General features: G+C 42.2%; 34 protein-coding genes, 1 other RNA gene and 2 pseudogenes. 14 read left to right on the top strand and 23 right to left on the bottom strand.

What is annotated here, in order from left to right; genetic code table 11:
• Positions 1-227: 227 nt before the first annotated feature.
• The 6 genes from HHA42_RS08415 to HHA42_RS08390 form a co-directional block, all read right to left on the bottom strand.
• Complete coding sequence (locus HHA42_RS08415) at positions 228-1,472, bottom strand: NADH:flavin oxidoreductase/NADH oxidase family protein (protein WP_168526138.1); 1,245 nt, start codon at positions 1,470-1,472, stop codon at positions 228-230.
• Between the two features lie 268 nt (positions 1,473-1,740).
• The gene (locus HHA42_RS08410) at positions 1,741-3,342 is read right to left on the bottom strand and encodes a dipeptide ABC transporter ATP-binding protein (RefSeq protein WP_168526142.1); all 1,602 of its coding nucleotides are present in this window, start codon (positions 3,340-3,342) and stop codon (positions 1,741-1,743) included.
• Positions 3,320-4,330 (bottom strand): ABC transporter permease, encoded by a 1,011-nt coding sequence (locus HHA42_RS08405; RefSeq protein ID WP_168418630.1) that lies wholly within the window; start codon positions 4,328-4,330, stop codon positions 3,320-3,322. Before HHA42_RS08405 ends, HHA42_RS08410 begins: the two co-directional genes overlap by 23 nt.
• On the bottom strand, positions 4,330-5,397 hold the full coding sequence (yejB, locus tag HHA42_RS08400; protein ID WP_168461737.1) for a microcin C ABC transporter permease YejB: 1,068 nt from the start codon (positions 5,395-5,397) through the stop codon (positions 4,330-4,332). The genes HHA42_RS08405 and yejB overlap by 1 nt, the downstream gene beginning before the upstream one ends.
• Before the next feature lie 65 nt (positions 5,398-5,462).
• Positions 5,463-7,301 carry an extracellular solute-binding protein gene (locus HHA42_RS08395; protein ID WP_168418632.1) on the bottom strand — a complete coding sequence of 613 codons (1,839 nt, stop codon included), beginning with the start codon at positions 7,299-7,301 and terminating at the stop codon, positions 5,463-5,465.
• Positions 7,302-7,366: 65 nt separating this feature from the next.
• Positions 7,367-10,642: a LysM peptidoglycan-binding domain-containing protein gene (locus HHA42_RS08390; protein ID WP_168526136.1), complete on the bottom strand. Its 3,276-nt coding sequence runs from the start codon at positions 10,640-10,642 to the stop codon at positions 7,367-7,369.
• Between the two features lie 212 nt (positions 10,643-10,854).
• On the opposite strand from HHA42_RS08390, the gene dnaQ reads away from it, so the two are divergent.
• The 3 genes from dnaQ to nudC all read left to right on the top strand — a co-directional run bounded on the left by dnaQ (position 10,855) and on the right by nudC (position 14,862).
• Entirely contained in the window at positions 10,855-12,318 is a 1,464-nt protein-coding gene (gene dnaQ, locus HHA42_RS08385; protein WP_168526134.1) for a DNA polymerase III subunit epsilon, read from the top strand.
• A 127-nt stretch (positions 12,319-12,445) separates the two neighbouring features.
• Positions 12,446-14,089 (top strand): chemotaxis protein, encoded by a 1,644-nt coding sequence (locus HHA42_RS08380; protein ID WP_168526132.1) that lies wholly within the window; start codon positions 12,446-12,448, stop codon positions 14,087-14,089.
• Positions 14,089-14,862, top strand: coding sequence for an NAD(+) diphosphatase (gene nudC, locus HHA42_RS08375; protein ID WP_168526130.1), 774 nt, complete (start codon positions 14,089-14,091; stop codon positions 14,860-14,862). Before HHA42_RS08380 ends, nudC begins: the two co-directional genes overlap by 1 nt.
• Positions 14,863-14,956: 94 nt before the next feature.
• On the opposite strand, the gene HHA42_RS08370 is transcribed toward nudC, so the two are convergent.
• From HHA42_RS08370 to HHA42_RS08360, 3 genes are all read right to left on the bottom strand, one after another.
• A complete protein-coding gene (locus HHA42_RS08370) occupies positions 14,957-15,850 on the bottom strand; it encodes an alpha/beta hydrolase (protein ID WP_168526128.1) in 894 nt (297 codons plus the stop codon).
• Positions 15,840-16,517, bottom strand: a complete 678-nt coding sequence (locus HHA42_RS08365; protein WP_168461733.1) for a BON domain-containing protein — start codon at positions 16,515-16,517, stop codon at positions 15,840-15,842. Before HHA42_RS08365 ends, HHA42_RS08370 begins: the two co-directional genes overlap by 11 nt.
• A 109-nt stretch (positions 16,518-16,626) precedes the next feature.
• The gene (locus HHA42_RS08360) at positions 16,627-17,073 is read right to left on the bottom strand and encodes a YraN family protein (protein WP_228278959.1); all 447 of its coding nucleotides are present in this window, start codon (positions 17,071-17,073) and stop codon (positions 16,627-16,629) included.
• A 192-nt stretch (positions 17,074-17,265) separates the two neighbouring features.
• Between HHA42_RS08360 and rsmI the strand changes: the two genes are divergently transcribed.
• On the top strand, positions 17,266-18,108 hold the full coding sequence (gene rsmI / locus HHA42_RS08355; protein ID WP_168526126.1) for a 16S rRNA (cytidine(1402)-2'-O)-methyltransferase: 843 nt from the start codon (positions 17,266-17,268) through the stop codon (positions 18,106-18,108).
• 119 nt (positions 18,109-18,227) lie between these two features.
• Here the strand turns inward: rsmI and HHA42_RS08350 are convergent, their stop codons facing one another.
• The 5 genes from HHA42_RS08350 to HHA42_RS08330 form a co-directional block, all read right to left on the bottom strand.
• Complete coding sequence (locus HHA42_RS08350) at positions 18,228-18,476, bottom strand: hypothetical protein (RefSeq protein ID WP_019836366.1); 249 nt, start codon at positions 18,474-18,476, stop codon at positions 18,228-18,230.
• A gap of 176 nt (positions 18,477-18,652) precedes the next feature.
• Positions 18,653-19,903: an FAD-dependent monooxygenase gene (locus tag HHA42_RS08345; RefSeq protein WP_168526124.1), complete on the bottom strand. Its 1,251-nt coding sequence runs from the start codon at positions 19,901-19,903 to the stop codon at positions 18,653-18,655.
• On the bottom strand, positions 19,900-21,111 hold the full coding sequence (gene ubiH / locus HHA42_RS08340) for a 2-octaprenyl-6-methoxyphenyl hydroxylase (protein ID WP_168526121.1): 1,212 nt from the start codon (positions 21,109-21,111) through the stop codon (positions 19,900-19,902). Before ubiH ends, HHA42_RS08345 begins: the two co-directional genes overlap by 4 nt.
• A 42-nt stretch (positions 21,112-21,153) precedes the next feature.
• Positions 21,154-22,485 (bottom strand): Xaa-Pro aminopeptidase, encoded by a 1,332-nt coding sequence (gene pepP, locus HHA42_RS08335; protein WP_168526119.1) that lies wholly within the window; start codon positions 22,483-22,485, stop codon positions 21,154-21,156.
• A 96-nt stretch (positions 22,486-22,581) separates the two neighbouring features.
• Positions 22,582-23,220 (bottom strand): UPF0149 family protein, encoded by a 639-nt coding sequence (locus tag HHA42_RS08330; protein ID WP_168526117.1) that lies wholly within the window; start codon positions 23,218-23,220, stop codon positions 22,582-22,584.
• Between the two features lie 64 nt (positions 23,221-23,284).
• Between HHA42_RS08330 and HHA42_RS08325 the strand changes: the two genes are divergently transcribed.
• The 3 genes from HHA42_RS08325 to ssrS all read left to right on the top strand — a co-directional run bounded on the left by HHA42_RS08325 (position 23,285) and on the right by ssrS (position 24,415).
• Positions 23,285-23,836, top strand: a complete 552-nt coding sequence (locus tag HHA42_RS08325; RefSeq protein ID WP_168461725.1) for a hypothetical protein — start codon at positions 23,285-23,287, stop codon at positions 23,834-23,836.
• A 1-nt stretch (position 23,837) separates the two neighbouring features.
• Positions 23,838-24,122, top strand: coding sequence for a cell division protein ZapA (locus HHA42_RS08320; protein ID WP_168418645.1), 285 nt, complete (start codon positions 23,838-23,840; stop codon positions 24,120-24,122).
• Between the two features lie 110 nt (positions 24,123-24,232).
• Positions 24,233-24,415, top strand: a non-coding RNA gene (ssrS, locus tag HHA42_RS08315) — 6S RNA.
• Between the two features lie 382 nt (positions 24,416-24,797).
• Here the strand turns inward: ssrS and xseB are convergent.
• Complete coding sequence (xseB, locus tag HHA42_RS08310) at positions 24,798-24,998, bottom strand: exodeoxyribonuclease VII small subunit (protein WP_168418647.1); 201 nt, start codon at positions 24,996-24,998, stop codon at positions 24,798-24,800.
• A complete protein-coding gene (xseA, locus tag HHA42_RS08305) occupies positions 24,988-26,253 on the bottom strand; it encodes an exodeoxyribonuclease VII large subunit (protein WP_168526115.1) in 1,266 nt (421 codons plus the stop codon). The genes xseB and xseA overlap by 11 nt, the downstream gene beginning before the upstream one ends.
• Positions 26,254-26,612: 359 nt before the next feature.
• Here xseA and HHA42_RS08300 point away from each other — a divergent pair, with 359 nt between their 5' ends.
• The 3 genes from HHA42_RS08300 to HHA42_RS08290 all read left to right on the top strand — a co-directional run bounded on the left by HHA42_RS08300 (position 26,613) and on the right by HHA42_RS08290 (position 29,360).
• Complete coding sequence (locus tag HHA42_RS08300; RefSeq protein ID WP_168461869.1) at positions 26,613-27,590, top strand: DUF1852 domain-containing protein; 978 nt, start codon at positions 26,613-26,615, stop codon at positions 27,588-27,590.
• A 23-nt stretch (positions 27,591-27,613) separates the two neighbouring features.
• A complete protein-coding gene (locus HHA42_RS08295) occupies positions 27,614-28,642 on the top strand; it encodes a methionine synthase (protein ID WP_168526113.1) in 1,029 nt (342 codons plus the stop codon).
• Positions 28,643-28,868: 226 nt separating this feature from the next.
• Complete coding sequence (locus HHA42_RS08290; RefSeq protein ID WP_168418651.1) at positions 28,869-29,360, top strand: flavin reductase; 492 nt, start codon at positions 28,869-28,871, stop codon at positions 29,358-29,360.
• 65 nt (positions 29,361-29,425) lie between these two features.
• On the opposite strand, the gene HHA42_RS08285 is transcribed toward HHA42_RS08290, so the two are convergent.
• Together HHA42_RS08285 and HHA42_RS08280 are read right to left on the bottom strand one after the other, a co-directional pair.
• On the bottom strand, positions 29,426-32,884 hold the full coding sequence (locus HHA42_RS08285; RefSeq protein WP_168526111.1) for an MASE3 domain-containing protein: 3,459 nt from the start codon (positions 32,882-32,884) through the stop codon (positions 29,426-29,428).
• Between the two features lie 329 nt (positions 32,885-33,213).
• The gene (locus HHA42_RS08280; protein WP_168526109.1) at positions 33,214-33,669 is read right to left on the bottom strand and encodes a universal stress protein; all 456 of its coding nucleotides are present in this window, start codon (positions 33,667-33,669) and stop codon (positions 33,214-33,216) included.
• Positions 33,670-33,955: 286 nt separating this feature from the next.
• On the opposite strand from HHA42_RS08280, the gene HHA42_RS08275 reads away from it, so the two are divergent.
• From HHA42_RS08275 to HHA42_RS08260, 4 genes are all read left to right on the top strand, one after another.
• Positions 33,956-34,657: a VIT family protein gene (locus HHA42_RS08275; RefSeq protein WP_168418654.1), complete on the top strand. Its 702-nt coding sequence runs from the start codon at positions 33,956-33,958 to the stop codon at positions 34,655-34,657.
• A gap of 222 nt (positions 34,658-34,879) precedes the next feature.
• The gene (locus tag HHA42_RS08270; protein ID WP_168526106.1) at positions 34,880-36,598 is read left to right on the top strand and encodes a phosphoethanolamine--lipid A transferase; all 1,719 of its coding nucleotides are present in this window, start codon (positions 34,880-34,882) and stop codon (positions 36,596-36,598) included.
• Complete coding sequence (locus tag HHA42_RS08265) at positions 36,591-37,259, top strand: response regulator transcription factor (protein WP_168526104.1); 669 nt, start codon at positions 36,591-36,593, stop codon at positions 37,257-37,259. The genes HHA42_RS08270 and HHA42_RS08265 overlap by 8 nt, the downstream gene beginning before the upstream one ends.
• 5 nt (positions 37,260-37,264) lie before the next feature.
• Entirely contained in the window at positions 37,265-38,611 is a 1,347-nt protein-coding gene (locus tag HHA42_RS08260; RefSeq protein WP_168526102.1) for an ATP-binding protein, read from the top strand.
• On the opposite strand, the pseudogene HHA42_RS08255 reads toward HHA42_RS08260, so the two are convergent.
• From HHA42_RS08255 to HHA42_RS08235, 5 genes and pseudogenes are all read right to left on the bottom strand, one after another.
• A pseudogene (locus HHA42_RS08255) lies at positions 38,608-39,302 on the bottom strand (phosphatase PAP2 family protein). The gene HHA42_RS08260 and the pseudogene HHA42_RS08255 sit on opposite strands and share 4 nt — an antisense overlap.
• Positions 39,303-39,344: 42 nt before the next feature.
• Positions 39,345-39,734 carry a diacylglycerol kinase gene (locus HHA42_RS08250; protein WP_168526100.1) on the bottom strand — a complete coding sequence of 130 codons (390 nt, stop codon included), beginning with the start codon at positions 39,732-39,734 and terminating at the stop codon, positions 39,345-39,347.
• A 228-nt stretch (positions 39,735-39,962) separates the two neighbouring features.
• Entirely contained in the window at positions 39,963-41,093 is a 1,131-nt protein-coding gene (locus HHA42_RS08245; RefSeq protein WP_168526098.1) for a DUF389 domain-containing protein, read from the bottom strand.
• A gap of 34 nt (positions 41,094-41,127) precedes the next feature.
• Positions 41,128-41,451 (bottom strand): GGDEF domain-containing protein, encoded by a 324-nt coding sequence (locus HHA42_RS08240; protein WP_354667085.1) that lies wholly within the window; start codon positions 41,449-41,451, stop codon positions 41,128-41,130.
• Positions 41,452-41,508: 57 nt separating this feature from the next.
• Positions 41,509-41,688 (bottom strand): annotated as a pseudogene (locus HHA42_RS08235) (IS30 family transposase); the annotation flags it as partial.

Genomic DNA, 41,688 nt, shown 5'->3' with positions numbered 1-41,688 from the left:
CCTATCGTCTAGAGGCCTAGGACATCGCCCTTTCACGGCGGTAACCGGGGTTCGAATCCCCGTAGGGACGCCATATTTGAAATGATACATTTCAACAAAAAGCCCAAGCACAATGACTTGGGCTTTTTGCTATTTCGGCACTCAGAAACCTTTGAGCAGTAAAGTGAAAGACTCAAAGTCAATAATCCACACTTTGAGCCTATCCACAATACATAACAGCAAGACTATTAAGCCGATTTACGCGAATTCACCTGCCCTTTAATCACCGCTGTCAAATTTCCTTTTAAATATTTAAAAAAGACTTTTAACGGAGAGAGTTTTGGATTTGGACGCTTGCCCTGAGCAATTGCCTTAAACTGGGCGGCATACCAAATAATTTCCATAATTGCCATTTTATCAATCATCGGAATGCCTGTTTTAATTTTATCAACGCCATAACGTACGTCTTGCCCTACCAGCAAGCGGTTGGCTAAATCCGTTTCTACAGCAAATGGGCGAGCAATACCAATAAAATCACATGCACCACTGTCTAACGCAGCATTCATAGCTTCGACCGTTCTAAAACCACCCGTCACCATTAAATGACATTTCACCTGGCTGCGGATCAATTCTGCAAAAGATAAGAAGTAGGCTTCACGTGCAATCGTACTAGGCTTGCGCTTATCTGCTTTAGAACCTGCCATGGCTGGGGCTTCATACGTTCCCCCTGAAATTTCAATCAGGTCAATTCCTGCTTCATCCATGGCTTCAAAAACCGTGATCACTTCTTCTTCCGTGATGCCGCCGCGCTGAAAGTCTGCAGAATTCAATTTGACTGATACAATAAAATTATCCGATGTTGCAGCACGCACCGCCTGATAAATTTCCATCAAAAAGCGCATTCGATTTTCTATACTGCCACCCCATTGGTCTTGGCGTTTATTGGTAAGTGGCGATAAAAATTGGCTAATCAAATAACCATGTGCACCGTGTAATTGAATACCCTCAAAACCCGCTTGCTCACAAATTTGTGCGGCTTTGGCAAAACGCTGAATAATATCTAAAATTTCATCATCACGTAGTTCACGTGGAGTACCAAAACTTAAAGCCAAATTAGGGCTAAATGGCACAGCCGAAGGTGCAACGGTTTCTTTGTTCAAACCCTTCGGGCACTGACGACCAGGATGTGACAACTGTACTAGCTGTACCATGTCATAACGCTTTCCTATGTCTGCCCATTGTTTGAGCTGGTCTAAATCTCGGGCCGATTCAATACCCACCACGCCTGGTTCATTTTTAGCGCGTAAATCGACCATGACATTGCCTGTAATTGCGCAACCCAAGCCACCTTTTGCCCATGCTTCATATAAACCTAAATGCAGTGTATTCGGTTGTCCTGCGGTATTGGCTAGCGCCTCACTCATTGCACCTTTAATAATGCGGTTTTTAAACGTGGTATTACGAATTTGTATTGTTTCGGCAAGATGGCTCATACCCTGTTCCGTTTTGTACTTTTTGAACTTTTACTCTAAAGATTTTTCAGAACAGGTCAATGCCATTTTGACAAATCTTATTGTCAAAATGGTTAAATCATTCAGGGCTGTTAGACTTATTTATACACCCTCTTTCAAACCATAATCCATTATCCACTCACCCAAACCTTCTTCAGCTGAAGAAAAGTTTTCAAATAATTTACACATCACAAATGATGCTTTTGGATTAATCAAAAATTGCTATAGGAATGGATGACTCCAACAAGTTCTAATACTCACTAGCTGCAATCAACTGGCGGGTATATTCTGTTTGAGGATGACTAAACAGCTGTTCGGTGTTCTGAAACTCCATCACTTTGGCTTGATGCAGCACCAAGACTTTTTGGCACAGCGCTTTCACCACTTGCAAATCATGGCTAATAAATAAATAACTCATTTGCTCCTGCTGCTGTAAACGGCGCAACAACTGCACCACCGCACGTTGTGTCGTACGGTCTAAAGCAGATGTTGGCTCATCCATAATCAGCAATTTAGGGCAAAGTACCAAAGCGCGCGCCAATGCAATTCGCTGACGTTGCCCACCCGAGAGTTCATGCGGATAGCGCTGTTTAAAACTCACGGGTAATTCTACTTTGCTTAAAGCTTCATCTATGCGCTGGCTGATCTCCTGTTTAGACAAGTGCTGTAAAGCCAAACCTTCACCAATAGTTTGTTCCACATTTAAACGCGGGTTTAAACTGCTGAATGGGTCTTGAAACACGATTTGAAAATGCTGACGTAAAGGACGCAATTGCCGCTCATTTAACGCATTTAAATCTTGCCCAAGCAGCTCAATTTTGCCTTCACTTTCAATTAAACGGGCAATTGCAAGTGCTAGTGAACTTTTACCCGAACCACTCTCCCCCACAATTCCAACCGATTGTCCCTGTGCTAGTGCTAAAGCCAAAGGTTCAACTGCAACTACATAATCTTTAACCCGATTCAATAAGCCCTGTTTAATTGGAAACTTCACCCCAACCTGATCCAATGCTAATACGGTAGACAATTCTTCAACCTGTAAGGCTTCGCCAAAATCGTGATTCAATAAATTTTGCGTATAAGCTTGCTTAGGCTGACTAAAAATTTCTGTAACACTGCCCTGTTCTTCAACCCGTCCACGATTCATCACAATCACTTGATCAGCATAATGTTTAACCAAATTCAAATCATGGCTAATCAAAATCATTGCCATGTTACGGCGTGCTTGCAAGCTTTTTAATAAATCCAAAATCTGCGCCTGTAAAGTCACATCCAAAGCGGTCGTAGGTTCATCGGCAATTAGAATGTCAGGATCAAGCGCCAAAGCCATAGCAATCATCACTCGCTGCCGCTGCCCACCAGACAATTCATGCGGATAGCGCTTTAACTTCTCCTCTGGCTGCGGAATGCCGACATCCTCAAGTAATTCCAATACTCGCGCACGTGCTTTTTCCTTGCTCCAACCACGCAACCATAAACTTTCACCTATAATCTTTTCTACCCGATGCAACGGATTTAAAGCAGTCATCGGTTCCTGAAAAATCATGGCAATACTTTGACCACGAACTTGTCGCAGTTGTTGTGGCTTGAGACGCAGTAAATCCTGTTCTGCAAATATAGCTTGGCCTTGTACCTGTAAATGTGGCGGCAGCAAGCCCAGTAAGGCCAAACTACTAATGGATTTTCCAGAGCCACTTTCACCCACTAAAGCGATGGTTTCACCAGCATGCAATTCAAAATTTAAATCATGCAGTAACACCTGTTGCTGATGCTGAATATTCAGCTGACTGACTTTGAGCAACACTGAATTTGAAAGTTCAGCCAACTGATTAACGTCTTGGGTCGAATGCATCACGTGTTGCCTCCCCAATATAAATTAATAAGGATAGAACGATGGCTAAAGTAAAAAAGCCTGACAATGCCAACCACGGTGCATTTAAATTATTTTTACCTTGTAATAACAGCTCGCCCAAAGATGCCGCATCGGGCGGTAAGCCATAACCTAAAAAGTCGAGTGCGGTTAAAGCAGTGATATTGGCTGTGAGCATAAACGGCAACTGCGATAAACTCGAACTCATGGCATTGGGTAAAATATGCCGAAACATAATGGTACGATCGGTAACCCCCAAACTCCGCGCTGCACGCACATAATCAAAATTTCGAGCACGTAAAAATTCTGCACGCACCAAGCCAACCAAACTGGTCCAACCAAACAGCAGCATAATCACAAATAACCAATACACACTTGGAGTAAACATACTGACCAAAATCATCACCATGAACAGCATTGGCAGACCGCCCCAAACCTCTAAAACACGCTGCCCAATCAGATCAATCCAGCCACCATAGTAGCCCTGAATCGCCCCAACCATAATGCCCAAAACTGCCGATGCAAAAGTCAGTGCAAACCCAAACAGCAGTGACACCCTTAAACCATACAGAATACGTGCCAAAACATCACGACCTTGATCATCTGTGCCTAGCCAGTTTTGTGCGGTTGGTGGCGAAGGGACAGGTACAGCCAAATCCAAATTCGGGGTTTGGTAAGAAAACTCAATCAACGGCCAAAGCGCCCAACCTTTATTAGTAATTAACTGTTGCACCACGGGGTCTTTATAATCCGCTTCGGTTTCAAACACACCACCAAAAGTCGTTTCAGGATAGGCCTTAAACACAGGCATATATAAAGACTGCTCGTATTTGACCAATAACGGCTTATCGTTGGCGATTAACTCTGCGGCCAAGGACAATACAAAAATGACAATAAAGACGATAAAACAGCCAAAACCCAGTTTATTTTGCTTAAAACGTTGCAAACGTGCGCGCGTAATTGGTGACATTATTTTGTCCCCCGCGATTCAAAGTTAATTCGAGGGTCAATCACCTGATACAGCACATCACTGATTAATCTTAAAATTAAACCCAAAAGGGTAAAAATAAACAAGGTACCAAAAATAACAGGATAATCACGCTGCACAATTGCTTCAAAGCCAAGCAAACCTAATCCATCCAAATTAAAAATAATTTCGATAAACAGATTGCCCACAAAGAAAATCCCCACCAAAGCTTCAGGTAAGCCTGCAATCACAATTAGCATAGCATTACGAAACACATGCCCATACAACACACGTGACTCGGTTAAGCCTTTGGAGCGAGCTGCCAGTACATATTGTTTATTTAACTCTTCCATAAAAGAGTATTTGGTCAGATACGTCAGCCCTGCAAACCCACCGATCACCATTGCCAGTAAGGGCAAGGTCATGTGCCAGAAATAATCGGTAATTTTGCCCCACAAACTCAGCTGAGCAAAATTTTCAGAAACCAAGCCTTGTAATGGGAACCACTGGAAATACGAACCACCTGCAAAAAATACAATCAGCAAAATCGCAAATGCAAACGCAGGAATGGCGTAGCCAATTGCCAACAAAATTGAAGTGGCTTTATCAAATAGCAAACCATGCTGACGGGCTTTTGTAATCCCAAGTGGAATAGAAATCAGATAGATCAGCAAAGTACTCCAAAGCCCTAAAGATAAAGATACAGGTAACTTTTCCAACAGTAATTGAGTCACAGGTTTATCTTTAAAAAAGCTAGTACCGAAATCGAGTTGCACATAACTGGTCAGCATTTGCCAAAAGCGCTCGTGGGCAGGCTTGTCAAACCCATATTGCGCTTCAATTTTTGCCACCATTTCATCACTTAGACCTTTGGCACCCTGATAATTACTGCTATTGCTTACCACAGTTTCGCCACCACTCATGCCCATGCCCTGAAAAGCTTCAGCCTGCTGAATGGCTTGCTCGACTGGCCCACCTGGTGCAATTTGAATCACCACAAAGTTAATCAATAAAATGAAAAACAGGGTGGGAATAATCAGCAGCAATCTTTTTAGTATATATGTGCCCATGTGCTCACCTTTTGGCAATGTGCTGGTTCATCGCAAACACTGTCATGCTTGAATTTTAAAAATCGTTATTGTTGACGCAAATAATGTGCAACTTTCTTGGCTTGAGTTGCATCGCTCCACCAGTAATCAATCCCTGCAGATAATTTAGGTTTAATGGCAGGCTGACGATACATATTCCAGTAGGCATACCAGTTTTCACCTTTGCCGTAGGTTGGAATTTGATAATAACCTGCCCGCAATAAACGATCTAAAACCTTGGTACGTACAATTAACTGTTCACGGTTGGGTGCACGGATCAACTGTTGTACCACTTCATCAATCACTGGGTTTTTAATCCCTGCATAATTATAATTTCCTGGCTGATCTGCGGCAGCGCTACTCCATAGCTGTGCCTGTTCATTGCCAGGACTTAAAGATTGCGGCATGACGCTAGTGGTCATATCAAAGTCGGCACGGCGCATCCGTTCAATATATTGCGGCACATCCACATGCCGAATGGTCACAACCACACCTAGGCGTTTCATATTGCGCACAAAGGGCATTAAAGTCCGTTGTAAGCCATCTTGATGAATCAGAAATTCTATTTGGATAGGTTTGCCTTTGGCATCTACCAATTTGCCATGCTGAAAACGATAACCTGCTTTCAAAAGTAGCTCACGTGCTTTAAGCAATCCACTGCGGTTAAATCCGCTGGCATCGGTCACAGGAAACTGCCAGTTTTGCAATACACCTTGTCGTTGGACTGGATGTAGTTTGGCTAAATAGGGTTTTAAAATGGCCAATTCTTCGGCTGATGGTGTGCCTTTAGCCTCTAGCTCGCTATTAGAAAAATAGCTTTGCAAACGGCGATATTGCCCATAAAACAGAGCTTTGTTTTGCCATTCAAAATCGTAAGCATAGGTCAAGGCTTGCCGAAAACGAATATCCTGAAATGCATGTCTGCGGGTATTGAATACAAAACTTTGAGTTGGAATTGGGTTCTGGTGCTGAAATTTATGCTTAACCACCATGCCCGCATTCACGGCAGGGAAACGATATTCCGTCACCCATTTACGTGCCGTATATTCTTCATGCAGCGTATATTGCCCCGACTTAAAGCCTTCAAAGGCAATATCTAGATTGCGATAATACACATATTTTAGGCGGTCAAAATTATAGCGCCCTTTGTTTATGGGCAGATCCTTGCCCCAGTAATTAGGATTACGTTTATAGGTGATGCTGCGCCCTGCATCAATCCGTTCAATCAGATAAGGCCCAGAACCTAAAATAGGTTCGAGGGTAATACGGGTAAAATCACGCTTTTGCCAATCTTTTTTAGAATAGATGGGCATTTGCGACAAAATTAAGGGCATTTCTGCATTGTTGCTGGATTTAAAACTGACTTTTACCTGATGTTTGGACAAGACTGTGGTTTTATCCAAGTCAGACAAATACATTTGCAAACCCGGATTGGACTTGGTCTGAAATGCATCAAAACTGAATTTAACATCTTCTGCAGTGACTGGACTGCCATCGCTAAACTTTGCTTGAGGATTCAAATGAAAAATCACAAAGGCTGTTTGCTTCGGGTCATAGCTAACTTTTTCAGCCAATAAGGGATACATCACCCCCGGCTCGTCTAAAGAACTGCTCATGAGTGAATCAAACAAAAAATTCACCCCATCGGTGGAGCTGCCTTTGCCATTCATGTCATTTAAATTGTCAAAAGTGCCATTACTGGCGCGAATCAAATCTCCACCTTTGGGTGCATGCGGATTGGCATAAGGCATGGCTGTACGCCCCGCATACTGAGGTTGGCTATGCACCGCAATATATGGTGTAGTTTGAATGGCAGCCCAACCGAACTGTGGCAATGCCAGACATCCCACCAGACAGAACAATGTTTTGTGTAGCGCGAAAGACATGCGCACAGCTCCTTGTGCAGTATCACTCAGGATGTAGTCAAACACCGCATCCTCAGGATTAAACTTTACAGATTCGGGACTTTAATCACATCACCAATGCGCAATTGCGTATTCGGCTGCATGTCATTTAAATCGGCCAAAGCTTTGCTGTCGATACCATAACGGTTGGCCAAACCAATCAATGTATCTCCACGTTTGACCTTATATTCAGTCACAGTTTTTGGAATTTGAATACTTTGACCAATCTGTAAGCCTGAACGTGGGGTTAAGCCATTTAAACTAGCCAATTCAGCAACTGAAATACCAACACGGTTGGCAATTGAATTTAAGGACTCGCCACTTTTTACGCGATAAGCTTCAGTCGCTTTAGTACTGCTACTTTTAGCTACGTTTGATACTTCGGCTTTTGCATCAACAGTTGCAGCGCTGGCATCAACTTTTAAGCGCTGCCCAATACGCACATTGGCGGTACGCGATAATTCATTCAGCTCTGCCAAATAACTCAATTGCAATTTATATTGGCGAGCAATACTGCTTAAAGTTTCCCCTGCTTTCACGACGTGAATATCATTGGCAGTTTCAGTCGCTGCTTCAACTTGGGCTTTTTTATCAGGAACATCACCCGTGAGTTTCAGACTTTGTCCTGCTCTTAAACCACCGTTACGGCTAATGTTATTCAACTCTGCTATGTATTCCTGACTCAAGTTATATTTGGTAGAAATAGCAGATAAGGTATCTCCACGTTGTACCGTATAACGCTCAGGTACATTAACGCCCGCAGGTACTTTTAAGCTTTGACCAATGCGTACCCCACTTTGGGTGGTTAAATTGTTCAGACTGGCCAATTCAGCCAACGAAATTTTGGCTTGGTTGGCAATACTGGATAAAGTATCGCCACGCTGTACCTGATAATTTTCTGTTGGATAGTTTGGTGCTTCAGTTTTTGCTTCTGACTTACTGGCCTCGGCTTTGTTCGCTTCAGCTTTCTGAGTCGTTGCTTCATTTACAGGGACATTAATACGCTGACCCACCAATAAACTGCTGCCCGCCGTCAGACCTGGGGTTAAATCTGCCAATTCCTGATTAGACAAAGCATAGCGATCAGCTATCAGTTTTAAATATTCGCCACGTTTCACCACATAGCTTTTGGTCACGACTTTTGTGGCTTGTTCTGCCGCTTTTTTATCCGCTTCCGCTTTGGCTTTAGATGCCGCAGTTTCTTTTAAACTTAAACGCTGTCCGACCAATAAACCACTGGTAGTGCTCAAATTATTATAATCTGCCAATTGTTTAACGCTTAAACCAAACTGACTGGCAACACCTGTTAAAGTATCATTGGCTTGCACCACATATTGCTCAGGCATGGTTTTCGGTTTGGCTGGCTCTGCCTGTGGCTTGGCATCGTACAAATAAATACTGGTGCCTACATACAAAGTTGCATCGGGTGCAATTTGGTTCCACTTCGCAATATCACGCCAATTCAAACCATTTTTCATGGCAATACTGGCCAAAGTATCGCCCGCCAATACGGTATAAGTAGTCCGTTTGCCTTTTGGCGGAATAACCACAACTTCAGAGTCCGTACGCACAAAGTTTTTACCCTGATTGCGCTTGGCTTCTTCTGAATCTACACGTGTGCTTTCTGCCACACTTTTCGGGTAAGCAAAGCCTTTGGTTAACTCTTTACCTTGCTGCTCTGCCACAGACTGGCTGGTTTGAATTGCTGTAAGCTTAATTTTCCCATCGTATGGATCGACAATCTCAGTGCCTTGAGGTGCAATTTGTTTTAGCTCCGCCACAAGTTGCTCTTGCTCTGCCTTAGAGGCTACAGGCTGCAACACCTCTTCCACCGTTTTATTACTGCCTTCTGCCTGTACCGCAGCAAGAATCTGTTCACGCTCGGTCGTTGAAATTGGTGGTTCAATCCGTACAGGTTGAATATTTGCCGCAGGCGTGACTGCAACAGGAATACGCGGTGCACTTGGTACATCACTCCCTGCTGCAAATGCAGCTAAGGCATCTGAGCCTCGTGGTGTACGCGACAAACGTGCAGGTGTTGTTGATGCAGGTTTAGACGTACTGGCTGTCGTGGCAGTATTTGAAGATGTTGTGCTTGCGGCCTTTGTGGTGGCTGCTGGCGTAGCAGATGCTGTTTTGCTCGTCGTTGTTCTACTGGTGGTTGCCGTGGTCAATGTTGGTGGTACAGATTTAGACGGTGTGATCGTTACCCCAGATGAAGAAAACGACGGTGTGTTACTTGTATTGCTTGCCCATAAACCACCACCACTTTGTAATTTTTTTAATCTCGCATCTACAGTTGGACTTAAATCTGCAGGGATTAAAATTCGCATTGGGCTTTGCGTGTCGATCCGGTCACCACGATGCCCTGGGTTAAGTGAATAGAGTTCCGCACGGCTTAAACCTGTAATACTGGCCACATCATTTAAATTTACCGCACCTACATTTAACTCACGGAAGTGAGGACGGTTGGCAATTGGCGGTAAAGACACGCCATAAGCATGTGGACTTTTAATAATTTGCGCCACCGCCAAGAAACGTGGCACATAATTCATGGTTTCCTGAGGCAGTTTCAAAGACCAATAATCGGTTGGTAAACCTGCCGCCTTATTACGGTTAATCGCTTGCTGAATACGTCCTGGCCCTGCGTTATAGGCTGCCAATGCCAATTCCCAAGAACCAAACTGATTATACAAACTGCCTAAGAACTCATAGGCAGCACGGGTCGACTCCACTACATCTCGACGGCCATCATACATTGAGGTTTGTTTTAAGCCGTAAATACGGCCTGTACTTGGAATAAACTGCCATAAACCTGCAGCTGCAGCACTACTGGTTGCAGCGGGGTCGTACGAGCTTTCAATGACAGGTAACAATGCCAATTCAGTTGGCATACCACGGCGTTCAGCTTCTTTTACTGTGTGATATAAATAACGTGAAGCACGCGCACTTAAACGATCCAAATATGGCTGACGCGAAATAAACCAGCCACGCTGTGCTTCAATACGCGGGTTCCAATGGTTTAAATCCATTTTGAAACCCACGGTCATACGCTTCCAAACATCGCCATGTTTTAAAATTAATAAACGATCGCCTTCAACTGCACGCATATCGGTTGCAGATAGTAAGTCTTCCAAACCATCCAATGTGCTGGCATCTAAATAACCCGACCCGACCTGACTTGAAGTAAGCGGCTTGCTCGCACCCTGGGTCGAGCTACAGCCAGACATCAAGCCTAAGGCAGCCAATGCTGAACCTAAAACTGTAATTTTAAAAAATGAAGGTAAAGTCGGCTGCCACAAGCGCGTGGTTGGTTTATACATAAAAGAATCCAAACAACTCGTATATAAATTATTTTTTAGACATGCCATTGTAGTGGAGCTAGACAACGACACAAGGCTTTAATTTAGCGTGTTTCCGCTATAAATGTTACAAGAAATTAAAAAAATAGCAGGAATTTTGGGTCTAAACTAAATTTGCGATATACAATAGCTTTTTATTTTGATTTATTTTGCTGAGTATTCGGATCTGATTTATGTCTCAAACAATCACATTATATGTTGATGGTGCTTGCCGTGGTAATCCTGGCTTAGGGGGTTGGGGGGCGTATATCATCACCGAACAGGCAGAGCATAAATTACATGGTGGCGAAGCACAAACCACCAATAACCGCATGGAACTCACTGCAGCCATCGAAGGTATTTTATTTTGCCCAACCGATGCCAAATTGATTATTTGGACAGACTCCAACTATGTCAAACAAGGCATTACCGAGTGGATTCACGGCTGGAAAAAGAAGAACTGGAAAGATGTCAAAAACCCAGACCTTTGGCAAAAATTAGATGCCACGTGTCAGGGGCGTGAAATTGAATGGAACTGGATTAAAGGCCATGCAGGACATGCAGGCAATGAAATGGCAGACCAGTTGGCCAATTTGGGTGCAGATCAAGTTCAAAAAACCTTAAATTCTCCATCTAATGCAGCACCCACTTTGGATGCACCGCAACAGGATAAAAAAAAAGCTGAATCTGACTGGTTACTAGATGATCCTTTCGGTTTTGACCTGATTGAAGATGAGCTTGAAATGGAAAATACAACACCAGACAGCAATTTAGAAAGTAACGATCAAAAACACAGCATTATAGAGGATGATGAAAGCACACAGGCCGCTACTGGTGACACTGTAAATAATGATCCTGAAACAGAAACGAATTCAGAAAATGTCACCTCAAATGAAAATATTGTGGATGCTACATCTGCAATGCACCCGCATATTGTGGTGACGCCTGCCACAATGCAGCTACACGGCCCTCGCCAACTGATTCTAGATACGGAAACCACAGGTTTTTATTATCAGGACGGTGACCGTATTATTGAAGTGGGTGCGCTGGAAATGATTAACCGTAAACTCACGGGCAGTTCCATACACATTTATATTCAGCCTGAAAAACTGGTCGGTGAATCAGAAAATATTCACGGTATTTCAGATGAGTTCTTAAAAGATAAACCGAAATTTGCCGAAATTGCAGATGTGCTGTATCAATACCTCAAAGGTGCAGAAATTATTGCGCATAACGCTACCTTCGATATGAACTTCCTAGACATGGAATTCAGTCGCGCAGGTTTGGGCAATTTATCAGAAGTGTGTACCGTAACGGACTCATTGCTGATGGCAAAAAGCAAACACCCTGGGCAGAAAAACTCCTTGGATGCTTTGGTCAGACGTTACGAGATTCCTGCGCGTGACCGTACCTTCCACGGTGCATTACTGGATGCCGAAATTCTCGCCGATGTATACTTGGCGATGACAGGTGGACAGGTTGCATTTGATATGGACACCCTGTCTGCAAGTGAAGAACAACAACGTCAAAGTGACCGTTTAAGTATTGATATTGACCTAGCAGTAATATTACCTTCAGATGATGAACTGGCAGCGCATGAGAATTGGGTCAAACAATTTGAAGAAAAACACGGTAAACCTTGCTTTTTTGCCAAATAAAATCTACGAGTTTTGTAATTTTATGTATTTAAAGATTCGCCAGTTCAGTTATAGTTAAAGCAAATAGGACTTTGTATTTTTGCAAAGAACCAACAAACAGATAAAACACTAGGAAAGGTGCAGATCCATGTCTTACCAAACCTCTATACATTTTGATCCAACTGCCTTGCTGATAATAAAAAATGAGGTTGATAATTCTATCAAACTGGTTGAATCCGCAGTAAGCACCTTAGCAGAAGATCAAACTTTACCTTTTGGTATTGATGATGCACTGAATCAATTTGAACAGTGCGCTCAGGTTTTAGCCTTAATTGATATGGAAAGCTTGGCAAAAATTGCGCAATACTCTGCAGAGCTCATGCGTAAAATTATGGGGAACCCAAGCAATATCAACACACAGGAAGTGATTGCGCTCAGCGAAGGCACAACCATGCTCAAGCGTTATATTGAGTTTATTTGCCTGCGTGAAGTCAAAATTCCACAATTTTTGCTCGACACCTTAAACCGTTTAGAACTGGCTTTAGGCAAACCATTAACGCAAGAAGGTCAACACATTGAAGGCCTGCTCGATTGCATCACTCCTAGCTTTCAATTACCGCAAGCGCCTTCTTTAGAAAAGTCGGCTTATGTGCATCGCTTGTATAAATTGTCATTACACAAATTACTCAAGCAAGAAGAATCTGAAATAGATCTTCAAGCGATCAAATTAGTCGGAACATATTTGGCAGGCTTGGCAGAAAGTCATCCGAGCCAACAATATTGGGGTTTGGTACACGTTGCCTTCAACCATATTGATGACTTGTTGCTAAATGAGCCACGCTTACGCACCCTCATTGGTATTGAACACAATATGCGTCAATACTTTGCTGCGCCAGAAACATTCGCTGCGACCTTGACTGATCTGGCGAACATTTTAAGTCTGTGCATTAGTCAAGAAGACGAAATTTCACAACATATTCGTAGTCAGATGAATCTTGGTGAAGACTTATTAACTGACACACAATTACAAGTATTCAGCCGTCATTTATATGGTCCAGATTTTGACACCATGCACACCATTAGCGACTTAGTGACCACAGAAATGGCGCAGATTCGCAATGACATTGAATACAACTACCAAAACATGAGTCCTGAAAAAACACAGGAATTGCAAAGCAAGTTAAAAGAGTTGGCGAACTTATTTAAAGTACTGAACTTAAATGAAGCCAATCAAGACTTGGAGCGTCAGGCAGAATCATTAAGCCGTCCTGAATTGCTTAAAGATGAAAACTTTGCTCAGCAATTAATGAACGTGATTTTATCTGCCATGAACTCAATTGGTGTGCTTGAACGTCATCACACCTCTAGTCGCTTGCAGTTGCGCGTCAACAACATGAATATTTCGCTAGATCGTTTAGATGAAGCGCATGAAGCCTTGTTGACCGAAACCAAATTACTAATTGATTTGATTACGCAAACCCTGACTCAGCATTTGCAAAGTCAAAACATTGCAGAACTGGAGCATACTTCTGCTCAAATTCGTGAGGTTGCGGGTGCAATGTTGTTCTTAAATGCAGAAAGTGGTCAAAAAGCCCTGAAAGTCTCTGCCAATTTTGTAAAAACACAAGTTGAAGCAGGTCAGAACTTAACTGCAGAACAAGTCAACCACATCTTGGATACACTTGCCAGCGCAGATATGCTGATTGACAATTTAAAGAACAAACAGCCTGTTCTGCACAGCATGTTTAAGGTAGCATTGAACAGTAGTGAAAAATTAAAAACTGTAGCCTAATGACTAAACTCTCACTTGCATATATTTTTCAGCAACAACAACTTTTGGTCGATGAAAACTTCCAATTACCCCGTGTGGAAAAACTGGCAAGTGACTTAAGCTTTAGCTCGGGCGATCAAGTGATTGCCCGAGACCTCCTCGAAGATGAACCAATCCCGAATGGCTTTCAATTAATTCCTATCCGACAGTTATTGCAACTGTGGAACACTCAGCAATTTGAGCAAGCCAGCCGTGCCATCCAGTTACTGGAATGGCGTCGTAATCATAAATTCTGCAGCCATTGTGGTCACAAAACTGTAGTGCATGCCACCCAATATGCCATGGTTTGCCCTGCTTGCGGCTATCATCAATACCCACGTGTCAATCCATGTGTGATTACTGTCATTACTCGCGGTGAAGACGAAGTACTACTGGCGCGCAATGCACGCAACAAACAGCCAATTTATGGCCTCATTGCAGGCTTTGTCGAAGTGGGTGAAACCTTAGAAGAAGCAGTACGTCGTGAAACCTTTGAAGAGGTTGGCGTGCAACTTAAAAATATTCAGTACCTTGCCAGTCAGCCTTGGCCATTCCCAAGTAACCTGATGATTGCATTTAAAGCCGAATATGCAGGCGGTGAAATTCAGTTACAAGAAGAAGAAATTCGTGATGCGCAGTTCTTTAAATTTGATCAACTGCCTGAAATTCCCTTTAAAGGCAGTATTGCACACGCCATGATTATGCACGTGACGCAAGGCACCGCTGTTGCAGATGATACCAAAGCTTGGCTGTAAGTCTGCTGTTATCCTAAATACAAAAACCGTTGCCACAAATTTGTTGCAACGGTTTTTTTATTGCTACTCAACCAAACACTAGGCTGAAGATCAATCAATATAACTCATCTTCAAGGGCCTGATCTAAAGCTCGCATAATTTGAGTCTTGGTCGCAAAGAAACGGCTAAACAAACTAGATACCGATGCCATGACACTGACATGCCCTGTTCTTGGAATGACCATAATTTCACTATGATTGCCGTATTTCTTTAACACGTGGTCGAAGTCAGTGGCATTGCTTGGCCCGACAATTTGATCCTTTTCTGCCACCAGTAAATAGTGTTTAACTGGATTCGGCTCAACAAAATAGTACGGCATCACATCCTGATACGGTACATCCTGATCAAAAGCATCGGCACACAGCGGGTCATCTTTATAATCAAAATGATAAGGCCCTGCCAAACCAATAATTGCACGGATATGATTCTTACAGCTTAAGGCATAAGGCTGCGGATGGTATAACAAAGACATCACATTAAATGCCCCTGCCGAATGTCCCATCAAGACCACCTGTGCAGTTGCAATACCCAATTTATGTTGATGCTGAGTCAAATAATTCAACGCCAAGGTTAAATCATCAATATAGGTGGGGAAAATATGCTGTGGCGCAAGCTGATAGTTAATGATCGCAACGTCAAAGCCTTCTTTTGCAAAAGCTTCACCCACAAAGCGATAATCCTGTTTATCACCGCGTGACCATGCACCGCCATGCACAAATACCAACAACGGACGCTGCGGTCGTGGTGTTGTGGTACGGTACACATCCAGACGATGCCTTGCCCGTAAACCATAAGCAATATTACTTTGAAGGGTATAGCCCTGCCGCGGAGTCAAGCGATTGAGCGCATAACTGCCTAAGCTATACAGACGAAACTCTTCATAAATGCGTTTCGCCTGTTCTAATCTTTTATTGAACTGTTTAAGCCAGTGTCCCACATTATTGAACATGTGCAGGTTCAACCTGATCTGGGTCTATCGCAACGGGTGTCTGTGTTTCAGGCACAACCATCGGGCTTACAAAATTGGCATTATTGCTTGGCTGGAGTTCAATATTATCAATCAAGGTAATAATTTTGGTGACGTTTCCAACTTGTTGCAGCACTTGGTTTAGGTCTTGCAATTCTGCGTTATTTAAACGCCCCATCACATACAACACCCCATCTTCAGTATGAATACGCACTTTACTGTCGGACACCACAGGTGCTTTCATAATCAAACCGCGGGTATTTGCAGTCACTGTGGTGTCCTGCATAATGGTGCTGTAACTGATTTGATTACCCACCGTAATATAATTATGGATGGTTTTTACATCACTCATGGCACGTACATTGTCTTCTGCCAATTGCTTTAAATGCGCATCAGGCACTTGTCCTGTCAGCAATACATTGCCATGAAAACTTTCAACATTCACGCGAGACTGTTTAAAGCGTGAATCTAGTTTGTATAAATTAATTTTGGCGGTACGTTCTATTGAGTTATCAATAAACACTTGCCCAAGTGATCGTGCGCCACTTTCTGTTCCTACTGGCGCTGTACCTGTACCACTTGAAATAAAACTTGCACAACCCGATAAACTTGCTACACACAGCAAGGTCACTGCAATACGGTTTAACACTCAGCAAGACTCCTCATTATTTTCTTTCAACTCTGGCAGTGCTGCACATTTCATGCTTCAGTTTTACGACAAGCACTCACCAGCTGATGTTTTATGCTTTAAATTTCACTCAAAGATTAATCAACTCTGCATCAAAAGTAAAAGCATTTTCAATCCATTGCAGATCATACGGGAATTTGGAAAAGTCTTGCTGTACTGTTTTTGCAAATTGCCCAGAAAAATCAAAACAAATCACATCAAAACGACAATAAAATTCTGAAAATTGTGGATTTTCTGCCAAAAACTGCAAGGCGGTTTTCATGATTTTCTGCTGCTTTGATAATGACACCACTTCATAAGCTTTTGCATAACTGCTTTTAGAGCGCGCTTTCACTTCAACAAATATCAATTGTTGTTGCCGCACCAAAATACCGTCAATTTCACCAAACACACTATGATAATTTTGCTGTAGCAATGTCCAACCTTGCTGCTGTAAATACTGCCATGCAAATTGTTCGGCCCATGTTCCCAATGCCTGACGCATCAAATTCTTATTGTTGGTTTTGTCCATTTTCATTTTTATATTCACAAGTGCTGCATGATTGATACAGATTCTGCCTAGTTTCGCCTTACATACATACATACGTCAGATCGCAATTCAGGTAGAATAGCCACTCGGTCTGTTGCTAGTGCATGGCTCAGAGCAATGCTGTATTTAGTCGAATTTTGATTATTTTTTTAGTTTGTTATTTCCCACGGAGAAAACTCAATGAGTGCCCAGTTATTTGTTGTCGCCACCCCAATTGGTCACTTGGATGATATGAGCTACCGTGCGATTGACGTACTCAAATCGGTAAGTCTGATTGCCGCAGAAGACACTCGCACCTCTGCGCAATTGATGAAGCATTTTAATATTTCTACCCCACTCACTGCCTGCCATGAGCACAATGAAAGCAACAAAATCGAGATTTTAGTACAAAAACTACTGAATGGCGAAGACATGGCGCTGATTAGCGACGCAGGTACGCCACTGATTAGTGACCCAGGGTTTAAGTTGGTACGTGCTGCACAGGCCAATGGTATTCGTGTGATTCCTGTACCGGGTGCATGTGCAGCCATTGCAGCATTGAGTGCGGTTGGCTTACCGAGTGATCGGTTCAGCTTTCAGGGCTTTTTGTCTGCTAAACAATCACAACGAGTACAACAACTCGAAAAACTCAAAGATGAAACCCAGACGCTAATTTTCTATGAAGCGCCGCATCGAATTTTAGATTCAGTCAAAGATATGGCTGCGGTGTTTGGAGCCGAACGCCCTGTTGGTTTTGCCCGAGAAATCACTAAAACCTTTGAAACTATTAAAAAAATGACTTTGGGTAAACTGGTTGAGTTTATCGCTGCAGATCATCACCAACAAAAAGGTGAAATTGTATTGGTGGTAGGCGGTGCCAGTGAAGAAAAAGACCTAGAACAAGAAAAGCTAGATCAACTGTTACAGCGCTTATTGCAAGATTTATCGGTGAAAGCTGCATCACAATTGGCTGCTGACTTAACAGGGATTAAAAAGAAAATCGCCTATCAACGTGCACTGGAGTTAAGCCAAGCAGCAGACTAAGCACATTTAGTTTACTGCGTTGTCTTGAATATTCATTCAATAAAAAAGCATCACCTTGAAGGTGATGCTTTTCTATATATTTCGACCGTAGTCAGTACAGTTAGCCTGAATACGACCACTTAGTCGCGTGCTGACTCATCTGGTGGTACTTCCGTAATTTTTCCACCACGTGCCAAGAACGCTGCAACTTCATCTTCCAAAGCCTGACGCTGTTTCAGTTTAGCAGTCACGGTCAAAGTTTCTGCTTCTGCTAAATCTCCATCTGCAGCGCTTTCTTCTGAATCTGCAGCGCCTTTTTCGGCTGCTTTCGCTTCATCTTCGTCTACAGTTGAATCTTCTACATCATCGTAATCGTTCATGTCCGTCATCTTAATCTCCCCACAAATGACTTCAACTTGGTCCAATTGAAAACTGGTTATGAATTACGATGAAATTTAGCAATCTCTTGGCCTTTCGCATAGAGTCTAAATTAAAAAAATCGTATCTTTTTTAATCAAATTCGTAATCAGGTATGTATGACCGTACAAAAAACGACTCTTTAGGGTTAAACCGCGTAACGGGTATCTTGTAACAGGCTTAATCCATTGGCTTGTGCCATAAAGGCATCTTTTAGTGCAGGCTGTTGTTCAACCTGTTTTAAACCAAAATTACGCGCCCATACCACAGGGAATAAAGTCGTGGTTTCCATCCAACCAATAGCAGACATGCTGTGCATCATGGCATCGTTCTGTCCTTTACGACGGTGTTCATAACGTTTTAAAGTCTGTTCATGCGCCCAAACACCACGCTTAAAGTCATGCAGTAGTACATCACAGAGTACTGCAGCGTCTAAACAGCCAATGTTCACCCCTTGTCCTGCAAGTGGATGAATCACATGCGCAGCATCACCAATCAATGCCAGCCCCTCTTGCACATAGCGCTGTGCTGCACGGGCCTTGAGTGGGAAAATAGCACGTGGTGTTGCCTCTAAGACCTCTCCCAACATGTGATGACTTTCACGGGTCAAGAGTTGAGTAAAATCGGCATCATTCAGCTTGGCGTATTCTTCGGCATAGTCATCGGGCAAAGTCCAAACAATAGACTGCCAATGCCCTTCTTGCTCATCCTGTAAACTGGCCATTGGTAAATACGCCAACGGGCCTGTTTCTAAAAATATTTGCCGTGCTACATGCTGATGTGGCAACGCAGTACGAATCGCACAGGTTAAACCTGCCTGACGATAATCCAGCACATCAAAATCAATAAAGGCCTGTTCACGTACAAAGGAGTTGGCACCATCTGCACCAATCACCAGTTTGGTTTGTAATTGGGTACCATCGGCCAAATGAATATGCCAAACCCCTACACCACGCTCCAAACGTGTCACTTTGACTTGCGTACGATAGTCCTGCACTTGCTCTAGCATTTGTTGCTGAATCGCAAGGTTTAAAATACTTGGCTCTACCATTGAACCAAGCGCTTGTTCAATCACGGGTGTATTCGTAGCATTACTGCCAAAATTAATTTCACCATAGCCATTTTTATTCCAAACCTGCATGCCGCTATACGGCATGTGGCGCACAAGTTTAGACCAAACACCTGCTGTTTTTAATAGGTGGATCGTAGCCTGACTGAGCGCCAAAACACGTGGATTGGCAATCGCTAAAGTTTTCTCTGCATCTAAAATGGGTGCAGCATCCAAAACTGTAGCTTGCACGCCACCCTGTGCTAACAGTAATGCGGTTAAACCACCAACCAAGCCACCACCAATAATGACTGCATCTAACACTTGCACTTGTTGATTTGCTGTACTCATGCTTTTAACCCCATTGCATAGTTGGCTACCAATGGCTTAATGCCTGGAATCATATCAAAAGCAACGAGGCCCGTATTACGCATGAATTTTAGGATTGGGTTTTGATTGCTAAAGCCACGTACAACGCTGTCGCAGAATTTAATAACGCGTTGCTGATCCTTTAAACGAGATTGCTCGTAGTCACGTAGTACAGCTGGGTCGCCTAAATCTGCAGATTTTGCTGCCTGTTCGGTAAGATAACGCAATAAAACATAGGCATCTCGCATACACAAGTTAAAACCTTGCCCTGCAACAGGGTGAATCGTGTGCGCTGCATTACCCATCAATACCACGCGACCAACCGCCTGTTTTTCTGCTAAAACTTGTGACAATGGAAAACTAAAACGACGTCCTGTTTTTTCAAATTTTCCTGCGCGGTCGCCATAAGCTTGTTGCAGGGCATCTAAAAAGTGTTGGTTGTTTTCATCGCCAATCCATTCATGCTCTGTTCCCTTTGGTACAGGCCACACCACAGAACGACGATATTCACCTGGCAATGGCAGCAACGCCAAAGGCCCTAAATGGCTAAAACGCTCAAAGCCAACATGCGCATGTGGCTTAGAGGTTTGCACCGTAGTCACAATAGCCACTTGGTCATAATCGTGTTCCGATGCACCCACGCCCAAAGCTTTACGGCAGAAAGAATCACGACCATCGGCAGCAATGAGGAGTTTTGCAGAAAGTTGTAGTTGCTCCTGACCACGCACCGCCTCGATATATGCAAAATCTGCGTCTTGTTTCAGTGCTGTCACCTGCACGCCATCAATTAACTCAATAAGCGGCTGTTTACGCACTTCGGTTAACAACACACGACCGAGCCATGCATTTTCAATGACCTGCCCAAAACTTTCGACTTTTTCTTGTTCAGCCAATAATCGTGCCTTACCAAAACTGCCTTGCTCTGTAATCTGAACTTCTAAAATAGGCGTGGCATGTTGCTGCAAGGCGTCCCATAAACCCAGTTCTTGGTAAATTTGTACACTGCGACGTGACAATGCGCTGTTACGGGCATCGAAACTGGAATGATACGGTGCTAAATTGGCATCTTCATAATTGGGGTATTGAATCGCTTCCAGCAACTTCACCGCAATATTGGCTTTGGCTAACATTAAGGCAAGGCTTAAACCCACCATACCACCACCGACAATGATGACTTCTTGTTGCTGCATTTCGTTCCCCAATCTGCTCAATTTCACTGAATCATACTGAATTTAGGCTTTGGCTTGAGCCATGAGCGCTTCAATCTCTGCTACTGTTTTTACTACATTTGCAGTCAAAACACGAGGTCCATTTTGTGTTGCCACCACATCGTCTTCAATGCGAATCCCAATACCACGCCATTTTGCATCGACTGTTTCATCATCTGGGGCGATATATAGACCTGGTTCAACCGTAACAACCATGCCTTCCTCATACACACGCCAGTCTTCGCCCTGCTTATAAGTGCCGACATCATGCACATCCATACCCAGCCAATGGCCTGTGCCATGCATATAAAATTGACGATAACTTTCCGAATCAATAATTTGTTCTAAATCGCCCTGCATAATGCCCAAATCAAGCAGCCCTTGTACCAAAATACGTACCGCAACATGATGCGGTTCTTTATAAGAATTACCAATTTGCACAGCATCAATGGCTGCAATTTGCGCATCCAATACAATGTTATACAGTGCTTTTTGTTCTGGGCTGAATTGACCATTTACAGGGAATGTACGGGTAATGTCTGAGGCATAGCACTTATATTCACAGGCTGCATCAATCAGGACCAAATCACCATCTTTAAGGATTTTGTCATTTTCGACATAATGCAAAATACAGGCATTTTCGCCACCACCGACAATGCTGTTATAGGCAGGAACACAGCCATTTTTGCCAAAAATATAATTCAGTTCGGCTTCTAATTCATATTCCATCATGCCCGCTTTGACAGTTTGCATGGCACGGGTATGTGCCTCGGCACTAATGTCTGAAGCAATTTGCATCAACTCCAGTTCAGACTCGGTTTTATGCAAACGCATTTCATCCAGCAAACGATCTAATTGCACTATTTTGGCAGGTGCAGTATTGCCTTGACGATGTTGTGCATCGGCTTGTTGGTTCCATGTAGCAACACGTGCATCAAACTCAGCCTGATGACCCAAGCGGTAATATAGCGTATCTTTGTTAACAATTTTCGCAATGATTTCAGCATCTAACTGCTCAATTGCAAAAGACTCATCTGCCTCGTACTGCTCAATTGCACCTTCTAGCCCTGCCCGATAACCATTCCAGATTTCCATTTCACGGTTACGTTCACGGCAGAATAAGGTGTATGTGTAGCCTTCATCAATCGATTCATAAGTTTCAATTACCGCAACTGCTTCAGGTTCTGCAAAACCTGTCAGATAGAAAAAACTGCTGTCGGCACGATATTTATAGTCTGCATCACGATTACGCATTGCAACAGGACTGGTCGCAATAATAGCAACACTGTTGGGGCCCATGCGTTCAGCAAATTGATCTCGACGTTCTTTAAATTCGACTTGAGTCAGTTTTTTCATATTGAGCTCTTTCATTGAAAATATGTTGATGAAATTAGAATGATTATGATGCGTTCAATTAACTTACACTTTCGCAACTCAAGCCACAACGCCCGATTAGCTCGGACGATGTGGTGTAAACATTTCTACCACTGAAGATGGATTTTGCCCTGTTTGTGCGGTCTGTACACGTGATTTAGCGTGTACATTTTGCAATAAAGAGCTTTCTTCCACAGCTACTTTTTTACGGCCTACAGACAAACTCACAGGAATTAAACGTACAAATTCATACAGTTCCTGATAACTTTCTTCGCCTTCTTCATCATTGTCTGAGTCTTCAAATTCAACTTCAGCCACATCTTGTAAATGTTCAATCAGTTCAATTTCATCTGAACGGATATGCCCAGAAGCCAAACCAAAACCGAGTACGACACCCGCACACCAGTCGGCTAAAGCTTGTACACGCTCTTGTAAAAGATGTTCGTCATCTGGCAACAGCGGCAAATAATCCAATTCATCTTCAGACAAGGCATGTGCTACATCTTCAGATTCATCGGTTAATAGTGCTAGGGCTGTTGGCTCTAAATTGGGCACATTTAAGGTTTGTAAAATCTGCTGCCACTCAGTTTCTGTTGGTGCATTTGTCACACAAACTATACCTGTGAGTAAGCCGTGTAACTCACTTGGGCTTGAAATTTCTTCAATGCCAGAAAAATTGCGAAACCATTCTGACCAACCTGAAATATCGTCTTGCATTCGTTTATCCAATCTCTATACTTCGTATATATTACCTTTGTTTGCAATACTGTGCGACCACGATATGTTAGAAGAATTACAGCGTCTACAAGCGCATATTGGTGTTTTAAAAACACGAATTGACCATTATGAAAGTGAAAATACGGCCCTCAGCACAGCCAAACAAACTGCTGAGGAACAGCATCATGCACAAATTGTGCAAAGAAACGGCATTATTACCGCAAAACAAGATGAAATTGAAAGTCTGACCGAGCAATTAAGTAGCACACAAGCACAGTTGCAACAGCTGAATCAGGATGCAACGGCTTTGGCAGATCGTTATGGACGTTTAGAAAAAAGCTGTACCGATCTTAAAAACCGCTTTCAGGAAATTTTGGCGGAGCGTAACGAGTTACGCATTTTGAAAGAAAAGATGTTGAATGATCAACGTATGAATCAGCATGAAATTCAAACCCTGAAGCAAGAACGTGATAGATTGTTACAAAAAAATGAGCATGCCAAAGCCAAAGTTGAAGCCATTATTCAGCGTTTGGCAATTTTAGGTACGGCTCAAGACCATCATGCGCAAGAAATTCAACAACTTGCCCACCCTGCCGAAGTGAGTGAGGAAGGTTAATATGTCAGTTCAAATTCCAATTGATTTACGTGTTTTAGGACATAGCTTCCGTTTGGCCACCACTGAAGACCAAAAAGCAGATTTAGAACGTGCCGCGCAATTATTGAATGAGCGCTATGATGAATTTCGTCGTAAAGCGCCACGTATGGAACCTAGCAAACTGATTATTATGGTTGCATTGGAATTGATGCAAGAGGTTCTTTCTATGAACAAATCTTTGCAACATTATGCGCATTGTGAGCGTTTGCTGAGTACGATTCTGCAAGAAGTTGAAGCCTTAACTTAAGTGCTGGTTTTTTAACTTAAGTTTGCATAAAGGCTGTGCAAACAAGACCAAACTTTACAGTTCAACTGTGAACATGAGTTGCCAAGCCCCTGAGATGGGGTATACTAATTCTAACTCTGAGATGTTCGCCAGCGAGTCTATATCCCTGCCGATACTTAAATCTTAGGATTGCGTTCTGCATATTTAGAGCGTATGCCCATCTTGTATGGGAAACCCAGCAAGTATGCGTCGCGTCCGCCTTGAACTTCTTCGGGTTCAGGGTAACGACATGCAGCGGCATCCTCGGAGCTATTTAGTTTTTATAAAAATTACAATATTTCTAAAACTACGCTAATCTAATCTTCAGCTACAAATTAAGTAAAAAAACCTCCTCTCCCTTTGTGACGATGCGTTCTATACCGTGTCTAAAATTTTGTTTCCCTCTATTCAAAGCAAATATATCGAATAAAGAAAATAGATCAAAAGTAAACAGATTTTCAGAAATCTAAAATTGAGTAATTTTTATAGGTACTCATGCATCCTGTGAACGACTTGAATTTACCGCAAGAATTAAAAGAAAAGTTAAGCCCTGTGGAAGCTTTGGTTAAAAGTTTAGTTGAAAGCTGTTAATCAATTGAAGATAGATGCGTTTGCTTTGGCAAAGTTAAAGCAATATTTTAACAAATAAAATTACCTTTAAGATGTTTCCTTAAAGGTATCGTTCAATGCTTGCTGCACCGCATCTATTCTAGCTTTACAAGCTTTATAGGCCTGCATAGATTCTTCAACAAGATTCATCAGGTTATCAATATCTGGCTGTTCTTGTGCTTCCAACAATTCTGCATTTTTCTTCAGAATTTCATAGCCTTGCTTAAAGCTCAGTTCTTCATGATTCATGGGCGTGTACCTGCTGTACGGTGGCATCAATTTTGCCATCCTGTAATTCAATTTGAATGTGTTGATCTGTAATTTGCTGCACTGAACGAATGGCCTTACCCTTGCTTCTTGCAATTGCATATCCCTTTGCCAAAACTGTTTTCGGGTTCTGTAATAAAGTCTCACGCATTAATGTTTCAATCTGGGTCGAAGCAAGTTTAATCTGTTGCTGGGCAAAATATTGATGATTATTTTTTAGGTCTTCAATGCTGCGCTGTGCTTCTGCAATATGCTGTTGAGCCAGTGTTTTAACACGCTGTAAGCATTGATCATTTTGACTTTGATAGGCCACCAATTGATGTTGTGATACCAATTTGATGGTTTGTAATGCACTATTCGCTTCATTGACACGCTCTACAATTAAATTGCGAATCCCTGCAATCACTTTGCTAGGCGTATCAAATGAGCGATGTGCGATTTCATCTAAAATAGTACGGTCTTTTTCATGGCCAATGCCCACCCAAATAGGCACACTGCGTTTGCATAATAAAGCCGCAAGTTCATAATCATTCAAATAGGCCAAGTCATTAACTGCACCGCCACCCCGAATAATTACAATTAAGTCTGGTGCGGTTGGGTAATCCACGACCCACTGTTTCAATGCAGTCGCTAAAGCAGACATAATACTTTGAGGAGCAGTATTCCCTTGAAAAGTCGCAGAATGATAAACAAAGTGACAGACCTGCGCACGAGCCAAAACATCGGCGTCTTTTTTAAAATCTCCTAAACCTGCCGCATTTTCAGGTGCAATCACCAGTACATTTTGTATATCAAAAGGTGCAGCTAACTGTTTATTTTTATGAATTAAACCTTCTATGGTCAGGCGCTGTAAAATTTGCTGATAGCGTTTGGCTAAATCACCCAGCGTAAAACTTGAATCAATTTCTTCAATATTGACCGAAAAACCATATTGCGGGTCAAAACGTGCTTTGACTTTAATCAGCACATTCAGGTCTTTTGTAAGCTCTATACCACTTTCACATTCAAATTTTAAAACAATTTTTTGTGCGGTAAATTTCCAAATGGTGGCCTTACAACTTGCCACGACTTTATGGCTGTCTTCATCTTTTTCAGCCAATTCAAGATAATAATGCCCTGCTTTGATATTCAGATTGCGTATTTCGGCTTTTACCCACACAGCTTCATCAAAGGTCAACTGGATGACTTCTTGAACCGTTGCTAGGTATTCACTGAGGCTGAGCTGAAAATCTGACATATCTTAAATACAAAACGAATCTCCGCTATCTTACAAAATTATTTGCACATTCACATGATTAAAACTCAATCTAAAGCTGAGCCATTTGGCATGGTTTTCATTACTTAAAACACATAAGTGAATTTAATTCACTTACGACTGAGATTAAATCATTTTTATTCATGTTTTGATTGAGGTATAAATCTGCTCATGCTTTTAACGACACACATATTTATCGTTAGTTTTTGATTAAACCATGTGATTTAGCCTGTAAAACAAGCATGCAACTGATTGGAGAATGCCAAAACAGCATTTAGCATCTCCCAAAACAGCGTGAATAAAATTCAGGTTTTTCACAGAAATTTAGGTATTAGATCATCATGAGTCAAGAGTTTACATTTACACTAAAAACCATTCGTTTTGATGAAAATTATCATCCATCTGCGAATACACGCCTCACCACTAACTTTGCGAATTTGGCGCGTGGAGAAAGTCGTCAAGAAAATCTGCGCAAGACGTTAAAGATGATCAACAACCGTTTCAATGATTTAGCTCGTTGGGATAACCCAAACGGCGATCGTTACACGGTTGAAATTGAAATTGTTTCTGTGGATATTGATGTAGAGGGCAACGGCAAGACATTCCCAACGATTGAAGTCTTAAAAACCACAATTGTCGATCATTACAAGAATCAACGTATTGAAGGTATTGTGGGTAACAGTTTTTCATCTTATGTACGGGATTATGATTTCAGTGTTTTACTGCGTGAACACAATCAGAATCGTAATCAATTCAGTACACCAGAAAATTTTGGGGATTTACACGGAAAAATCTTTAAAAGCTTCTTAAACTCGAAAGCGTATCAAGATCACTTCAAAAAGTTGCCTGTCATCTGCTTAAGTGTTTCAAGCAGCAAAACTTATCATCGTACTGAAAATCAACACCCGATCTTGGGTGTGGAATATCAGCAAAATGAATTTTCACCTACCGATGAATATTTCAAAAAAATGGGCCTGCAAGTACGTTATTTCATGCCGCCAAATAGCGTTGCGCCTTTTGCTTTCTACTACACAGGTGACTTACTGAGTGATTACAGCAATCTTGAGTTAATCAGTACCATCAGCACCATGGAAACTTTCCAAAAGATTTACCGCCCAGAAATTTACAATGCCAATTCGGTTGCAGGTCAGTGCTATCAGCCAAGTTTGAACTATCAAGATTATTCATTGACTCAAATTGTATATGACCGTGAAGAACGCACACAACTTGCGATTCAACAAGGTAAATTTACCGAAGAAAGTTTTATCAAGCCTCACAAAGCCATTCTTGAACAATGGGCTGCCAACTACGTTGCTTAACTGACCCAAATAGATAATTGATTATGAAAATTTTATTGCCTACATCTACCGCTGGTAGCCTGCCTAAACCTGCATGGCTTGCAGAACCAGAAAAGCTTTGGTCGCCTTGGAAATTACAAGATGAGCAACTGCTTGAAGGTAAACAAGATGCACTGATTGTCGCTTTACATGAACAACAACAGGCTGGCCTTGATATAGTCAGTGATGGTGAGCAAACCCGTCAGCACTTTGTTACCACTTTTATTGAACACTTAAATGGTGTCGATTTTGAGCAACGTGAGACGGTGCGTATTCGTAATCGTTACGATGCTAGCGTTCCAACAGTTGTGGGTGAAGTGACCCGTCCTAAATCTGTATTTGTGCAAGATGCCAAATTTTTACGTCAGCAAACCAATCAGCCAATCAAATGGGCGTTGCCTGGCCCTATGACCATGATTGATACCTTGTACGATGCACATTATAAAAGCCGTGAAAAACTCGCCTGGGAATTTGCCAAAATTCTGAATCAGGAAGCTAAAGAACTGGAAGCCGCAGGTGTCGACATTATCCAGTTTGATGAGCCTGCTTTTAATGTGTTTTTTGATGAAGTTAATGACTGGGGCATCGCGACCTTAGAACGTGCCATTGAAGGTCTGAAATGTGAAACCTCTGTGCACATTTGCTACGGTTATGGCATCAAAGCCAACACTGACTGGAAAAAAACACTCGGTTCAGAATGGCGTCAATACGAAGCAGTATTCCCTAAACTACAAAGCTCCAACATCGACATTGTTTCACTAGAATGTCACAATTCACGTGTGCCACTTGAGCTCATTGAACTAATCCGTGGCAAAAAAGTCATGGTGGGGGCTATTGATGTTGCAACACATCAAATTGAAACAGCTGAAGAGGTGGCTGACACATTACGCAAGGCATTGCAGTTTGTAGATGCAGACAAACTCTACCCTTCAACCAACTGCGGAATGGCACCTTTACCACGCAATGTCGCCCGAAGCAAAATGCAGGCTTTAACTGCAGGTGCAGCATTGCTCAGAAACGAACTTGCTTTCTAAAACTGCGCACTCATCTTTCTGCAATTTTCTGATGGGTTCAGGCAAACTGGGCTGTTAAATCGGGTGTCATTTCCCAGTTTAACAGCGCAGTTAAAATGCCATTCATCACATCGTAATATCCACAGCCTCATTTAAATTCTCACTCATGTGACACAGCACATGATGATTCTTGATTTATTTATAGAGCAATGCTGAAAGTTCTAATGAGGAGCTTAGGAACAAAGTAATGGTTGAAGCAACTGACTTTAAAAATGCAATGTCTTGGTTAACAGGTGCGGTAAATGTCGTGACCACATCGGGAGCCTCTGGTCAGCATGGATTTACTGCATCTGCGGTATGCAGTGTGACAGATACACCACCAACGCTATTGGTCTGTATGAATCAGGCTGCACGTTCACATCTACATTTTATAGAAAATAAAATTTTGAGTGTGAACGTTCTGGGTGCACATCATCAGCATCTTTCAAATGTGTTTTCTTCCAAAATGAGTTCAGAAGAACGCTTTGAACATGCCACTTGGACCAAACTTAAAACTGGTGCACCCGTACTAGAAGATGCGTTGGTCAGTTTTGATTGTCAAATCGAGCAAACACAAGAAGTTGGCACACACACTATTTTTATTTGCCGTATTGTCGCAATTCAACATAGCCCACATGAGCAAGGTTTGGTGTATTTTAATCGTGCTTATCACCATGTTGGACAAGCATCGATGCTTTAAACTCAGTCAGAAAATATTAAAGCAGCCGATTTGCTCATGTAAGACCAACAAGCCACTTATCTGGATTAGTTGGGCAAGGTATAGCCTTTTTCATTAAATAAACGTAACGCAGCATCACACACCTCTGTATCGTAAATGGTACCGCGTCCACGCATAATTTCAGCCAATGCCACATCTACCCCCAAGGCAGGTCGGTATGGACGGTGTGATGCCATAGATTCAATCACATCTGCCACAGTCAGCACGCGTGCTTCAGGTAGAATTTCATCACCTTTTAAGCCATTTGGATAACCTGTCCCGTCCATACGCTCGTGGTGCTGCCCAATAATATCTGCAATCGGTATAATAAATGGCACATCTTTTAAAATGTCATAACCTGCTTGCGCATGCCCTTTCATCATTTCCATTTCAATTGGGGTTAAGCGTGAAGGCTTGGTTAAAATTTCTGAAGGTATCGAAATTTTACCAATATCATGCACCAAGCCAATTTCTTCCATTTGTAAACAACGCTTATCATCCCACCCCATTTCTTTGGCAATTGCACTGGCAATTAGGCCGACACGTCGCTCATGACCCGCAGTATATGGGTCTCGCATTTCTACCATAGTCGATACCGCTTGCAAAGTACCGTACATGGTGTCTTCGAGTTGTTTCACGAGCATGGCAATTTGTTCTTCGGCTTCTTTTTGTTCGGTAATGTCTTGTGCCATGACAATCGTTGCAGGCAAACCATCATCCCAAATAATCATACGTGCATGTAGTGCAAAGGCACGGACTTGGCCATTTTTATGGCACATGGCAACAGTGCAAGACACGTTTGAACGTCCGCCCGCTTGTACCTGTTCCTCTGCATGCCGAACCACCTCAAGATTTTCTGGCGTTTGATCTATGAAATCAAATACATATTGACCAATCAACTCATCAACTGACCAACCCAACATTTCAGAATAACTTGGGTTCACATATAAATAGTAGTTATCGCGCAGCACATACATGCCCACGACGGTTTTTTCAACCATGCCACGGAAACGTTGTTCACTATCAATTAACGCCTGTTCAGTTTGGCGGATGGTGGTTAAATCTGTCCAAGCCACAATGGCGTCTTGCCCGACAATTGCCAATGTACGATGTGCAATACGTAAACTTCCATCTTTGGCTATTAAGCTAATTTCAGGGAATTGAATCTGTTTGCCCTGTTTCGCCGCAACAATCGCATCATGCCAATTGTGTCGCATAAACTGTTGTAACTTTTCATCGGGTGCAACTTTGTTCACCCAATGCTCACGGGTGACTAGCTCATCGCCTTTATATCCAAGCCAGTTTTCATAAGCTAAATTGACCGCCACAATGCGTTCATTTGCCAAGGAAATAATTTGCATTGGCACAGGTGACTGAAAAAACACTTCTTCAAAGCGTTGTTCCATTTGCTTAGAACGACTTTCGGCAAGCCGTCGCTGTTGTTCTGCAGAAAAACGCTCTAAAGCCGATGAGATATCTTTAGACAGATTTTGTAATAACTGAATTTGCTCATGGTCAAACTCATCACTACTTGTGGTATAGAGTCCAATTAAGCCCCAGAAATATCCTTGAAACATCAACGGCGTTAGTGCTGCTTGGCAGATTTTTTCTTGTTTTAAATAGCGACGCCACGCTTGGTATTCCTGCGATGCATTTTCATACTGATCATCATTTAAAACATAGGTATACACATCAATATCGGCACTGCTGTTTTTCACTTTTTGTAGTGGATATGGCGCTTCTTGGTTCAATGCCTGCTGCAACGTCATCAGGATGTGTGCATCGATATTGTGATGAAATTCTATAGACAGCATTTGATCTGCATGGCTATCTAACTTCATAGCAATAAAAATTTTGTCAAAGCTACCTAGACGCAATAACACATGCCGTAGTTCTTTTAACAAACCATGTTGGTTTTTGCTATGTGCAATAACACGGTTTGTTTCACTAGATAATTGATATAAATAGGTCAAGCGCTCCACACGTGCTTGAGACTTTAAGCGACTATAGACCTCTGTAATTTGACTGCAGATATGATCAATTAAATTTTGTTCTTCTGGCGTAAATTCGGGCATCAGCTCGGGCTGTTCGTACCAAATTCTGAGCATACCAAAGCTTTGTTGTTGATGCTGAAATACAGATTGCAACTCAGACTGATTTTCAGTTGTACGGGCATCGCCTAAATTGCCCCACTCACTTTCAATATTAATTCGTAGCTGTTTAGGGTGTGAAAAGCCTGAAGGAATAATCTTTAAAGCTTTGCCAAGCAAATCTGCCATATCGGCTTTATGTTCATTACACAGCTGATTAATCTGATTTAAGCAACGTACTTCTTTTACCCGATCACGTAAATCTCGGAGTAATCGCTCACGTTGTGTGACATCACGAACCACCATCACCCACACGGTTTTTTGACCTAAACGCTCAGTAAAAGGTGCGACATGACATTCAATGGTTTTCTGATCGGGCAAAGCCAGTTGTACCAAAAACTCATGTGGTTTTTGATTTAAACGTGAACATACAGGGCAGTTTTCAGCAAGCACGCGCGGATCATGCAATAATTCATGTACAGAACAACCCACTAAGCGTGCTGCAGACCTACCATGCACACGTGTAGCTGCTAAATTTGCCTGCTGAATTGTTTGATTGGCTTTTACAATATAGGTTGGGTCTGGAATGGTGTCATAAGTGCTTGCTGCTTTTGACAACATGCTAAACGGCTCTTTCAGGGTCGATTCCACTAAGGCAATATAAATAAACCAGTACGAATAAACCTTGAGTACATGCCCCCATAAATTGGCATCTGAATAAATCGATACATATTGAGTAAAGGTAAATTCTGAAGCCATCATGGTGAGCATGGACAAGCTAATACCAAAGGTCAGTTTTGGATTTAAGTATTTACGGCGTTGCCATAAATAAACCAGAGCGACTGCCAAAACCGCAATAATCAGATATTCACTATAAATTTTAAAGGATGTGAGCCCCTGCCCATCCACAAAGGCGGCTGGGAAATACCCTTGCATAATGGCAACCACCAGTGAAATGCTCACCACCCCAAAAAATACATTCAGCTGCAATGGCTTAATGGCACGGGTGAGCATAAACGGCGCGGCTAACATAGCAAAAGCTTGCAACAATCGTGCTGCTATCCAAAGCTGAGTGGCAGGGTTTGCACTTTCAATCGGCAGCAGTTGCATGCCTTGAAAAAGTAACGTGTGGAATAAGTCAATCAGTCCACACCAACCAATTGCGATGGCAATAAACACCACAAAATAGTTTCGAGTAAAATGCCGAGAAATGAGGGTCACAATCAAGGTTGTAACCGCAATCACAATTGAAATTAATTCAGCTAGTGTATGGGTGAATAAAAAACCAAGCGAACGATTGCTACACCAAATCAGCACTGCAAAATAGGTGGGCGTCAAGATCATCATATAAGGAGAAATAAACGACTTTAAGTCGAATACATCTGGTGATAACTGGTCACGAGATGATTTAGCCATAATATTTCCCCTATGAGATAACCTCATGGTATTGAATAAAATCGCACATCCATACCCTAAAGTATTTTAAAGCACGGCTTACACCTACAGCCCCAATACATCAGGGACTACCGCTTTGTAAAATTAAATCCTACCCCTACATTTTGCCAAATTTATGCAACTTTTCAATAATTTAATTCTGAATTTGCATCATATCAAACAGACACTAATTTCAAATCACCGGCTATTTATGCAGCTTATTTTCACTCAAACTTAAGTTTTACTTAATAATGCAGAATAATTTCACTGGGGTGTGAATCTATACAATACTGATCTAGCAAAGGCTTGCTTTATGCTTCTGCCTTCACCACCAATACTGGCAATTGCGTAGAACCCAATACATGCGCAGCCACACTGCCCAATAACATTTTTTGCATTCCTGTACGGCCATGCGACCCCATAACAATACAATCGGCTTCCAGTTCTGTAGCGAGCGACACAATACTCTGCCCAATAGATAAACTTTTAATCACTCGAGTTTGCGCATCTACACCAACTCTTGCCGCAATATCACTGGCTTGTTGCAAAGCTTTTTCTGCATTGGCATAGACTTGTACAAAATATTCTTTCATTGGCGCAGAAACGTAGTAATAGGCAAAATCTAAATCTTTATACGGGTCTTCTGCCACAAGGCTAATCAGGGTCAATTCACCATTACAGGCTTTTGCAATTTCAGCAGCATGCTGTACCGCTGCTAAAGAAATTTTGGAACCATCTACAGGTACTAAAATATTCTGAAATGACATTTGAATTTCCCCTTTAAATTTATCAATTTATGTTCAGTACGATGACATTCATCTTACAGTCTATTGATCAATTTACAAGGAGCCTGTTGCTATACAATCTATGCTCGCCCGCGATGTTATAACCGATACAAAAATATGGATTCCGTACAGATCGCCTGAAATTCCAATCAAATTTCGCAGCAAGACTGCCCCTGATTTGACGATTTATTACGATAAATTTTATAGAATAATTTATGCTATAAATCACATATCCATTGATGAAAATTAAATAACAAGAGAGTTGTCTATGCCGCATTCTTACCACCGCGAAAAACATTATATTGAACGCTCTGGATGGTTACGCGCTGCAGTATTGGGTGCAAATGATGGGATTATTTCAGTCACCAGTTTAGTGGTCGGCATGGCAGCCAGTGGTGCCTCTTCACAAACTTTATTGGTCACTTGTATTGCGGGTTTAATTTCAGGTGCAGCCTCTATGGCCGCGGGAGAATATATTTCGGTCAAATCGCAACAAGATATTGAACAAAATGACCTTGCCATGGAAGCACGTGAGTTAGAATTGCATCCTGAACACGAACTAAAAGAGCTTAAAAATATTTATATGTTGCGTGGTTTAGATGAAAACCTTGCCGAACAAGTAGCGCAACAATTAACTGCGCATAATGCTTTAGATGCACATGCACGTGATGAAATTGGAATTTTAGAACATACCTCTGCCCAGCCTTTTACGGCGGCATTTTCATCGGCCTTGGCATTTACCGTGGGTTCACTGTTTCCATTGGTATCCATTCTACTGTTACCAGAACAACAACTCGCTAAAGGCGTCATGTTGGTGGGTGTCATCAGTTTAGGCATCATGGGGGCTTTGGCGAGCTATGTAGGCGGTGCAAGCATGTGGAAAGGTGCTTTGCGCGTCATGGTGTGGGGTATTGTGGCCATGTTGTTCAGTTCATGGATTGGCTCAATGTTCCATGTCGCTGTTGCCTAATTTTAAATTCAGTTAAAGCAGCCCTTAATCTAAACACAGAGAGGGCTGCTTGATCTCTAAACAAGTTAAATTCATTCTTAAAATGCTTGTTCATCTCTAAACCGTTTGCATTGCTACACAATAGCCCTACGTGCTTTACACAATTTTTAAAATCATTTTAAGCCAAGCTTAAGTTTGTAATTCTAGGCTAAAGCATCTCAAAACATCTTCGATTGCATGACGATGACTCAACAGCCGCAACCGCACCGCACACCTTCTATTTTTTCGAGATTTAGATGGAGCGCTCCATCTATTTCATTGTTTAAGTTCAATTTACTGCTAGCTGTTTGGCTAGGCGTGGTCTTAAACTATGGATTTTATGAAAAAATTCATCAATTTACGCCGTATCAGGGCATCAAAGCCACTGGCTTATTAATCGCAACAGTGCTTGTGATTGTGGCGGCGTATCATCTGTTATTGCAGTGGCTGAACTGGCGCTGGAATGCCAAAATAATGGCCAGTATCTTCATTGTGATGGGCGGTTTTAGTGCCTATTTTGTGAATAGTTTGGGTGTTGTCATCACCCCTGACCAAATTCAGAATATGCTGCAAACCGATGTGCGTGAAGTGCGTGATTTGTGGTCTATACGCTTGATCATTTGGAGCACCCTATTGGTGATTGCTCCCCTGTGTTTGGTGTGGATGGTCAATATTCAGGCTACATCGCTACCACGCCAATTTCTACAAAAAACCTTGGCCAGCATGCTATCGCTGGTGTTTATTTTAGGCTTATTGTTTTATTTTTATGTTGATTATGCGGCTATTTTTCGTGAGCATCGTGACTTAAAAGGTATGCTATCCCCCCAAAATGCCATCGCTTCTAGCCTGTCCTATTATAAAAAGAAAGCACCCAAACAACATTTACCCCTGCTGCACTATGGTAAAGATGCGCATCGTATTCAACGCACCCAAGCAGGTACACCACCTAAAATTATGTTGTTGGTGGTCGGTGAAACCGCACGTGCTGAAAGTTTTTCACTCAATGGCTACGCCAAAAATACCAATCCTGAATTATCTAAATTGCCTATTCTCAACTTTAAGCAGGTCAGTTCTTGCGGTACAGCAACCGCTGTCTCTGTACCTTGTATGTTCTCTGGCATGCCCCGTGCAGATTATGATGAGCAACTGGCCAGCCACCGCGAAGGGTTGCTTGATATTGCACAACGTGCAGGCTATCAAGTGACTTGGATTGACAACAATTCAGGCTGTAAAGGTGCATGTGATCGGGTGCAGCAATTTCAGATACCCGCTGCGTTGAAACAGAAATGGTGTGATGCCAGCGGAGAATGCCTAGACGAAATTCTAGTCGATAGCTTGCAAAGCTATTTAAGTCAGCTTGACCCAAAAGATACACGCTCTCATCTGATTGTGTTACATCAAATGGGCAGTCACGGACCTGCATATTACAAACGCTCTACTGCGGCTTATCAACCTTTCCAGCCCATGTGTAACAGCAATGCCATTCAAGGTTGCAGTGCCAATGCCTTGACTAACACGTATGACAACTCAATTGTGTACACCGACCATGTATTGAGTCAGTTGATTCAAACCTTGCAGCAACAAAAACATTATCAAACTGGCTTCTGGTATGTGTCAGATCATGGCGAATCGACAGGTGAGCATGGCTTATATTTACACGGTGCACCGTATTCAATGGCACCAAGCCAGCAAACTCATGTACCTATGCTCATGTGGTTTTCAGAGGCTTGGCAGCAACAACAGCCTGCTCAAGTTAACTGTCTGAAAGCACAGACTGCTCGCACCTTAAGCCATGACAATCTTTTTCCGAGTTTATTAAGTCTATTGGACATAAAAAGCCAAGTGATTGACCCTAAAAATGATATGCTCAATCAATGCGCATCCTCAACATCTACGCTCAACCACGAGTCCGCCCATGCCTAAAATATTAATCATTGAAGATGACTTTATGATTGCCGAGTCGACCCAGACCCTGTTAAAGCTGCAACAGTTTGAGGTTTCGTGGGTCAATAATGGTATTGATGGGTTAAAAGCTTTACAACAGCACAGTTTTGATCTGGTCTTGCTGGATTTAGGCCTACCCATGATGGATGGTATGCAGGTACTGAAAAATATACGGCAACTCTTTCCACAATTACCTGTACTGATTATTTCCGCACGTGATCAGCTACAACAACGGGTTGAAGGTTTAAATCAGGGTGCCGATGATTACTTAATTAAACCTTATGCTTTCGATGAGCTATTGGCCCGAATTCATGCTCTGCTCCGACGCAGTGGACAACCAATTGTTGGCAATGACAGCAGCATTTTACGCTATGGCGATTTAAGCCTAGACACCAAGCAACATCTGGCTAAATTTAAAGGGGACTACATCGAACTGTCTAACCGTGAATGGGCCATATTATTGGCATTGGTCAGTCATCCCAATAAAATTTTTTCTAAAAGTAATTTAGAAGATAAATTATATGATTTTGACAGTGAAGTCAGCAGCAATACCATTGAGGTGTATATTCACCATTTACGCGCCAAACTTGGCAAAGACTTTATTCGTACCATTCGTGGTTTGGGCTACCGTTTAGGATAAAATTAATGCCTTCCTATTCTTTGCAAAAACGCCTGATTATTTATGTTTCTGTTTTTAGTGTGATGCTGGGTTGCGTGTTGGTTTTTGCAGCCTATCGTATTGCACTTGAAGAAATGAACGAAATATTAGATGCGCAAATGCAAAGTCTGGCAGAACGTATTGCAGCCACTCAGCCTCAACCAACCCAAAGCCAAATTGATCTGCAACAGCGTTATAGCGAAGAAGATTTATTTGTCGATATCTGGTCTTATACAGATACTGAATCACCACAACATCCGCATGGCGTCTTGCTTGCTCCTGTCCCTAAAGCGGGTTTTTATAGCCATCAAACTGCATCGGGCTTATGGCATACCTATATTTTGCCGCAACAGAATGTGCAAATTCAGATTAGTCAGCAAAATAGCGTGCGGCAGTATTTGGCACTCGAATTGGCAGCGAATATGTTTATTCCTTATGCCTTATTTTTACCTTTTGCCCTACTCGCTTTAGGTTGGCTGATTCGACATAATTTTCAGCCTTTAAATGCATTTAAAAATGAATTGGCAAGCCGTAAAGCACAAGCACTAGACCCAATTCAGATGCAGCAATATCCTGTTGAGCTTGCTCCCACCATTCAGGAAATGAACCAGTTATTTATGCGTATTTCAAGCGCACAGCAAGAGCAGCGCCAGTTTGTGGCTGACGCTGCGCACGAACTACGCACACCGCTCACCGCACTCAATTTGCAAGTACAGATTTTGCTGCAACAGTTCCCGCACAGTGATGCATTACAGAATTTAAGCCAAGGTGTTTTACGCTTACAACACTTGGTGAATCAATTGCTGAGCCTAGCCAAACAAGATGCATCTGACAGCTTGACCGAACCCAATCAAAGCTTGTCTTTAAATCAAATGACCATTGCCTGCGTGGAACAACTGATTCAATTGGCACTGCAAAAAGACATCGACTTAGGTGTAGAACAACAACAGGAGCTGAATATTTATGGACAAGCCTCTGCAGTCCATTCCATTATTTATAATTTGATTGACAATGCGATCAAATATACCCCTGAACATGGGGTAATTAATGTGTCTATTCTTCAACAAGCTGAAGCAGTGCTGTTGCAAATTGAAGACAGCGGTACAGGTATTGACCCTGCACAATTCAACCAAATTCGACAACGTTTTTACCGCATTCACAACCATGCAGAAATTGGCAGTGGCTTAGGTCTTTCAATTGTCGATAAAGCCACACAGCGCTTAGGCGCAACGCTCGAGTTTTCTAAAAGTACCAGTTTAGGCGGCTTGTGCGTACAGGTAAAATTCCCCTCTACTCCAACGCAACCTCATACAATCCACTCAACAGAGGCTTAAATATATTCCACCGTTTTTTCTGCCTTAACAAACCGATCTGCAAACAACGCATAAGCCATTACATTTAAGCCCCAAATAATCCAGCCAGTCCAAAGCGTATGGCTTAAAAAATGCGCCCCACGCATCATTTGTGCCCAACCCATGGCAAAACCTAAAATCAAAGCAGCAAGTAGAAAAAATATGCCCGCTTAGGCCGTGTAGTGCGATAAATAAAATATCCGACCAATAATGCAAAACCGCTTGAAGCATGTCCACCTGGGAAACAATGCCCTGCTGTAGCACTTAAGTCCCATAAAATTCCCTGCGTTGTAGCCACTGCCATATCCCATGGGCAGGCATGCGCCGATTGTGATTTTAAAATGGCAATTGTGCTTGTTGCGAGCATCACCATAATAAAGAAATACCCAAATTCCCTGCGTCGTGGCTTAAATTTTTCAGAGTAAAAAGACATCAGCCATGCAATGCCATAACTGAGATACACAGCAATTAATACATATTTAACATAGCGATGATTCAACTCTGCCAAAGCCCAGTGCTGACGCAATGGAAATGCAGCATTGACATCTATATAAGCTGTAATCAATTTTAAATCGACTGCGCCCGCAACCGTAAAAAAGTTAAGTAGCAGTATCGCACTGAGAATTAAAAGTAAGCTCTGAGTCAATAAAAAGCGTGTGGTCTGGGGCTGCATATAAAATGCTCTGTAATATGGATAATGGGATGGCTGTGATTTTTAGTTTACTGATGCAGGCAGCAGACAGATCACCCACGTCACTACAATCATGCTTAAGGCAACAAACTGCGCTGCACTGCCCATATCTTTAGCGTTTTTAGACAGCGGATGTTGTTCTAGTGAAATCCGATCGACCACTGCTTCAATGCCAGAATTCAGTAATTCAACAATAAGTGCCAATAAACACACCACCACCATAACCACCTGTTCAGCACGACCGACAGGTACAAAAAAACTGGATGGAATTAAAATTAGATTGAGCAATGCAATTTGCCGAAAGGCAGCTTCTTGGGTAAACGCCGTTTTTAATCCAGCCCATGAATAACGAGCGGCATTGAGAATTCGTTGCACACCAATTGTGCCTTTATAGGGAGAACGAGGAAGCATCATTCCGTCACATTCTAAATGAAGGTGACTCATGCTAGAGGATTCATCTTAAAACTGGCTTAATTGCAGTGGGGTTAATTTATTAAAAATAATTCTTGTTCCATCATGGGATATTGAAAAAAACTAGGATCTATAACTTTTTAATATCTAAAAATCATTGTTTTAGAAAAAATCTCACCTTTTTCAATATCAGAATATTTTAAGTTTTGGATCACCCTACCGCTAAACAACTCACGGTTGCACCAACTGCTCTGCTTCCACTTTTTTCATATCAAATTCAGGACTTTCCTTCGCCTGAATAATTTGTACTGGAATAAAACGCACCTGTACCATACTTGGTTTGCCTCTTGGGTCTAGTTTTAATTTCTGATTCAAATCTGAAATTTTCTGTGCTTGAGGAGCAAGATCACCACGTAAAACTACCCGAACCAAAGTCATGTCACTACGACGGTCAAACTGTACCGTATCAATTAAATTGTTATGCTGATTCAATTGTTCAGCAATGGTCGTTTCTATATGGTTTTCATAAATTTGCTTATTGAGCATAAAAAGAAAATTAAATGTTAAATAAACTCCTAAACCCAATAAAAAAATCAAACTCATTGCATTTCTTTTTATGAATTCCAATACATTACTCTGTACTTCTTCATCTGAACCACGTCTAAAACCAGCCATCCACAATACAAGTGAAGAACTAATTTGTATGGCAACAATATTGGTCATAGCCAATAATGCCGCATTGGCCGCATGTTTCCATTCCAAATGGGCCAATAAAATACCACTCGCCACCAAAGGTGGAACCAAAGCTGTTGCGACCGCAACCCCAACCACAGCCACCGACAGACGTGGAGAAACTGCGGCAAAAGCACCCGCTGCACCGCCAGCGAGCGCAATCATCAAATCCATAATGGTAGGTTGAGTGCGAGATAAAATTTCATGGGTAATAGGAAGATTAATATTGATTAAACCCAACACCACACCAATCACAACAATCATAACCACGCCAAGCACCAAGGTTTTGAATGCTGTTTTAAACAACAACCAACGGTTATCAATAAAAGCTAGCGCAATCCCGGATATTGGCCCAAGCATCATTGCTACTAACATTGCACCAATCACTACTGCAGCAGAATTTGACAATAAGCCATAACCTGCAATAACAGCAGCCAAAGCATTCATAATAAAAAAGGTTTTACTTGGCAGCGCATCGGCCTGAATATTCAGACGCACCTGTTTATGATCAATTTTCTTAGAGTTTTCTCTGGCCGCTTGTTTATATTTGAGTTTTTCCTTGAGCAACTCATATTTTTCTTGTTCGGGGCCATCATCTACCACAATGGTTGCTTCTTTATCTTTATCCATCTTCTGGCCTCGGTTAGGCTAAGCAGGTATAACCTTAAGATTCCTGCTCAGCCGTAGAACGTGTGCAGTTACGCCCACTGTGTTTTGCTTCATACAATTTATTATCTGCTATTTCCAAAACTTCAGAGACATCTTGTGCATCTTTAGGCCAGAAAGAAATGCCTATAGAGATCGTGATTTGCCCCATGTCATGAATAGTGCTTTCCTGCATAGTTTTGCGCAGACGCTCTGCTGCTTTATACGCCACACTTGGCTCACCCGTGGTCATTAACACAACAAACTCTTCACCGCCACTACGGCAACAAATATCATGTTCTCTGAAATTATCTTGCATAAATCGTGCAAGTGTTTGCAACACTAAATCGCCTTTAGCATGCCCATATTGATCATTGACCCTTTTAAAGAAATGGCGAATTCAAACATGAGGTGCGACAGTTTCAAAAGCCTTATGATAATCAACAAGCTGAGCAAACTTCTCTAATGGTGTAAGCCAATCTAACACTTTTCTAGGACGAGTGTTCAGTGACATGGCAACTTGATTTAAATAATGCTGATCTGCCTGATTTAAATCAATCCCTTTAGGTAAATATTGCCT

The organism is Acinetobacter sp. A3 (assembly GCF_012371415.1).
Taxonomy (GTDB): domain Bacteria; phylum Pseudomonadota; class Gammaproteobacteria; order Pseudomonadales; family Moraxellaceae; genus Acinetobacter.
This window is presented reverse-complemented; position numbering and strand designations above follow the sequence as displayed.

Bases quoted from the DNA above. Each gene is read 5' to 3' on its own strand.
- HHA42_RS08300 (WP_168461869.1), top strand. From the start codon at position 26,613: ATGAGTCAAGAGTTTACATTTACACTAAAAACCATTCGTTTTGATGAA.
- HHA42_RS08330 (WP_168526117.1), bottom strand. From the start codon at position 23,220: ATGCAAGACGATATTTCAGGTTGGTCAGAATGGTTTCGCAATTTTTCT.
- HHA42_RS08360 (WP_228278959.1), bottom strand. From the start codon at position 17,073: ATGAAAATGGACAAAACCAACAATAAGAATTTGATGCGTCAGGCATTG.
- HHA42_RS08320 (WP_168418645.1), top strand. From the start codon at position 23,838: ATGTCAGTTCAAATTCCAATTGATTTACGTGTTTTAGGACATAGCTTC.
- HHA42_RS08380 (WP_168526132.1), top strand. From the start codon at position 12,446: ATGTCTTACCAAACCTCTATACATTTTGATCCAACTGCCTTGCTGATA.
- HHA42_RS08325 (WP_168461725.1), top strand. From the start codon at position 23,285: ATGTTAGAAGAATTACAGCGTCTACAAGCGCATATTGGTGTTTTAAAA.
- HHA42_RS08390 (WP_168526136.1), bottom strand. From the start codon at position 10,642: ATGTATAAACCAACCACGCGCTTGTGGCAGCCGACTTTACCTTCATTT.
- HHA42_RS08395 (WP_168418632.1), bottom strand. From the start codon at position 7,301: ATGTCTTTCGCGCTACACAAAACATTGTTCTGTCTGGTGGGATGTCTG.
- HHA42_RS08415 (WP_168526138.1), bottom strand. From the start codon at position 1,472: ATGAGCCATCTTGCCGAAACAATACAAATTCGTAATACCACGTTTAAA.
- HHA42_RS08295 (WP_168526113.1), top strand. From the start codon at position 27,614: ATGAAAATTTTATTGCCTACATCTACCGCTGGTAGCCTGCCTAAACCT.
- HHA42_RS08285 (WP_168526111.1), bottom strand. From the start codon at position 32,884: ATGGCTAAATCATCTCGTGACCAGTTATCACCAGATGTATTCGACTTA.
- HHA42_RS08260 (WP_168526102.1), top strand. From the start codon at position 37,265: ATGCCTTCCTATTCTTTGCAAAAACGCCTGATTATTTATGTTTCTGTT.
- rsmI (WP_168526126.1), top strand. From the start codon at position 17,266: ATGAGTGCCCAGTTATTTGTTGTCGCCACCCCAATTGGTCACTTGGAT.
- pepP (WP_168526119.1), bottom strand. From the start codon at position 22,485: ATGAAAAAACTGACTCAAGTCGAATTTAAAGAACGTCGAGATCAATTT.
- HHA42_RS08280 (WP_168526109.1), bottom strand. From the start codon at position 33,669: ATGTCATTTCAGAATATTTTAGTACCTGTAGATGGTTCCAAAATTTCT.
- HHA42_RS08245 (WP_168526098.1), bottom strand. From the start codon at position 41,093: ATGGATAAAGATAAAGAAGCAACCATTGTGGTAGATGATGGCCCCGAA.
- dnaQ (WP_168526134.1), top strand. From the start codon at position 10,855: ATGTCTCAAACAATCACATTATATGTTGATGGTGCTTGCCGTGGTAAT.
- HHA42_RS08350 (WP_019836366.1), bottom strand. From the start codon at position 18,476: ATGACGGACATGAACGATTACGATGATGTAGAAGATTCAACTGTAGAC.
- nudC (WP_168526130.1), top strand. From the start codon at position 14,089: ATGACTAAACTCTCACTTGCATATATTTTTCAGCAACAACAACTTTTG.
- HHA42_RS08290 (WP_168418651.1), top strand. From the start codon at position 28,869: ATGGTTGAAGCAACTGACTTTAAAAATGCAATGTCTTGGTTAACAGGT.
- HHA42_RS08265 (WP_168526104.1), top strand. From the start codon at position 36,591: ATGCCTAAAATATTAATCATTGAAGATGACTTTATGATTGCCGAGTCG.
- HHA42_RS08345 (WP_168526124.1), bottom strand. From the start codon at position 19,903: ATGAGTACAGCAAATCAACAAGTGCAAGTGTTAGATGCAGTCATTATT.
- HHA42_RS08410 (WP_168526142.1), bottom strand. From the start codon at position 3,342: ATGCATTCGACCCAAGACGTTAATCAGTTGGCTGAACTTTCAAATTCA.
- xseA (WP_168526115.1), bottom strand. From the start codon at position 26,253: ATGTCAGATTTTCAGCTCAGCCTCAGTGAATACCTAGCAACGGTTCAA.
- xseB (WP_168418647.1), bottom strand. From the start codon at position 24,998: ATGAATCATGAAGAACTGAGCTTTAAGCAAGGCTATGAAATTCTGAAG.
- HHA42_RS08270 (WP_168526106.1), top strand. From the start codon at position 34,880: ATGACTCAACAGCCGCAACCGCACCGCACACCTTCTATTTTTTCGAGA.
- HHA42_RS08275 (WP_168418654.1), top strand. From the start codon at position 33,956: ATGCCGCATTCTTACCACCGCGAAAAACATTATATTGAACGCTCTGGA.
- yejB (WP_168461737.1), bottom strand. From the start codon at position 5,397: ATGGGCACATATATACTAAAAAGATTGCTGCTGATTATTCCCACCCTG.
- ubiH (WP_168526121.1), bottom strand. From the start codon at position 21,111: ATGCAGCAACAAGAAGTCATCATTGTCGGTGGTGGTATGGTGGGTTTA.
- HHA42_RS08250 (WP_168526100.1), bottom strand. From the start codon at position 39,734: ATGATGCTTCCTCGTTCTCCCTATAAAGGCACAATTGGTGTGCAACGA.
- HHA42_RS08370 (WP_168526128.1), bottom strand. From the start codon at position 15,850: ATGTTCAATAATGTGGGACACTGGCTTAAACAGTTCAATAAAAGATTA.
- HHA42_RS08405 (WP_168418630.1), bottom strand. From the start codon at position 4,330: ATGTCACCAATTACGCGCGCACGTTTGCAACGTTTTAAGCAAAATAAA.